The sequence below is a fragment of the Vibrio sp. TH_r3 genome, from assembly GCF_033101115.1.
Taxonomy (GTDB): Bacteria; Pseudomonadota; Gammaproteobacteria; order Enterobacterales; family Vibrionaceae; genus Vibrio.
Window position 1 is genome coordinate 1 of the sequence record NZ_JAWMPW010000005.1, and the last position, 57,671, is coordinate 57,671.

Sequence of the window (57,671 nt, forward strand, 5' to 3'; positions counted from 1 at the left end):
TCCCATGCCGAACTCAGAAGTGAAACGCAATAGCGCCGATGGTAGTGTGGGGTTTCCCCATGTGAGAGTAGGACATCGCCAGGCTCTTATTCGCTTTTATCTTTTTAGAAAAGACGAAGGCAAAAAAATAAATAAAGCACAGTATTGATTAAGACTTTATTTAAAAAGAATAAAATTGCCCGATCTTTGATCGGGCTATTATTTTTTAAATATCCAAATATAGAACGCTGATATAGCTCAGCCCGGTAGAGCGCATCCTTGGTAAGGATGAGGTCCCCAGTTCGAGTCTGGGTATCAGCACCAGAATTTTACTTGGCAACCATAGCATTGTGGACCCACCTGATTCCATGCCGAACTCAGAAGTGAAACGCAATAGCGCCGATGGTAGTGTGGGGTTTCCCCATGTGAGAGTAGGACATTGCCAGGTTACTATTAAATAAAAAGCCTTCCAAACGGAAGGCTTTTTGCGTTTATAAGGTTTATATTTAAGCAGTAATAAATTTATTTTCAGCCAGTTGCCACAATGCTTTAATTAAAGGATCATTGAGTTTTGAACGATGGCAACATATGCCTAAATCAAATGGTTTAACACTTTCCAGTTTTAACCGTTGTATTTTGTCTTTAACTGGACTGTTATTAATCACCACATCTGGCGCAATGCCTATTCCACACCCTAATGCGACCATACTAACAATAGCCTCATGACCAGAAACTTGGGCATAAATATTAGGTCTGATTTTGTTTTTCTTAAACCAATAGTTAGCACGCTCTCTAGCGGTACCTGCTTCTGGCAATATAAAGGGAATTGAGTCCCAATTTGGGTGTTCTTTTAATAATTCTTGAGAAAATGTACTAACACCGGTTGGCGCAATAATAGAAAGAGGAATTTTCCCAATTTTTTCAAAAGCTAATCGAGTTGGTAAATGTTCTGGTTTGGCAGATATCGCGATATCCGCTTTACCATCGAGAACGATATCAATTGCTTGTGCAGGATCACCTGTTGATAGCTTTAATTCGATTTGAGGATAAATCAGTCTAAAGTCATTTAAGAGATCTGGTAAGTGACTATAACTGGCCGTTACGGAGCAAAATAGATGAATTTCACCTTCAAGCTGTTGAGATTGATCTGATAATTCTGCTTTATAACTATACCAGTCACTCGTTATTTTTAAGGCGATAGGGAGTAGTCTTCTGCCAGCATTGGTTAGGTCGACACTTCTATTATCGCGAATCAATAAGCTTTGGCCTATTTCGTCTTCAAGCTTTTTGATCTGTCGACTTAAAGCTGATGGGCTGACATGCATTGCAATGGCTGTTTTATTAAAACTTTTACTGTCACATAGGTGAATAAACACCTGTAGGCTTTTAATATTCATTTAATCTCTTTTACGTTGCATTAATTGCAATTACTAATTGTGAATATATCACTTTAAGCAATTAGATTCCTGCATTACTATGGGTTCATTCGACTCATATGCAGTCGACCAACAAACAGTTTTTAAAGGAGTCTCTTAAATGGCTAACTACTTCAACACACTTAATCTACGTGAGCAATTAGACCAATTAGGTCGTTGTCGTTTTATGGATCGTGAAGAATTTGCGACAGAAGCGGATTATCTAAAAGGTAAGAAAATTGTCATTGTAGGTTGTGGTGCTCAAGGCCTTAACCAAGGGCTTAACATGCGAGATTCCGGTCTTAATGTTGCTTATGCACTACGTCAAGCTGCTATCGATGAAAAACGTCAGTCTTTCAAAAACGCTAGTGAGAATGGTTTTGAAGTGGGTAGTTATGAGACGCTTATTCCTCAAGCAGACCTTGTGGTAAACCTTACACCTGATAAACAGCACACTAATGTAGTAGAAACAGTGATGCCGTTAATGAAAGAAGGAGCAGCTTTAGGTTATTCGCATGGATTCAACATTGTTGAAGAAGGCATGCAGATTCGTAAAGACTTAACTGTGGTAATGGTTGCTCCTAAGTGTCCTGGTACAGAAGTTCGTGAAGAATACAAACGCGGGTTTGGTGTTCCTACGCTTATTGCTGTTCACCCAGAGAATGATCCAAAAGGTGAAGGTTGGGATATCGCTAAAGCTTGGGCTGCAGGTACTGGTGGTCACCGTGCTGGTTGCCTAGAGTCTTCTTTTGTTGCCGAAGTTAAATCAGATCTTATGGGTGAGCAAACAATCCTGTGTGGTATGTTGCAAGCTGGTTCTATCGTTTGCTATGAAAAAATGATCGCAGACGGTATTGATGAAGGTTATGCGGGTAAATTGCTTCAGTTTGGTTGGGAAACTATCACTGAAGCGCTTAAGTTCGGTGGTATTACTCACATGATGGATCGTTTGTCTAATCCAGCTAAAGTTAAAGCATTTGAACTGTCTGAAGAACTTAAAGAACTTATGCGTCCTCTTTACAATAAGCATATGGATGACATCATTGTTGGTGAGTTCTCAAGTACTATGATGGCAGATTGGGCAAATGATGATGTTAACTTACTAGGTTGGCGGGAAGAAACGGGTAACACTGCCTTTGAAAACTACCCTGAATCTGATGTTGAAATTTCTGAACAAGAGTATTTTGATAAAGGTATTTTGATGATCGCTATGGTTCGTGCGGGTGTTGAGCTTGCATTTGAAGCAATGACATCATCTGGGATCATTGACGAGTCAGCTTACTATGAATCTTTGCATGAACTTCCATTGATTGCTAATACTGTTGCGCGTAAGCGTCTATATGAAATGAACGTTGTTATTTCAGACACAGCCGAATATGGTAACTACCTATTCGCTAATGTTGCGACTCCGCTTTTACGTGAAAAATTCATGCCTAAAGTATCAACAGATGTTATCGGTAAAGGTTTAGGTATTGAGTCTAATCAAGTAGATAACGCAACGTTGATTGAAGTAAATGAAGCTATTCGTAATCACCCTGTAGAGTATATTGGTGAAGAACTACGTGGCTATATGACGGATATGAAGCGTATCGCCGTTGGCGGTTAATGTTATAAGCAAGTAGTTTGTAAACGATAAATATATAGTAAAGGCTTGGTTTAATTCCAAGCCTTTATTTTTGTAAAATATTAATATTTATCTGATCGTTGTTTTATTTTATTAGACACATGTTTCATCTTGCTTCTGCATTCATTCTTTTCTGAAATAATCTTGATCTAAACAGTCATGCCTATGATTATTTTTCCGTTAACTTAGTTTCAAGTTCGGTTAATTTAGCTTCCATTTCGGTCAGTTTTTGACGTGTTCTTAATAATACTTGAGTTTGAACATCAAACTCTTCGCGACTCACCACGTCTAACTTATTCAGTTGACCTTGAATAACTTGTTTTACTTTCTGATCGACATCTGCGCCAAGCTCTTTTACTGGCGTTGGCATTGATTCATGGATTTGTTTTGCAATCTGTTCTAATTTTTTTGGGTCAAACATACGTTATAAACTCCTATCAATTTGTTTTTATTCTAAGCAAATTATCAAACAATGTCGTTAACAATAGCAATAAAAAAGGCCACCGAAGTGACCTTTTAAACATACATGCTTATTTAATTGTGATTAGAGAACTGGCGTTGAGCGGCTTTTGCCTCATCAAATCGTGCAAGTTTTTCTAAATTTTTATCTTCTACGAATACAGGCAGAGGTTTGTGTTTTTCTGCGAGATAAGAGTAGATAACTGGAAGTACGAATAGAGTAAATAAGGTACCAATCGCTAATCCAGAAACAATAACAATACCAATACTGAAGCGCTGAGCAGCTCCTGCTCCTGTTGCATACATCAAAGGAATCAAACCTGCTATCATCGCTGCAGTTGTCATTAGTATTGGGCGAAGACGTACTTTAGCTGCTTCCATTACCGCTTCAGTACGTGATTTGTTATGTAGTAGCTGTTCTTCTTTTGCTACTTCACAAATCAAAATACCGTGTTTAGTTATCAAGCCAACTAAGGTAATCAACCCAACTTGAGAGTATATGTTCATTGTTGCCGCTCCCCATGCTAGGGCAATTAAAGCACCGCAAATGGCTAGAGGTACTGATACCATAATAACCAACGGATCTTTAATTGATTCAAACTGAATAGCGAGTACAAGATAGATGATTGCTAGTGCCAAACCAAAAGTAGCGAATAGAGAACTACCTTCAGTAACATATTGTCTTGATTCGCCCATATAGTCATATGAATAACCATTTGGTAGTTTCTCTGCTGCTATATCTTCAAACCAATTAATTGCATCTCCCATTGCAATAGTAGGAGAAGGTACAGCACCGATAGTTGCTGAGTTTAACTGATTAAAGTGAGGCAAAGAGCGAGGCTCAGCGACAACATCAATATTGATCAAGCTACCTAAAGGAACCGCAGCACCACTTGAAGAACGCACGTAGTAGTTATTCATTGATTCAGGGTTTAATCTATATTTTCGTTCAACTTGGGGAATGACTTCGTATGAACGACCATTTAAATCAATACGATTGACGTATCCATCAGCCATCATTGCGCTTAAAGTGATACCAATGTCTTGCATTGTTACGCCATAAGCACCCGCTTTATCTTTATCAATATGGATTTTCATTGTTGCAGAATCGTAATTCAAATCGATATTAGAATAGACAAAATATGGACTCGACACTGTATCAATTAGGATGTCAGTTGCTATTTGGAATAAGCTTTCAAAACTATTTGGTGTTGTAATTACAAATTGAATAGGTAAGCCTGAGCCTGCACCTGGTAGTTCGGGCATTTGGAAGGCTGTTACTGCCATACCTGGTACCGTTTTCACCAGTTGACCCACTCTGTTTGCTACTTCAGATTGACTTGCTTCACGTTCACTCCATGGAACCATTGATGCGATACCAAAGGCTTGGTTTGAATTTGGTACCCCTACAAATACTTGCGAGTAGGCCACTTCTGGTTGTTCTGCAAGCATTTGGTTAACATCGGCCATCGTATTCTGCAAGTAATCGAGATTGGCATTTGATGGGCCAGTACCGATTAACATAACAATACCTTTGTCTTCTGAAGGTGCAAGTTCACTAGGAATGAACTTGAATAACAATGGAAGACTTGCAAACACAATAATAGAAAAACCGATAATGACAGGGCGTTTTTTCATTATCGCGCCTAACATTTTTTCATAACGATTACTCATTCTATCAAGAATGCCGTGTACCGTTGTTTCAAATCGGTTTGGTTTAGTATGTGGTTTGAGCATCTTTGAGCACATAACCGGCGATAAGGTTAAGGCAATAATACCTGAAACAAATACCGCACCTGCTAGAGTCAAGGCAAATTCTTTGAACAAAGAACCGGTGATCCCGCCCATCATAGCTATAGGAGCATATACCGCGCCAAGTGTTAGTGTCATCGCAATAACGGGTACCGCTATTTCACGAGTACCAATGATAGCTGCCCTAAAGGGTGACTCACCAAGTTTGATATGCCGGTCGACGTTTTCTAACACAACGATAGCATCATCTACCACCAGTCCAATCGCCAGTACCATTGCCAGCAGTGTCATTAAATTCCAAGAGAAACCAATAGATTGCATCACCATTGCCACACCAATAAGTGAAAGAGGTATGGTGACAATCGGGATAATAACCGCACGCAATGACCCTAAGAACAGAGTAATCACAATTAATACAATAAGGGCGGCTTCAAGAATAGTCTTAATAACTTCACTAATTGATTCGTTAATCGCTACAGTGGAGTCATATAGAACATTCATCTCAATATTGCTAGGCATGTTTTTTTCTAATGTCGGTAACAGTTCTAGCACATCGTGGGCAATATTAATTGGGTTAGCACTTGGAGCCGCGTTAATTGCGGCAACAACAGCTTCTCTACCATTAGCATTTGCACGTACAACATCATGGCTTTTCTCTCGCGAGACTTTAGCAATATCTTGTAAGCGTACTAATTCGCCATCTTCTTGTTTTATGACCAAGCGTTCTAATTCGGCCACACTAGAGATTTGAGTATCGGCGCTGCCGTTATATATAACGAACTCACCAATTGATTGCCCAGTTGCTGATTGATAGTTATTGGAGTTTAGGACACTCATAACATCAGTTGCGGTTAAACCGATAGCGGCCATTTTGGCTGGATCTAACCAAATACGCATTGCGTATTTAGAACCACCATAGTGATCAACACTTGCGACTCCGCTAACAGAGAATAATTGAGGATCGATGACTCGTTCTAGATAATCCGTTACTTGGCTGGAAACTAACTCGTCACTGGTGAAACCAATATATAAAACAGCCGTCGTAGAACCTGTCGACATTTTTACTGTTGGATCTTCAGATTCACTAGGTAATTGAGACCGTACCGAGTTTGTTTTAGCAAGAATATCCGATAACGCTGCATTAGGATCGGTATTCAGTTTCATTGTTACGGTAATAGTAGACATACCGAGCACCGACTGTGATGTCATGTAATCGATATTATCCGCTTGTGCAATGGCTTGTTCCAAGGGCTGTGTAATAAAGCCTTGAATCAAGTTAGCACTTGCACCGTAATAGCTTGTTGTTACTGTAACAACCGTATTCGTCATTTCTGGGTATTCACGTACCTGCATTTTGAATATTGCTTGTAAACCAAGCAACGCAATCAAAAAGCTGATAGATACCGCTAGAACTGGACGTTTTATAAAAATGTCAGTAAAGCGCATTTTGCCCCCAATTAAAGCATCGGTGTTTCAGTAGGAGGAGTAAGTGCATCACTCTCGACTACTTTAACTTTCGCATCGTTACTTAAGCGTACTTGGCCAGATGTAACGACTTGATCCCCAGCACTTACGCCACTTAAGATATGAGCAATATCGCCTCTACGTTCACCCACATTCACAACATGTTGTTTTACACGAGTAACACCGTCTACTTCTGATAGAACATAGACATTGTCACCGTATAAAGTAAATGTGATCGCAACTTGCGGAAGAACAATCTGATCTTTAATTGTCGGTAGAATAATATTTGCACGAGCAAACATGCCACTGCGAAGTTTACCACCGTTATTCGGGATATCTGCTTGAACTTGTATTAGACCACTTTGGCTATCCACTGCTGGTTCGATGGCAGAAATGGTGCCTTTAAAAGTCTCTTCAGGGTAAGAGTCTACTTTGATATCTACTTCTTGTTCGATGTAGATACGAGAGATATCCGTTTGTGAAACAGTAAAACGCAGACGCATTACGCTGGTGTCTTCTAAACGGACGATCTCGTCGCCAGTTTGAAGATATTGGCCTAGAAATACATTACGGATACCAACAACACCGTCAAAAGGAGCAGAAATTTCCCTTCTATCAATAGCGGCTTCTAAAGACTGTATATCAGATTTAAGAGAAAAGTATTCGGCTTCTGCGGTATCGTAAGACTCTTTCGATACGGAACCCTTTTTATATAGGCCTTTATAACGATCATATTTAGCTTTTGCTGCGGGCAAACGGGCTTTAGCACTGTTTAAGTTGGCGTTCTCAACTTCGGTATCAAGAATAATTAACTTTTGGCCAGTTTTTACCGTATCGCCTGAGTCAAATTGAATTTTATCGATAACACCATTTGATTCTGTAGCAAGGGTGACGCCTTGATTGGGCTCTATAAAACCAATCGCTTGAATGGTAGGAACCCAATCAACAGAATTTACTTCCACAATCGTGACCGGAAATTCTGGTTCAGGCATGTTTGCCATATATTCTGCAATTTTCTTTTGCTTGAACATATTAAAGCCAATCACACTACCAAAAAGCAATATTGCGATAAGTAGCATGAAAAAAGTCCACTTTTTCATTCTTGTTTGAACTCCAAATTAGTGATTAATTAAAGCATCCCAACTCGCATCAATGGCTTGTTCTAACGCCTTTTCATCGAGATGGAAGCAGTTGTTTCTTTGTTTTCTAGCCAGGGCAGAGCTAGATTCTAAGCTAAGACTTGATAACACTTTGTTATCGAATTGCTTAAAAATACCTTGCGATTTTCCTTCATCGAACATTTTCTCTATTTTACTAAACATCTCTTTTTCTTTATGGAAGATACATTGACCATCTTTAGAAGAGAGCTGTTCGTACAACATATGGCTTATGACCGCGTTTTTAGTTTTGGAAAAATGCCATATGTTAAGCCAAATGGTTCGATATTGTTCTTTGAGTCCCATGTTATCAGTCAGATTAGCCTGAATAATATCGGCTGTTCTTTGAGTTACATGAAGGCGAGTCTCTTCTATTAAATGCTCTTTGTCGTCGAAATAGCGATAAATGGTTCCCGCAGCAACACCCGCTTCTTTAGCCAGTTTTTGCATAGACAAACCATGAAACCCTTCTTTAGCGACCAATGTTTCGGTTGCATCAAGAATTAATTGTTTTTTATCACCGCTATTATCGAAAGACATGGAAGATTTAATAATGAATGAACGTTCATTCATTAAATCACGTTTCTTGATAACAATTCAATAAATAAGTCTTTAAAAATAGGATTAATCTAATCATAGAGATATCTCGTTAGCATTATTAAAGCCAGAATACTATTATAGGCGCTAATTTCCTTTTGCACGTTTGAGTATTAAATATGAAGTTAAATCCAGCACAAGATGAAGCAGTAAAATTTGTCTCAGGACCTTGTCTTGTGCTTGCTGGGGCTGGCTCGGGCAAAACTCGAGTGATTACTAATAAAGTGGCGTATTTAATTCAACAATGTGGCTACAAAGCCAGAAATATAGCAGCGGTAACTTTTACTAATAAAGCGGCTCGCGAAATGAAAGAGCGGGTCAGTCAAACGTTAGGTAAGCAAGAATCCAGAGGGTTAATGGTTTCTACTTTCCATACTCTTGGCTTAAATATTATTAGAAAAGAATATAAAATACTTGGTCTCAAGGCTGGTTTTTCTTTGTTTGATGATCAAGACCAGTTGGCTTTGCTTAAAGAACTGACAGAAGAACAATTAGATGGTGATAAAGACTTATTAAAGCAATTGCTTAGCTCTATATCTAATTGGAAAAATGACATGCTTACTCCAGCGATGGCTATTAGCTACGCTCGTTCTGAACAAGAACAGTTATTTGCCCATTGCTTTGATGCTTATACCAAGCAAATGAAAGCTTATAACGCGTTAGACTTTGACGATCTGATTTCCATGCCTGTTGCGTTGCTGAAGAACAATGAACAGGTTCGTCATCGTTGGCAATCTCGTATTCGGTATTTATTGGTTGATGAGTATCAAGATACCAATACTAGTCAATATGAATTGGTTAAATTGTTGGTTGGAGAACGAGGCCGTTTAACCGTAGTGGGAGACGACGACCAATCGATATACTCATGGCGTGGCGCTAAACCACAAAATTTAGTGTTATTAAATAAAGATTACCCTAATTTGCGGATAGTGAAGTTGGAACAAAATTATCGTTCTACTAGTCGCATTTTACGTGCCGCGAATATATTAATTGATAATAATCCGCATGTGATAAAGAAAACGCTGTTTTCTGCTCTTCCAGATGGCGAAAAATTGAAAGTGCTGATTGCAAATAATGAAGAGCATGAAGCAGAAAGAGTGACGGGTGAAATTATTGCCCATAAATTTTTAAATAGAACAGGGTACAAAGACTACGCCATACTTTATCGAGGTAACCACCAATCTCGCTTGATCGAAAAATCACTGATGCAAAATCGAATTCCCTATAAAATTTCTGGTGGTACATCATTTTTTGCTCGTGCAGAAATAAAAGACATTATGGCGTACCTTAAGGTATTAGTGAATCCGGATGACGATAATGCCTTTTTGCGAATTGTAAACACTCCACGCCGAGAGATTGGTCCTGCGACACTAGAAAAACTGGGTAGTTACGCGAATATGCGAGGAAAGAGTTTATTTGAAGCGAGCTTTGAACTTGGACTGGAACAGCATCTTTCTGGTCGAGGCTTAGAGTCGTTACAAAAATTTACTCGTTGGGTTGTTGCTATTGCAGATAACGCCGAACGTGGTAATACCATTGAAGCTTTGCGAGCATTAGTGAGAGATATTCATTACGAAGATTGGTTATATGAGACTTCCTCCAGTGCTAAAGCGGCAGAGATGCGTATGAAAAATGTCTCTGAGTTATACAATTGGATTGTTGCCGATCTTGAAGGAGATAATTACGATCAAGAAGTGAAGACATTAAAGGAAGTGGTTTTACGCCTTACTCTCCGAGATATGATGGAGCGAGGCGAAGAAGATAGCGATGCTGATCAAGTGCAGCTGATGACATTGCATGCTTCTAAAGGGCTCGAATTTCCATTTGTTTATTTAATGGGAGTCGAAGAAGGTATCTTACCGCATCAAACCAGTATTGATGAAGATAATGTTGAAGAAGAGCGGCGATTAGCTTACGTAGGTATTACACGTGCACAAAAAGAGCTTACTTTTACTTTATGTAAAGAGCGTCGACAATTTGGCGAGTTAATTAAGCCGACTCAAAGTCGTTTTCTGGATGAGTTACCTTTTGATGATGTTGAGTGGGAAAGTGTAAAAAAGCCGCAATCGGCAGAAGAGCGAATGATAAAAGGACAAGCACATATCGCTAATATTAGAGATATGTTTAAAAACAAACGTTAATCTCAACGTTAATGGCAATATAAACGTTTATTAAAAATAAAAGGGTTGTACCAAGTACACCCCTTTTGTATTTCGACGGTTAACATTAGACGCAACCGTTTAAGATAACGGTTACATTCCTTCAGTTATGAATTTGATCGCGGCAATGACTTCATCATCACTACAATCCATACATGACCCTTTTGCTGGCATCGCATTAAAGCCTTGTAGCGCATGATTGGTTAACACTTCCATACCTTGGGCAATACGAGGAGCCCATTGCTCTGCATTGCCTTTTATAGGTGCTCCAGCGACACCTGTAGCATGACATGCTGTACAGTAAGTATTGTAGACGGTCGCACCATCACGAGGTTCTGTTCTTTCTTCTACAACAGGCGCCGCTCCTGCGAGATAAACGTCACCAACAGGTTGGATGCGTTCAGCAATAGCATCATATTCTTTATCGCTCACACTGGCCGCTAGGCTTCCAGCTGAGAATGTAATTGCAGCGAATAGTACGCCGATTATTCTTAGGGACATATATTTAAGCTCACTTTGCAGTTATCGTTTTTATTTGGCGTGTGTTAACAAATACTATTAGAGTGTTCAATTAAAAATGGATAATTTGAAAACACATTGTTAAATCAGTGTGAATTATAGAAGATTATATCCTGTTAATTTACTGCAATAAATACCAAAATCATTATGATCAGCGCTTTATCACATCCTAACTGCTGAAAAAGACAACAATTAATAAAAAAACTATAAAAAAAACTAGACTGAGAAAGACGAACTACGTATTATTCCACTCCGCCGATAGGGCATGCGCCCGTAGCTCAGCTGGATAGAGCGTTGGCCTCCGGAGCCAAAGGTCGAAGGTTCGAATCCTTTCGGGCGCGCCAATTTCCGGAAGCGTTAAATATTATCGGCAAAAAATAGTGGTGGCTATAGCTCAGTTGGTAGAGCCCTGGATTGTGATTCCGGTTGTCGCGAGTTCGAGTCTCGTTAGCCACCCCATTATTATAAAGCGTAGAGTGTTACTCTGGGCTTAAGGCGGCAAACAAAAAGTTTGTTCCTAAAAGAAAAAATTCGGTGAATAGCGCAGCTTGATAGCGCATCTCCGGTTTTGGAATAGCGGACCAGAGGGCTTGCTTCCAAAAAAAAAAGATTTCGGTGAATAGCGCAGCTTGGTAGCGCATCTGGTTTGGGACCAGAGGGTCGGGGGTTCGAATCCCTCTTCACCGACCACTTTTTAGAATTCTGACTTTACTTGCAGGGTTTTAATTATTTGTGGTGGCTATAGCTCAGTTGGTAGAGCCCTGGATTGTGATTCCGGTTGTCGCGAGTTCGAGTCTCGTTAGCCACCCCATTACTATAAAGCGTAGAGTGTTACTCTGCACTTAAACTTAGAGACGCAGAATAAAAGTTTGCGCCTAAAAGAAAAATTCGGTGAATAGCGCAGCTTGGTAGCGCATCTCCGGTTTTGGAATAGCGGACCAGAGGGTTTGCTTCTAAAAAAAAGATTTCGGTGAATAGCGCAGCTTGGTAGCGCATCTGGTTTGGGACCAGAGGGTCGGGGGTTCGAATCCCTCTTCACCGACCACTTTATAAAGCCTCGTCTATCTAAGACGAGGCTTTTTTTATGCTTCGACGTAACGATAAATTAAGTACGCCAAGTGAATTAAGTCTCTGCTTAGCGGATTTGAATCCAAAGGATCGAGGATTCAGTTCTTTCAAATACAGCTCTTCACCGACCGTTTTAAAATTCTTATTAGTCAGAAAAATGATCGGATAGTCGGGATTGTTCCGTTTAAATAGCAGAGATTGGTAGCAAAATGATAGTGTTTATAGAATAAAAGAAGCATTATTTATGTTTTTCTCTCTATATACTCTATTCAGTCATCTCAAGAAAAACATATTAAACCTGAACTTTATAGGAATAAAAACTGCAATTTTGATGTTTTTTTATATTTACTAACTTTAAAATATAGCTATAACAGTGTTTATTTTTGTGTGTTGGTTTTAGATGCTGTTAAATTATGGTTGTATTTCCTTATTCTCAATGAGCTTATGTTTTTTAAAAATTAAAATGAACAGTTTATTATACTAATATTTCGAGATATTTATAAAAATAAAAGAATAACTGACTAATTAATATATTGTTACATTCTCACAAAAAACGAATAATTATTGAATGTACATGCTCTAAAAGTGTCCATATACGTGTTTTTATACTATATAAGTTGCTTTTTAGTGAATTATTTGCCAAATTTGTCAGTTATTAGATTATCAGGGCTTTGTTCTGGTAATGAATGGAATCAATTTGCAGACAGGGCAGTTAGCGCCGTGTTCGAGGTCTGGTAATGTCGCTTTTAGAAGTTAAGAACCTTCGGATCGAGTATCCTTCAAGGCATGGTGTACATGCCGCAGTTAAAAATTTATCGTTCAACATTGAACGCGGTGAAATAGTTGGTGTTGTTGGTGAGTCAGGTGCGGGTAAATCGACAGTAGGTAATGGTGTTATCGATTTACTGAGCCCTCCAGGTGTTATTGCTGGTGGCGATGTATTTCTCGATGGAGATAAAATTTCTGGTTTATCTTCAAGGGACATGCGTAAGGTTCGTGGGTCAAAAATAGGGTTTATATTTCAAGATCCTATGACGTCGCTTAATCCACTCTTTACCGTGGAACATCAATTAAAAGAAACAATTCATGCCAATATGAATGTTTCTGATGCCGAAGCTTATGAACGTTCGCTTTCTTTGATGAATCAAGTTGGAATTCCTCAGCCAGAAAATCGACTCAAACAGTATCCTCATCAATTTTCTGGAGGCATGAGACAACGGGTTGTTATTGCTATTGCGTTAGCTGGTGAGCCAGATCTTATTATTGCTGATGAACCAACCACTGCTCTAGATGTTTCTATTCAAGACCAGATTCTTAGCCTTATTCGCGAACTGTGCGTGAGTAACAATGTCGGTTGTATGCTCGTTACTCATGATATGGGTGTCGTTTCTAACGTGACGGATAAAGTTGCTGTTATGTACCGCGGAGACTTGGTTGAGTTTGGCCCTACTGCTAAAGTGCTTGGAGACCCAGATCACTCTTATACTCGCAGCCTCATTTCTGCTGTACCTCGCTCAGACAAGAAGCTAGAGCGATTCCCACTGGTCAGTTACATTGAAGAAGCGGTTGAAATGGCGCCTCTAGATGTAAAAAATCATTGGCTAGGTCAAAACCAAGTAGAAAGAGCTTATACCGGTCCATTATTGAATGTAGAAAATGTTAGCTTACGTTTCGTAACCAAAGATTCTTTATTTGAAAGCCGTAGAGAATATGTACAAGCCTCTAATGATGTAAGTTTTGAAGTTTTTGAAGGTGAAACGTTTGGTCTGGTGGGAGAGTCAGGTTCAGGTAAATCGACTATTGCTCGTGTTATTGCAGGGTTATATGCACCTAATGCCGGTAAGGTTACCTTTGAGGGAATAGATCTTACAGGGTTGAAATCAGAAAAAGAACGTCGTCCGATGCGACGTCAAATGCAAATGGTATTTCAAAACCCCTACACCTCAATGAATCCAAGAATGAAAATTTTTGACATTATTGCTGAACCGATTCGATTCCATAAACTGACTCGCGATGAGAGCCAGACCCGAGAAATAGTGCATGATTTGCTTGATCATGTTGGTTTAGGAAGAATGGCGGGTCTCAAGTATCCACATGAATTCTCAGGTGGCCAACGTCAACGTATTTCCATTGCTCGTGCATTGGCAACAAGACCTCGTCTACTTATTTGTGATGAACCAACGTCAGCGTTGGATGTATCAGTCCAAGCACAAATACTGAATTTATTAAAAGATCTTCAAGATGAATTGAACTTAACCATGCTATTCATCAGTCATGATTTACCGGTTATTCGTCAGATGTGTGACCGTATTGGGGTGATGCAAATGGGACAATTGTTAGAAGTCGCACCAACCGAGCAACTATTTAACAGCCCAGAGCATGAATACAGCCAACATCTTATTTCTCTAATGCCTGAATTTACAGGATTAAGAGAAAACATAGCGTAATTTTGTTGGTTAATTATTACTATTTAGCCAATAGAAAATTTTCGAGTATGAATGCTCGAAAACACAAAAAGATGCAAATACAATAAACAGGGATATGATTTCCCGCATAAGGAGTTATGCAATGAAAACCATCAAGACCAAATTGACAGTTGCTTTAATGGCAGCAGGTCTATCTTTTAGCGCTGCTGCTGCAGATATCACAGTTGCTTATGATGCCGATCCAGTATCACTTGATCCACATGAGCAGTTATCAGGTGGTACACTGCAAATGTCTCACATGGTATTTGATCCATTAGTTCGTTATACACAGAAATTGGATTTTGAACCGCGTCTAGCGACTAGTTGGGAACGTCAAAACGACACAACTGTGCGTTTTAACTTACGCCAAGGTGTTAAATTCCATTCTGGAAATGAAATGACAGCGGATGATGTTGTTTGGACGTTCGATCGTCTAAAGAACTCTCCAGATTTTAAAGGTATCTTTACGCCTTATAAAGAAATGGTAAAAGTAGACGATTATACAGTTGATATCGTTACTAATGGTCCTTACCCGCTAGTGTTGCAAACTGCAACTTACATCTTCCCAATGGATAGCAAGTTCTATTCTGGCTCTACGGATGATGGTAAAGAGAAAGATGAAGTTGTTAAGCATGGTAATTCCTTCGCTTCGACTAACGTTTCAGGTACTGGTCCATTTACTGTTACATCTCGTGAACAAGGCGTTAAGGTTGAATTTGCTCGATTTAACGATTACTGGGATAAAGAATCAAAAGGTAACGTAGACAACCTAACGTTAGTGCCTATCAAAGAAGATGCAACACGTGTAGCCGCTCTTTTATCTGGCGATGTTGATATGATTGCTCCTGTAGCGCCTAATGATCATAAACGTGTGCAAGATGCATCTGGTATTGATCTAGTGACCTTACCAGGTACTCGTATTATTACGTTCCAAATGAACCAAAATAGTAACGAAGCACTGAAAGATGTTCGTGTTCGTCAAGCAATCGTTCATGCTATTAATAACGAAGGTATTGCTCAAAAGATCATGAAAGGCTTTGCAACCACTGCTGGTCAGCAAGGTCCTGAAGGTTATGCTGGTTATAGTCCAGAATTAACCCCACGTTTCGATGTTAAAAAAGCAAAAGAGCTTATGAAAGAAGCAGGCTATGAAGACGGCTTTACTTTAACTATGATGGCTCCAAATAACCGTTACGTGAACGATGCTAAAGTGGCTCAAGCAGCTGCAGCAATGCTATCTAAAATTGGCATTAAAGTTGATTTGAAAACCTTGCCTAAAGCACAATATTGGCCTGAGTTTGATAAGTGTTCAGCAGATATGATGATGATTGGTTGGCATTCAGATACAGAAGATTCTGCTAACTTCTCAGAGTTCTTAACAATGACTCGTAACGAAGATACTGGCCGTGGTCAGTATAACTGTGGCTACTACTCAAACGCAGATGTTGACCGTTTAGTAGAAGAGTCAAATGTAGAAACCGATCCAGCTAAACGTGCAGAAATGCTACAGCAGGTAGAAGCTACACTGTATAACGATGCAGCGTTTGTTCCTCTACACTGGCAAAACCTAGCATGGGGTGCTAAATCTAACGTTGAGATCGCTCCAATCGTCAACGCAATGAACTTCCCATACTTTGGTGACCTAGTCGTTAAATAATATAGAAGTAAGTTGCATGGTTAGTTAGATAAATCATGCAACTGCATTCAATTACTTATTTTACGCAATACCGTTCTATGGCGCTCAATCTTATTTCAGTCGGATTGAGTGCCATTTTTAGACTTACGACTGACTGAAATACTTCTTTTCGAAGAAGACAATGGACAATTAAGGGGCAAGGAATGTTTTCGTTTCTGGTCAAGCGCCTATATCAGGCACTGATAGTTATGTTTGTGATCAGTTTAGTGGCATTTGCCATCCAAGATAACTTGGGGGACCCGTTACGTGAACTGGTAGGCCAGTCTGTTTCGGAATCTGAACGTCAAGCTCTGCGTGATGAGTTAGGATTGAATGATCCGTTTTTTACTAAATATTCTCGCTTTGTCGGCAATGCAATACAAGGTGATTTTGGTACTTCTTATTTTTATAAAAAGCCCGCTGCTGATGTGATTTTAGATAAGCTAATCGCCACGTTAGAATTGGTTTTCGGTGCTGCATTAATCATTGTATTAATGTCTATTCCTCTGGGAGTTTATTCAGCAATTAATCCTAAAAGTATTCTCACCAAAATAATAATGGCTTTTAGTAGTATTGGTATTTCGATACCGGTATTTTTAACTGCTATTATGCTGATGTATATCTTTTCCATTGAATTAGGCTGGCTGCCTTCTTATGGGCGAGGAGAAACTATAAACTTGTTAGGTTGGGAGTCTGGGTATTTTACACTCGATGGTTTAGCGCATTTGGTGCTACCAAGTGTTTCTTTGGCCTCTATTATGCTACCACTATTTATTCGTTTAGTTCGTTCTGAAATGCTGGAAGTATTGAGTTCTGAATATATTAAATTTGGCCGTGCCAAAGGCTTATCCTCTAAAAAAATCTATTATCAACATGCACTTAAAAATACCATGTTACCGGTGTTAACGGTTGGTGGTGTGCAAATTGGTACCATGGTGGCTTACACTATTCTTACTGAAACTGTTTTTCAGTGGCCAGGTACCGGCTTTCTCTTTTTAGAGGCGATTAATCGTGTTGATACACCGTTAATTACTGCTTACGTAATCTTTGTAGGTTTGGTCTTCGTAGTGACAAACACTATTGTCGATTTGATGTATGGCTTGATTAACCCGACGGTTAATTTAACTGGTAAAGGAGCTTAATCGTGGAACAATCTAATGTTGTCCCAAGCCGTTGGGAACGCTTTAAACAATCTGACATTTTATATTATTTTTTGCGTGATAAGGTGGCGATGTTTAGCTTTGCCGTCTTTATTATATTCTTAATTATGGCATTAGCAGCGCCTTTAATATCACCAACTGATCCTTATGACTTAACGTCTATTGATATCATGGACTCTGAACTTCCTCCTTCTTGGATGGAAGAAGGCGATTCAAGGTTTATGTTAGGTACAGATGAGCAAGGACGTGACATATTATCGACGATGCTTTACGGCTCTAGGCTTTCTCTTACTATCGGTTTTTTTGCCGTGGGGTTACAGTTATTCTTAGGTATCATTATTGGTTTATCTGCCGGTTATTTTGGTGGTCGAGTTGATAGCTTCTTAATGAGATTTGCAGACGTACAGCTGTCATTTTCAACCATGATGGTTGCGATCATCGTTTCGGCGATATTTAAAGCAAGTTTTGGCAGTGATTTTTACAGCCAATACGCAGTATTAATGTTAGTGGTTATTATTGGTATTGCGGAATGGCCACAGTATGCCCGTACCATTAGAGCTTCAGTACTGGCAGAAAAGAAAAAAGAGTATGTAGAAGCGGCTCGAGTAATGGGCTTTCGCTCTCCTAGAATCATGTTCCGTCATATCTTGCCAAATTGTTTATCGCCGATCTTGGTTATATCAACCGTACAAGTAGCTAATGCAATAATGTCTGAAGCCGCGCTTTCTTTCTTAGGCTTAGGTTTGCCGGTCGATCAGCCCTCTTTAGGGGCTTTGATTAGTATTGGCTTTAACTATATATTTTCAGGAGCATGGTGGATTACTGCTTTCCCTGGTTTTGTGCTCGTGACCTTAGTTTTGGTAATTAACTTGCTTGGAGACTGGTTAAGAGACGTATTTAACCCTAAAATTTATAAAGGATAATCTAAAGCGATTGATATCTAACTATAAATGTTTCTAAACTAAGAGTCGCTATTATTGCGGCTCTTCTTTTTAGAGGCTATTGTTACTATGGAAATAGCATGATAAATATTGAGATAATAATATGAGCAGTATTTTAGTTAGAAAATTGTTGGCCTTTGTTTTTTGTATTAGCTTTGGCTTTTCGTCTCCTGTTAAAGCCGCTGATGATGAGTATATCTGTGAAGCTAGACAGAGGACGGCTGATTCAATCCCCGTACTCTCTCAAGATTGCCCTATTGGTAATGGTATGTGGGGAGGCTCCCCTGATGTCGATTCTGGTTTATTTTGGATACAATGTGGGTTGTTTAATGATGAGTTAACCCAGAATGAAATCAAAATAATAGACAGTGCTATCTCAACCAATGTGTGGTTAAAAGAAGAAAAAAAAGGTTATCGCTGCTTAATTGGGCCTTATGAACAGTATTCTGTTGCTAAAAAAGATCTCGATCAGTTAAAAAAACTTAACTCATATAAGCAAGCATTTATTCGAAATGCGACCGTTTTGCCAAATACAACTGTTACCACAGCTAAAGTAACGCCTAATAAGCCCGCCCCTAAGAAAGCTACCTCTGATAAATCGGTTTCTAATAGAAAAACAGTTAGCAATCCAACCACTAATAACGTCCTACCTGTTACGTCACCTTCTGTCGCTTCAACAGTTGCGATAGAAAAAAGAGAAGTCGTTGATCAGAAAAGTAAGCAGGTTCAATCTCAAGCAATAGGTTTATCTGAAACCGTTGTAGCACGAAGAGACGTTAAGATTGGTGATAAATACTATTTGATCCCTTTCCTAATGGAAGGTTATGACCAATTTTATATGGAATATAATATTGCTTGGAATCGATTAAATTATGATCGATCTGTTGAAGTATGTGCTTCACAGAAGATGCGATTGTTATCTGAAGAAGAATGGCAACTCTTGATAGACTCACAAGTTATGAAGAATAAGCAATGGCCGTTACATCTGCCTTATTGGGGCAATGAGAAGAAAGGGCTGTTTACTAGTGGCAAGATCACTCAACTTTCTGGGACATCACTACTTAATGTAGTTTGTATAAAGTAGTTAAAATTAAGGGGCTAAACTCGCTATTGCTTTATTATTTTACCTAGAATTAAGATTGAAGGCTTATCTCGAATGCATAAAAAAGGCTAACATTTTTACAATGTTAGCCTTTTTATGTATTTGTTTTTATCTCATGGTAACAAATTCTTCCGACCCTGTTGGGTGTATAGCAACGACACTGTCAAAATCTGCTTTAGTCGCTCCCATTTTCATGGCTACTGCAAAACCTTGAATCATTTCATCCACGGTAAATCCAATACCGTGTAAACCCACGACTTTTTCATCATCACCGGCACAAACCAGTTTCATTTTACATGGTTGACGATGTTTGGTCACCGCGGTGTACATAGCCGTAAAGCCTGATTGGTATACTTTAACGTTATCGGCACCATATTGCTCAATGGCTTCAGCTTCTGTCACACCAATTGTGCCGATAGGGGGATGGCTAAATACGACGGTAGGTATAAGCTCATAATCCATTTTTGCTGTTGGTTTATTATTAAATAAACGCTCAGATAACTGACGGCCTGCTTTGACTGCAACCGGAGTCAATTCAACACCACCTTCCATGATGTCACCTACGCAGTAAATACCGTCGACGTTGGTTTCTTGATACTCATTGACTTTAATATATCCACGGTCGTTGGTTGCAACCCCGGTAACATCTAAGTTAATGGCATCGGTAGCTGGATGGCGGCCAATAGCCCAAATTAAAGTATCAACATTGTGTGATTGACCATTTTCTAGATGAAGAGTAAGACTTCCATCTTCTTCTTTAGTTATTTCTTTAGGGACAGAATGAGTATGCAGAGTCGGGCCTTCTTGCTCCATAACTTCCACTAAGGTATCGATAACCATTGGGTCAAAACTACGAAGCGGTGACTCTTTACGCACAAATAAATCTGTTTTTGTGCCTAAAGCATGTAAAACACCTGCTATTTCTACCGCAATGTATCCTGCACCAATCACTGCAACACGTTCAGGCTGTTGTTGTAATTCAAAAAAACCATTTGAATCAATACCGTATTCTGCTCCTGGAATGTTTGGGATGCTTGGACGACCACCTACGGCGATAAGTATATGTTCAGCAGTGTACTGTTCACCATTCACTTCAACGGTTTTTTCGTCAATAAATTTAGCGAAACCTTTGATCACTTCAATTTTATTTTTGCCCAATACATTATCGTATGATTGGTGTATACGACCGATATAAGCTTGGCGGTTTTCAACGAGTTTTCCCCAGTTAAGAGGTTTAGCTTCAACATCGAAACCATAATCTTCAGCGTATAGGTTGATCGCTTCGGCAACTTGAGCCCCATGCCACATTACTTTTTTTGGTACACAGCCAACATTGACACACGTGCCGCCAAGGTCTTTTGCTTCAATTAGGGCGACTTTAGCGCCATACATGGCCGCACGATTAGCAGAAGCAATACCACCACTGCCGCCACCGATACAGATATAATCAAATTGTTTCGCCATTACTTTCTCCAATTTTTCTAATTTTATTTATCTTTCAATCTTAAACCTAAGTTAAAGAGTATGCGAGACTCTCTTCAGCTCATCATTATTAGATATAGTGTATATATGGGGATATTTTACTCAGGTACAATCCATTCGACACTATAATGACCCGTTGCTGGGGCAATAGTTTGTTTTAAAAATGGCAGAATTTCTTCCATCTGAGCCTTTAGTTTCCATGGTGGATTAATCACGATCATCCCAGAGGCAGTCATTCCTCTCTCATTGGTATCTTTGGATACGCCCAGTTCAATTTTTAAAATATTTCTAATATCGAGAGATTCTAGCCCTTCAATCATGTCTTCAATATCAAGACGATTAACTACTGGGTACCAAATTGCATAAATGCCGGTAGCCCAACGTTTGTGACTTTGAGCAATGGCAGTAACAACATCTCGATATTCTTTTGCCAATTCGTAAGGAGGATCAATCAAAACTAAACCACGTCGCTCTTTAGGTGGAAGGCTTGCTTTTAGTCGCTGAAAGCCATCTTCTTTATAGATTCTAACTTGACGATCACGATGAAACTCTTGTTCTAGTAATGAATGGTCGCTAGGGTGAAGTTCGGTTAGTACCATTTTATCCTGTGATCTCAGTTGCGCACGAGCGACTCTAGGTGAACCGGGGTAGTAACGTAACTCATCATTATTATTTAAATTGGCAATGGCATCTAAATAGCTTTGTAGGCCGTCGGGCATCGATTCTTTTTGCCATAGTCGGGCGATACCTTGTTTATATTCACCGGTTTTTTCTGCCCATTCGTGGGTAAGATCGTATCGTCCAACCCCTGAATGTGTATCGTGATACATAAAGGGTTTTTCTTTTTGTTTTAGTGCATCAAGAATTAAACTCTGTACTATGTGTTTTAGTACATCGGCGTGGTTTCCAGCATGGAAACTGTGTCTGTAACTTAACAAATTAAGGCTCTCTGTGTGCGCAGGTTTAGAGCGTTGATGCTCTTGAGTGTGATAAACAAATTATTTTCAAACCTTTTCATTATACGCCACTATTGAAAATTGCATAATCCGCCTACATCTAGGTATAAAGATTTTTATAAAGGAACGCTATATGTCCAACCCACTATTAGATTTTACAGATTTGCCTCCATTCTCTGCAATCAAACCTGAACATGTTAAACCAGCCGTAGAGCAAGCTATTGCTGATTGCAGAATTAAAGTTGAACAAGTGTTAGAAGGCAATACCAATCCTAGTTGGGAAAGCATTTGCGCTCCTTTAGCTGAAGTTGACGATAAATTATCACGTATTTGGTCACCCGTTAGCCATATGAATTCCGTGCTAAATAGCCAGCCCTTGCGTGAAGCGTATGAAAGTTGTCTGCCTTTATTGTCAGAATATGGAACTTGGGTTGGGCAGCACAAAGGATTGTACGAAGCATATAAATCTATCAAATCGAGCAGTGAATTTGCTACGTTAACTCAAGCTAAGAAGAAAAGTATTACGGATGCTCTACGTGATTTTGAGTTGTCAGGTATTGGCCTTCCAGCTGATCAACAGCATCGATATGGCGAGATAAGTAAGCGTATGTCTGAGCTTGGTTCGCAGTTTTCTAATAATGTGCTGGATGCGACTATGGGGTGGACTAAGCATATTACCCAAGAGTCTGATCTTAAAGGTATGCCAGAATCCGCTATGGATGCAGCAAAAGCGGCTGCGGAAGCTAAAGAATTAGATGGATGGTTATTAACACTTGATATCCCTTCTTATTTACCAGTACTCACCTATTGCGATAATCAAGAATTACGCAAAGAAATGTATGAAGCTTATGTCACTCGTGCTTCAGATAGAGGACCAATGGCTGGCAAATGGGATAATACAGAAGTGATGGCTGAGCAATTAAAGCTTCGCCATGAAATTTCGCGCTTGTTGGGCTTTGCCACTTATAGTGAGAAATCGCTAGCAACAAAAATGGCTGAAACCCCCGCACAGGTGATGGGGTTCTTAAATGATCTAGCCAGTAAAGTGAAGCCTCAAGGGGAGAAAGAAGTTCGTCAACTTACAGAGTTTGCTGAGAAAGAGTTTGGTGTAACCGAGTTGAACTTATGGGATATCGCGTATTATAGCGAAAAACAAAAGCAACATTTATTCCAAATTTCTGATGAAGAGCTGCGTCCTTATTTCCCAGAATCTAAAGCATTAAGCGGTTTGTTCGAAGTGTTAAAGCGTGTATTTAACATGCAGGTTATTGAAAAAGAAGGGGTAGATACGTGGCACTCTTCTGTTCGTTACTTTGATATTTTTGACCAAAATAACCAATTACGTGGGAGTTTTTATTTAGATTTATACGCACGTGAGAATAAGCGAGGCGGTGCATGGATGGATGAGTGTCGAGTAAGACGCATTAATCTTAATGGTGATTTGCAAACGCCCGTGGCTTATTTAACGTGTAACTTTAATAAGCCAGTAGGAGATAAACCTGCTCTGTTTACTCATGACGAAGTTGTGACTCTCTTTCATGAGTTTGGGCATGGAATACACCATATGTTGACGCAAGTTGATGTGTCTGACGTGTCTGGTATTAATGGCGTACCTTGGGATGCCGTGGAACTACCAAGTCAATTTTTAGAAAACTGGTGTTGGGAAGAAGAAGCTTTAGCTTTCATTTCTGGTCACTATGAAACAGGCGAACCGCTTCCTTCCGCTATGCTAGAAAAAATGCTAGCAGCTAAGAACTTCCAATCGGCTATGTTTATTCTTCGTCAGTTAGAGTTTGGTTTATTCGACTTTACTTTGCACACAGATTTCGATCCGGATGTAGGGCCTAAAGTGTTAGAAACGTTGGCTGACATTAAGAGTAAAGTGGCGGTGTTACCAAGTTTAGAGTGGAATCGATTTTCTCATGCCTTTAGTCATATTTTCGCTGGTGGTTATAGTGCTGGTTACTATAGCTACCTATGGGCAGAAGTGTTGAGCTCTGATGCATTTTCTCGCTTTGAAGAAGAAGGCATTTTTAATGCAGAAACAGGACAGAGTTTCTTGAAGAATATTCTAGAGATGGGTGGAAGCGAAGAGCCCATGGAGTTGTTTAAACGCTTTAGAGGCCGTGAGCCAAGCATTGATGCGCTATTAAGGCACTCTGGAATTGACGTTTAATTACCTTTTTCTTCTAACACACTCTGTTGCAGAGAGAGCAATAGAGTGTGTTAACTATAAATAAAGGAATGAACAGTAGATAAAAGGAAATAATAAAAAGCATTTGCGCATTAATTTTAGATAACGAGATAGCTTTAACGAAACCAAATAACTATAACTGCCTTAAGGAATCACATTCCGATTAATGGGATTTTGCAACGAAATAAGGGTTTCTGTTGATTGTACCTCATCAATAGCCTGTAATTTATCTATTAGCACGTATTGTAGTTCTTCAATTGAACGGCACATTAATTTTACAAAAATGTTGTAAGCCCCAGTGGTGTAATAGGCTTCAACGACTTCATCAAGTGCATTTAGCTTTTCAAGAGCTGAGTGGTAATCCCTGGCAGCATTTAAATTAATCCCGATAAAACAGCACACATCGTATCCTAGCTTTTTAGGGTTGATGACCACTTCTGTACCTTCTATTATGTCCGCCGCTTTCATTTTTTCTATACGGACATGAATGGTTGCGGGGCTGACATCAAATTGTTTGGCCATTTCTGCATAAGGACGTCGAGCATCCTCTAATAGGATTTTTAAAATGGCTCGATCTAAATCGTCGAGACGAGTTGTCGTGTGCATAAGGAAGAAATAAACCTAAAGTTGATTATTTTACTAGAGTATATTTTATTCAATTATGGGTTACTATCGCTTTAATGGTTATTCACTGTGTTGATGTTAGCAAAAGCACTAAGGGTGATTGTAATTGTTATATAACTTGAAGCCCCAAGTTGAATTAGTAGCAGAAGCAAAGCACACACAGTAAAATAGCCGAACCTTCATTTATTTACCTTTGGAGTCTTTTTTGCACCTGCAACTGATTTGTGAAGAAAATAGCCTTATCAACCGGTTAGAAGACATTGCTCAAACATGGTCACTACAACATGAAAAAAATAGTCATTTTGCTTTAGTGCTTACCTCAAAAAGGTTAGAGCTAAGGAAACTAGATGAGCCCAAATTAGGTGCCATTTATGTTGATTTAATAGGAGGAGCGGTTGGACACCGAAGAAAGTTTGGTGGTGGTAAAGGACAAGCGATTGCAAAAGCGGCAGGTTTAAATAAAGGTGTGACACCAACGGTTTTGGATGCAACCGCAGGTTTAGGTCGAGATGCATTTGTTTTAGCATCACTTGGGTGTCGTGTACAAATGGTAGAGCGTAATCCTGTTGTTGCTGCACTGCTTGACGATGGGCTAACAAGGGCAAAGAATGATCCTAATATTGGCTCTTGGGTAGCACAAAGAATGTCGCTGATTCATGCCTCTAGCCATGATGCGTTACAGCAATTGATGGCTGACGATGATTTTATTCACCCTGATGTAGTGTATCTCGATCCAATGTACCCTCATCCAGAAGGTAAAAAATCTGCGTTAGTGAAAAAGGAGATGCGAGTTTTTCAATCTTTAGTAGGTGCCGATCTTGATGCAGATGAACTTTTTGAACCAGCAATGAGTCTAGCGAATAAGCGAGTCGTGGTAAAAAGACCGGATTATGCAGATTGGTTAAATCAGCAAAAACCGAGTATGGCGATTGAAACTAAAAAAAATCGTTTCGATGTCTATGTCAAAAAATCAATGGTTTAACACATACGCTTCATTTTTTTATTGCAACGATAGATAAATAACGCTATATCTAACTAATAATCATTCTCAATCTTGTTTGAGGAATGGTATTTGTTGGAGTGATAAAATGACCAAAAGTTTGTGTAAATTAAATCATAGAGAAATCTCTGAAAGTTTAGGTGACATTTACTCGCTCGTTGCCGATGCAAAATATGTTTGTCGTTCATGCGCTCGCTCATGTCAGGATCGTTCTCAACTCTGTAAACCGGTTTCAATACCAAAAAAATATGGAGCGATTGCCGCTAACGCGAGTCCTGTGCAAAGTACCGTTGCTGTAGCGACACAAAGTAATGCAACGTTACCAGAAATGATATCGATAGAAGAAATACAATCGTTAAGTAAAAAAGATCTTAAAAAGGCTAAAAAACAAGCTAAAAAACAAGCCAAAGTCATGAAAAAAATGGCTAAGGTCGTAAAAAAACAGAGTAAGTTAATAGCAAAGCAGAAAAAAATAGAACAACAGTTTTTAAAGTTTAATACGCAGGATAGTCACCAACAATCAGCACTTCATTAACACTAATCATCGTTTTTTAGCGCTTGGTAGGTATCTATCAAGCGCTTATGTACTTATGTCAAAGGACGGCTAGCAAGACGCCGTCGTAAAAATGTTTTTATTAATCACGAGAGTTTTATTAATCGCGAGACAAGATGACTTTTCTTTTAATGAAAGTTTCATTGACCCAAAGAGAGAGCAATATCACTGCACCACCTAATAGTAGACGGGGAAGATCCGCATCTCTATTCCAAATCAGAATATTGACCACAAGGCCAGTCGGAACCAGTGCGTTGTTCATTGCCGCTAAGGTTCCAGCATTTACTAAGCAAGCTCCTTTGTTCCATAAAAAATAACCCATTCCTGAAGCTATGAGTCCAAGGTAAGTCAAAATGCCCCATTGAGTGAAGGTTGTTGGCATTTTATCGGCATTACCAAACAGAGCAAACGCTAAAACTGCGATACATAAAGCACCTAAATAAAAATAACCAAATATAGTGTGTTGCGGCAAATCGACAGGTTCTTTTTCCATAATGACTTTGTAGCCAACTTGACCAACGGCAAAGCAAAGGTTAGCGGCTTGCACCACTAAAAAGCCCAATAAAAAATCCTCATTGATTCCAGCGAACTTAATGACAGCCGCACCCGCTACAGCGATAAAAGCAGTAACAAGATACCAAGGAGAGAAACGACGTTTTAATACGTCATATACCAACGTGACATAAATAGGCGTAAAGATGGTAAATAACAACACTTCTGGAACAGAGAGAAGCATAAACGAGTGATAATAAAAACAATACATGAGCCCAAGTTGTATTCCACCAACGACCATAAGCTTAATAATGAGTTTTTTGGAGATGCCTCGAAATTTTAAAAAAGGTAAAAAAACGAGCAGAGCTAGTGCAACTCGCATTAATACAGAAAACCAAGAGTCAACTTGACCAGCTAAATAAACACCGATCAAGCTAAACGAAAACGCCCATAAAAGGGTGACTGAAGAAAGGTACCACATGCTTTATTATTACCTAATAACTGTTAAGGTCGCATAGTGTACCTTAAATTTTTGCTGTATTTAATTAGTCATCATGCAGAGGGACAACGAGCATATCAATAGGGACGCTATTGAGTAACTGTTTGGTGGAAGAAAGAATCGCACTCCAAAAATCTTGATGGTGTCCACAAATAACTAAATCAATATCTTTCTTCTCAATGGTTGCCTTTAATTCATACCCCAAATCACCACTACCGACTAAAGTATGTTTAATTGGCATTGCTGCGTTATCAGCAAGCTGTTTTAGTTGTTTTAACGATTCTTCCATAGCGTGATTTTGTGTTTCTGCTAAGTTAACATCAATTAATCCGGTGTATATTTCTGCATAATTGACATCAATATGAATAAAGGAAACGTCGGCACCTAAAGGCTTGGCTAGCATCACTGCTTTATCGATTAATATGCTGCTTTCTTTGCTTAGGTCAACAGCGACCAAAATATGTTTGTAGCTCATAATACTGCCTCCATTAAAGGGATTACTGTTTAAGCCTAGCACCTAAATTTAAAAAAATTTGTCGTAGTGATCTCATATCCTTGCCTGCTTTTTTTTGTATATATTCCTTACGGGGTTTTGTATCGTGGTATAGTTAGATTGAACCTAACTTCATTCTTAAAAATTTTGCTATAAGACTAAAGTTTTAAATTCAATACAAATGGACGTAAAAGGGAGTCTTCATGCTATCTCAAACAATGATCGATCAATTAAATGAGCAAATTAACCTCGAATTTTTCTCATCCAATCTATACTTACAAATGAGTGCTTGGTGTGAAGACAAAGGTTTTGAAGGTGCAGCCACATTTTTAAGAGCTCACGCAGTAGAAGAAATGGAGCACATGCAACGTCTATTTACTTATGTGAGTGAAACAGGAGCCATGCCAATTATTGGTATAATAGAGGCTCCTAAGTATGATTTTGCAAGTCTTGGTGAAGTATTTCGTGAAACTTATGAACATGAGCAAATGATTACAGAAAGAATTAATAAATTGGCCCATGGTGCCTTTTCATCACAAGATTACTCAACGTTCAATTTTTTACAGTGGTATGTTGCGGAGCAACACGAAGAAGAGAAACTGTTTAAAGGCATTTTAGATAAGTTAGAACTGATTGGTGAAGATGGCAAAGCGTTATTCTTTATTGATAAAGATCTAGCTGCGATGGCAAAAGAAGGATCATCTTCTGTAATGGAGGCTGGTGCAGCGGAATAATAAGCTGTACAAGAAAAGAGTGAATTAATCACTTTTTCCTCTAGCTTCTTAGAAGATGTAGGGAGGAAAAATGATCAGTGGAGACACTATAATCTTTACTCTTATGCTTATTGTAAGTGTAAATTTAGCGCGCTATTTAACTGCGTTACGTTCGTTAATTTATGTTATGCGAGAAGCTCATCCGCTTTTATATCAGCAAGTTGATGGAGGCGGGTTTTTTACCACACACGGCAACGTTACCAAGCAAGTCCGACTCTTTCATTATCTTAAAGACAAGGAATATCTAAATCATCATGATCCTGTCTTTATGCATAAGTGCCGTAAAGTCAGGGAGTTGTTTATTCTATTTGTCGCTTTAATTTGTGTGACTTTATTTGCATCTTTTATGGTGTAAAATAGTCAATAAACTTGCTACTTGTTTTCACTCTTGGAATGTAACTAAGAGTGAAGCTGTATGTAACTCTTAGTTGTAAATTTATCGCTATGGTGTTTTGCGGTTTGAAAACTCGTTAAAAATGGTCTCAAGGGAGGATGTGCGAATTCGTACATCCTCTTTATTTTTGTAAAGATAATGAAGGTAAAAAAATTTGGCAAATAAGGTCGATGTAGTCATTGTTGGTGCCGGTGCCGCAGGGCTTATGTGTGCGATAGAAGCGGGAAAGCGAGGCAGAAAAGTTTTGGTACTAGACCATGCTAAAAAACCTGGCCGAAAAATTCTAATTTCAGGTGGTGGGAAATGTAATTTTACCAACTACAATGTCTCTGCTAATCATTATCTTTGTCAAAACCCGCACTTTGTAAAATCCGCTTTATCGCAATACACTAACTGGGACTTTATCTCTTTAGTGTATAAACATGGCATTGAATTTGAAGAGCGAGAACATGGACAGCTTTTTTGTCTCGACTCAGCTAAACAGGTTGTCACAATGCTATTGGATGAGTGCCAACAAGCAGGAGTCCAGTTTCAGTATCAAGTAGAGGTTCACTCTATCAACAAAAGTGCTACTGGCTTTTCATTACAAGCGAATGCAGATCTTATGGAGTGTGAGTCTTTAGTTATAGCAACGGGTGGTTTATCAATGCCAAAGCTCGGCGCAACCCCATTTGGCTATAAAGTTGCAGAACAGTTTGGTTTACCCGTGATCCAAACAAACGCGGGATTAGTACCATTTACCTTGCATAACCAAGATAAAGAATCACTTACTAACCTATCAGGTATCGCAGTTCCGGTAGAGATTACCACTCAAGATGAAACCACTTTCAAAGAAGCATTATTGTTTACTCACCGTGGGTTGTCTGGGCCGTCGGTATTGCAGGTTTCCTCTTATTGGAAGCCGGGACAAGAAGTAATGATTAATCTTGTTCCTGATGTTGATGTAAAAGCACTTTTAGCTGTGTCGAAAGATAAACATCCTAATCAAAGTTTAAAAATCACATTAGCTAAAATTTTACCGAAAAGATTGGTTGAATCTCTGATAGAGAGAAAAGAGTTAGAAGATAAACCCCTCAAACAATTGAATGAAAAAGATGTACTAACTACGGTTTCGTTGTTAGAGAATTGGACAATAAAACCTAATGGAACCGAAGGCTATCGAACTGCTGAGGTAACACTTGGAGGTGTCGATACCGATTTTATTTCATCCAAGACGATGCAAGTAAAAGAGGTAGCTGGGCTGTATTTTATCGGTGAAGTGTTAGATGTGTCAGGATGGCTAGGAGGTTACAATTTCCAGTTTGCATGGAGTAGTGGTTTTGTCGCAGGGCAGTGGGTTTAGTAAACCGCCTTTCTAGCAAACACTCAGTCTAGCGAATACGTTGTCTAGCCAAAGTGTTTGCGTTGGACAATATTTGCAATGAGAATTAGTAATCACTAATGATGATTTTTTTCGATAATGTCATAGCGCTGGCACTTTTACGATAAGCCGCTTCGTTAATGAATAACGGATAAGTCGTATAATCACCTTCCCAGTGGATAGGTTGGCCATCAAAGGTTTCCATGACAACTTGACCTGGTTCTACCGGAGAAAAATCACGCTGGTCTACATGTTTCGATACGACACCATTACGTTCCCCTTTTTCTGTCAGAGGCAATAACAGATCACCGCTATATTGAAAAGCTTCATAAGATTTAGGTAAGTCTAAATGTTCATTTTTATTGTATAGAACGACAAAATCTAAAACATGTTGAGTCATGCTTTCCATCAATTCTAAAGTTTCATGTTGTAGGACTGAATTAGGTTGAGCACCAACTTCAATGGTAATGCCTTGCTTGGCTAGCGTGATCAAAAAACTATGTTCTTCTTCGGGAATATTATCTTGAAAAAAGATGTTTGATTCCGGCATGTTATGTTTAACATAAGCCGCCATTTTTAAATTAAAGTCATCTTTTTTTAAGAGCATTAAACAAGCGCCCATATTCGAAGTGGTATTATGTAAATCGATAATGAAATCAAATGGAGATTGCCCTTTGGGGCCAAGTTCTTGATTCAGTTTTTTCGCCAGTAGCTGTTCATAGCCTGTTTTTTGATTATCAGCCAAATCAAGTGGATAAAATTCGCGATTGAGATCAGATTCAATATAACGGACACTTTCTTCACAAGCTCTAGGGTTCGCTATTTTGGTTGTAATATTTAAATCATGCCATTTTTCAAGAAGCTGTTGATTAACCCATTTTTTAACAAGATATATTCCTGATAACTCATTGCCATGAGTTCCGCCTACTAACGCTATATTTTTTAATTGAGTCATTCTGTCCTCTCTATATCGCTGCGCAATATTTATTGCGCAGCGATTTTATTATTTAAGACCAGTTTGTGTATTGCGCAATAATCAGACATACCCAGCTAACCATGTAAACCATTACTATGACCGGGAATATGGTTTTTACCCATTGAGAGAAACTTACTTTTGCTAGAGCAAGCATAGCCAGTGTTCCACCAGAGGTTGGGATAATTAGATTGGTAATACCATCGCCTACTTGGAATGCCAAAATCATGACTTGATGACTGATGCCAATCAAATCGGCTAACGGAATCAATATAGGCATCGTCACCAGGGCTTGTCCGGAACCGCTTGGTATAAATAAGTTAATAAAGCCTTGAATAATACTAATAGTTACCGCTATTAACGATTCTGGTACATAGTTGAGTAACAAATTAAAAGAATGCACTATGGTATAGATGATTTGCCCGTCTTCTAAAACCACTTTTATGGATGCAGCTAATCCTATAACTAAAGCACCTCCGGTAACACTCGAAGCCCCTTCTATCATGTATTTTACGTATTGGTTTGCACCAATTCGGCAAGTTGCAGCAATGACAATTGAAATGAGAAGAAAGACAGCGGTAATTTCTTTGATGTACCAACTACGACCGAGATCTCCTGTTCCAGCTAAGTACGAGCAACCCGCAATAATGATGATTCCCATTAGGAATATAAACATGACGGCTTTATCTTGGGTACTCATTGTGTAGCGGTTGAGCTTAGAAGATAGATCCTTTTGAGCGACGACGTCATCACGAGATTTAGGGGCAACAAATGAAGTAATGTACCAAGCAAGAAGGGATAAACAGACAAAGGTTAAAATGCATCGAACAACAGCACCTGAAAATATAGGCAGTCCAGCAATATTTTGCGATACACCAACGGTATAAGGGTTAATTGGAGACAAGGCAAAACCAATACCAATACCACCGATAGATATACAAGCTCCCACTAGGTTCTTATAGCCTAAAGCACTTGAAACCAGCAGTGCAACTGGCACTAACGCAATATTATTCTCGAAACCGACTGCAATACCAAATACACCGTAAAGGTAAGTGGCAAGCCAAATCAGCACATTACCGCGTTCTAAACCTATACGTTTAACCGAACTACCTACGAAATTTTCTAACGCATTTGAGCGGTATAAAATATTAAACAGTCCGCCAGCAATGAATACGATGAATAAGTATTGAGCCGATTGAATTAACCCTTGTGGGATGGCAACAAAAATATCGAAAATTTTATTAACAACACCGAATACTCCAATAGGATCACTGGTGTCAGTTAAAAAATGAAAACTTCCAGCAATTACTCTCTGACGGCCATCAACGGTTTCAGTATCATAAACCCCTTGTGGTACTAACCAGGTTAACGCGCTCGCTATCAATAGAATATAAAAAATAAGTACCATGGGATCTGGAAACTTTTGATACCAAAATTTTGGGGTGTCGACGTTGTTAGATCGTGTTTCTGGTTGTTCTATTGTGCTCATAATGGTTCTCCATAACTTTTTTTAAAAGTAAAAATCCATTTACTTAAACTGAGTTTTATTGATGATTCCGTCAGAATGTCTCATATAGAATTTATTTACACAATGGCCACTTTTGCATGGTATTATTTGTAAATACTATGAGGTAACTTCATGCAATATAAACAACTTCAGGCTTTTCTTTCCGTCGTTCAGACGGGGTCATTTACTAAAGCCGCAACTGAATTGCGTATATCGCAACCATCGGTCAGCCGGTTAATAAAAGATCTACAAGAAACGCTGCAATTTAATCTGTTTGTTAAGAAAAAAGGTAAGATAATACCCACGTCAGAAGGGTTGGTTTTTTATGATGAGGTTAAAAATATATTTCATGGAATCAATCATCTAGAGTCGGTTGCTGAAAATATTAGGCATTCATCTGATGAACGCTTAACCATAGGCGCGACACCTGCATTAGCAACTAAAATAGTACCAATGATTATTAAAGATTTTATGCAGTACAATCCAGATGTGCAGATTACTGTACTTTCAGATAGCGTTAATGAGTTGATGCAAGGTTTGAGATATGCCAAGTATGATTTGATTATGACTAATGATGTTAATTATGATTTTGGTTTTATGAAAGAGCCTTTGATTACAATGGATTGGGTATGCGTTCTACCTGCTAGCCATAGATTGACAAAGCAAGAGGTGATTGGTCCTCAAGATTTAAATGGCGAAAGCCTACTTAAATTAGTTGATGAGGATGGTATCGAATGGAATAAACATAAAAAGCTTTTGCAAGAAAACAATATTGATGTCCGTCTCCAGTTTGCAACGCAGCGTTCACTTACGGGGTATGGTTTAGTTGCGAATGGGTTATGTATTGCTTTACTCGACTCTTTTAGTGCCGACCTTTGGTCCAATAGCGATGTGGTCATCCGGCCGTTTAAGCCAGCACTACAATATAAATATAGTCTGTATTACGCCTCTGACCGAATTCGCACTAATCTATCAAAAATCTTTTCTCAGCGTGCTCAAGAAAGTATTGCTGTTTTCAAGCAGAAATCCATCATTTGAAGTCATACTGTATCTAGGTTGCTATCGGTTATGTTAAAGCACTGGGAGAAAGCCTAAGCTGAGTGTACATTAGAGGGGAGAAAATCGATATGTCGTGCCTAAATCACAATGTAGGTATAGGTTTTAAATTATTTAGAAGGATTGATTATGTGTCGTTGGTTAGCTTATCAAGGTGAGCCTATTTATATGGATGAATTGGTCTATGAACCTGAACATTCATTAATCAATCAAAGTCTTGATGCACGCAAGGCGGTTACTCGAGTTAACGCAGATGGCTTTGGTCTCGGTTGGTATACAGAAAGAGAAACGCCAGGGGTATTTCATGAAGTTATGCCAGCATGGGGAGATGAAAACCTAGTTTCATTAACTCATCATATTCGCACACATCGTTTTATGGCGCATGTTCGTGCTTCTACCGGTTCATCGGTTTCTCGTTCTAATTGCCATCCTTTTGTGGCTGGTAATTGGATGTTTTTACATAATGGGCAAATTGCTGAGTTTGAATCTGTCCGATTTGAGTTAGAACGTCGCTTGCCAGAACATTTATACGTTAGGCGAAAAGGAGCGACAGATAGTGAATTGATTTTTTTGATGATGTTTAATTACGGATTACAAGAAAACCCCGCTAATGCTATTCAAGCTACGTTTGATGAAATAAAACAGGTGATGAAAAATAAAGCAATTGACGATCCTTTTAAAGCATCGATTTGTCTATCAGATGGCAATAATTTTTGGGTTGCTAGATACAGTAGCGATGGACACCCACCAACGGTTTATATGCGAAAAACCGAAAAAAATATTGTCTTTGCATCAGAACCATTAGAGAAAAATAATGAGTGGCAGGTTTTGCCTGCGCAATCGTTGTTGTATGTAGTCGGACAAAAAATATTTACTCACTACTTAACTTGAACAGCCTAAGTTCATCTGATTGCACCAAATTAACCTAATAACCAAAAAAACGGCAAAACTCTACAAGAGCTCGATGACCTAACGAATAGGAAACCAGTCAGTACATCGCTGAGTTAGCGCTTTATTTGTTGTATCAGCAAACCAATTACAATCATGACCAAGCCAATCAGCGTTGATACATGTATTTGTTCGCCAATTATATAGGCGAGTAAAACTAGGGAAATGAAAGGTGAAATAAAAATCAGGTTACTGATTCTAGCGGTATTTTGGGTGGATTTAAGAGCTGATACCCACAATACAAACGTTATCCCCATCTCAAATAAGCCAACATAAGAGACGGCTAACCATCCTTTAATGCTGATATCCCATGATGACTGCTCAAAAAAACACATCGCAATGGCAAAGGGTAAAGCAACCACAAACCCCAAAAACACACCAATAATAGGATCTGCCTTGTTTTTAGTGTTAAGGATCCAATAACCAGCCCAAAGTAAAGTCGAAAACAAGGCAAGAGCGACCCCTAAAGGGTTATCAAAATCTAACGCTAGTACATCACCTTTGGTGGCAATAACGACCACACCTAAATAACCTAAAGCACAGGCGATCCAGTCTTGTTTTTTGATTTTTTGACCAAGAAATAGGGCTGCCATTAAAGTGAGTGTGATGGCCCAACTGTAGTTTAACGGTTGAGCTTGTGAAGCTGGCAGTAATTCATAAGCTTTAAAGAGGATAAGATAATAAGCGAATGGATTGATCAGTCCAAGTATTAAAAAATAGCCCGGGTTTGCATAAAATGTGCGGGTAATTTGAGCGGTTTTGCCCTGATAACAACAGAGTAAAAATAGGGCAATTGCTGAAACCATACTTGCAACAGTCAACATTTGTATCGGGCTGAATTCTTGTAGCGTTATTTTGAAAGCTGTGGCTACCGTAGACCAAAGCAATACTGCAGCCATTCCAAAGCCCAAAGCGCGACGTTCATTAATCATAGTGTTTTTATTTAGTCTTATTAGATGCTAGATACTATCACTCCTAGGAACGAGCATGAAAGACTTGAATGATAGAAGATATACGAACTATTTCCTGATGGACTGACTATTTTAATAACGGACAGGTTATTGCTGTAATGGACTGGACATTTATCCAGTGCACACTTACCATTTGCGCAGTATTCAAAGAACTAAGATAGCCCTCATGCAGTGGATTATAGAAAACCAACAACTTGTTATTGCCATCCTATCCAGCGGTATTATATCGGCTTTTGTAGTCGGTTGGTGGATAAAACAAAAAACTCAATTTCAAATGCAGCTTTTAAAGCAAGAAGCGGAAGCACAACAACAAGTGCTGCAAATAAAAAATGAGCAACTGCAATTAACCATAGAACAATTGCAACTAACCATAGAGCAAGCTCAATCAGAATTAGATAAACTCGATATTGAACGAGATAAAGTTTCCTATGAGTTAAAACAAACCCATGGTCAGTTAATGGCTGCAACCGAAAATTTAAGTCATTTTGAAAGCGTTAAAAAAGAGAGTTTACGTTATTCTCAGTTACTCGAATTAGCAAGAGAAGAAATATCGCAAAGAAAAGCAGAACAACGAGAACAGCAAGCAAGACATCAAGCTGAACTCAAGGCAAATAATGACAAAGTCGAGTTATTGGAAAAAGCCGAACAGCGTTTGAAGCAGGAATTTGAGCAGTTAGCGAATAACCTTTTCGACATTAAAACCGCTCGAGTTGATCAGCAAAATAAACAAAGTTTAGAAGGATTGCTTTCCCCGTTGAAAGAGCAATTAGAAGGGTTTAAAAAGCAAGTTGCCGACAGTTATGGTGAAGAAGCTAAAGAACGGCATACTTTAGTACATGAAATTAAAAACCTACAAAAACTTAATCAACAGATGAGTAAAGATACGGTTAATTTAACTCAAGCATTAAAAGGCGACAATAAGCAACAAGGCAATTGGGGTGAAGTTGTGTTAGCTCGAGTTCTTGCTGAATCTGGTTTGCGAGAAGGTCACGAATATCAAACTCAAGTAAACTTGCAAAATGAAGCAGGTAAACGCTATCAACCTGATGTCATTGTTCATTTACCTCAAGACAAACAGGTGGTAGTCGATTCAAAAATGACGCTCGTTGCGTATGAACGCTACTTTAATGCGGAATCGGAGCAAGAAAAAGAGCAATCATTAAACCAACATTTAGTGGCAATGCGAGCCCATATAAAAGGGTTAAGCCTTAAAGATTACCAACAGCTGAAAGGCATACAAAGCCTCGATTATGTCCTAATGTTTATTCCAATTGAATCTGCTTTCCAACTTGCAATAGAAGCCGATCCTAGCCTAGTGAAAGACGCAATGGAAAAGAATATCATTGTAGTCAGTCCGACCACTTTGATGGTGGCATTGAGAACAATTGATAACCTTTGGCGTAATGAAAGACAAAATCAAAATGCGAAAGTAATTGCAGAAAGAGCAAGTAAACTGTACGACAAGTTACGACTTTTCCTTACGGATATGGATTCTTTAGGCCAATCATTAGACAGAGCAAACCAGAACTATCAGGGAGCCATGAATAAACTGGCCACAGGTCGGGGCAATGTAATTAGACAAGCAGAAAGTTTTAAAGATTTGGGAGTGGAAGTAAAACGACCGATTCCAACCAGTATTACGGAGCTCACGCAAAATAGCTTAACGGAAGAAACGGCAAAAGAAAGACATCAGGCAGAGGATAAAGTAAACTAATTATCCGCAATTCCTACAGGTTTGTTATACGGTAAACTGAGTGTTTGTACTGTACTTAGTTAAAAAATTGAACAATATGAAGCATCAAACTGGTTGTTAAGGTATTGCCAAAGAGGGAAAAATGACAGATTTTAGTGTAAATGATGATTCGGCAGTACCGTCGGATGAAACAACACATTTTGGTTTTCAAACAGTAGCAAAAGAAGAAAAAGTCGCCAAAGTAGCGGAAGTATTTCATTCTGTCGCCACCAAATACGACATTATGAATGATCTTATGTCTGTAGGTGTTCATCGTATCTGGAAGCGATTTACTATTGATTGTAGCGGCGCTAGAGCCGGGCAGAAAATTTTAGACCTTGGTGGTGGCACGGGCGACTTAACGGCGAAGTTTTCCAGGATTGTTGGAGAAAAAGGCCATGTTGTGCTTGCTGATATCAACAACTCTATGTTGAATGTCGGTCGAGATAAACTGCGTGATGTTGGCATTGTAGGCAACGTTCATTATGTACAAGCTAATGCAGAAGAGCTGCCTTTTCCAGACAACTATTTTGATTGTATAACCATCAGCTTTTGCTTAAGAAATGTTACCGATAAAAATAAAGCACTGCGCTCTATGTTCCGTGTTCTTAAGCCTGGTGGACGTTTGTTGGTATTAGAGTTTTCGAAACCGATACTCGAACCTTTGTCTAAAATTTATGATGCCTACTCATTTCACTTATTACCTAAAATGGGTCAATTGATTGCAAATGATTCAGAAAGTTATCGCTATTTGGCTGAATCTATTCGCATGCACCCAGATCAAGATACACTTAAAGGCATGATGGAAGACGCTGGCTTCGAAAGTACCAGCTACCACAATTTAACCGGTGGTATCGTTGCGTTACACCGTGGTTATAAATTCTAAGGTGGATAATAAATGCTTGAGCTAGGTTTGGCTGATCAAATTGCGACCGCTGCAATTGAAACGGCAATAAACACATTGATCAAAGACAATCCCGAGCACGGACGACGTTTAAATCGTCTAAAAGGGCAAGTGTTACAAATAAACCTTATCGAATTAAATAGAACGCTCACGTTTGTATTCAGTCAACAAGTGGATGTATTGGCTCAATATGAAGGGACAACAGACTGCTATCTTTCATTGGATTTAGCGGTGTTGCCTCAACTGAAAGACCAAAACAATATTACGCGCTTAATTAAGCAAGAGAAATTGCAGCTTGAAGGGGATCTTAAACTGGCTCAACAGTTTTCTCAATTAATGCAAGATTGTAAGCCTGATATTGAAGAATGGCTTTCCAGAGGGACTGGCGATGTTGTCGCTCATACTATCGTGCAAGGCGCTAAAGATACCAATGGTTGGATTAAAGACCGAATGATGAAGCAGCAAAATCGTTTGGCTCAAGTGTTAACCGAAGAATGGAAAATTGCACCAGGGCCTCTTGAAGTTGCCTACTTTTGCGATCAGGTTTCAGATATTAACGCGGATATCAAAGCGATAGAAAAGCGATTGGCTAACTTGTTGGAGAAAGCATGAAACCAGCAGAACTGCGCCGCCTATACCATATTTTAAAAGTTCAACTAGAGTATGGTTTAGATGAATTGATACCAGAACACGATTTAACAAAAAAACCCTTACTTGCCCGTAAAGCTCTATTTTGGATAAAAAACAAACATAAAGATAAAGAGCTAGGTGTTAGGTTACGTTTAGCTCTGCAAGAACTGGGTCCTGTATGGATCAAGTTTGGACAGATGATGTCTACTCGACGTGATCTTTTTCCTCCGTACTTAGCCGACCAATTAGCGTTACTGCAAGATAGAGTGGCTCCTTTCGATGGCCAACAAGCCAAAAATGAAATAGAAAAAGCACTGGGCGGACCTTTAGAAAATTGGTTTACTGATTTTGATATTGAGCCATTAGCTTCCGCATCTATCGCCCAAGTTCATACTGCAAAGTTAAAAAGTAACGCTCGAGAAATCGTTCTTAAAATCATTCGTCCTGATATTCGTCCCGTTATTGAATCGGACATTAAGTTAATGTTTCGAATGGCTAAAATTGTTGCCAATACTGCTCCAGAAGCAAAGCGGCTGAAACCGGTTGAAGTGGTTCGTGAATATGAAAAAACGTTAATTGATGAGCTTGACCTTCGTCGAGAAGCCGCTAATGCCATTCAATTACGACGTAATTTTGAAGGCAGTGAAGAGCTGTATGTTCCGGAGGTAATAACCGATTTTAGCAGTGAAGCGTTGATGGTATCGGAACGTATTTATGGGATCCAAGTATCTGATATTGATGGATTAGTCGCAAATAATACCAATATGCAGTTATTAGCTGAGCGTGGTGTTAGTGTTTTCTTTACTCAAGTTTTTCGGGATAGTTTCTTCCATGCGGATATGCATCCAGGAAATGTGTTTGTTAATCCCGAACATCCGGAAAACCCTCAGTGGATAGGTCTCGATTGCGGTATTGTCGGTACACTCAATAGTGAAGATAAGCGCTACCTTGCTGAAAACTTTTTAGCCTTTTTTAATCGCGATTATCAGAAAGTCGCACAACTTCATGTTGATTCGGGTTGGGTTCCAGCAGATACCAATATAAAAGAATTTGAATTTGCTATTCGAATTGTATGTGAACCCATTTTTGCCAAACCTTTATGTGAAATTTCTTTTGGTCATGTATTACTTAATTTATTTAATACAGCGCGTCGTTTTAATATGGAAGTGCAACCGCAATTAGTTTTGTTGCAAAAAACATTACTGTACGTGGAAGGGTTAGGGAGACAGCTTTATCCACAGCTTGATTTATGGAAAACAGCGAAACCATTTTTAGAGAAATGGATGGCGAATCAGGTCGGCCCTCAAGCCGTAATTAATGCGATTAAAGACAAAGCCCCTTTTTGGGCTGAGCGATTACCTGAGTTACCCGAACTACTTTACGATGGTTTGAAACAGAGTCGAGAAATGAACCAGAAAATGGAGCAACTCTATTCTGGTTACAAGTTAACAAAACAGCAACATGCAAAAGGTAAACTATTATTTGGTGCGGGGGCGACCATGGTGGTTTGCTCGACTATTTTATTATTAGGTCCTCATTGCACTCTGGCAATGGTTGCTGGTTCGGCCGGTCTTACTTGTTGGGGACTGAGTTGGTATGTTTATAGTAAATAATTTTAACGTTATTTGAAATCCTACTTAGGAATAGGTAGTCGCGTAGTAGATGTCACATTTTGCTTGCTTAATTGGCGTGTACGCGGTAAATAACAAGTACACTAGCAAACTTATTTATAGTTTATATTTTATATAACCCGAGGTGTTAATAATGGGCGGTATTAGTATTTGGCAACTGCTTATCATAGCAGTTATTGTTGTTTTACTATTTGGAACAAAAAAACTACGCAACATGGGTGGTGACTTAGGTTCTGCAGTAAAAGGTTTTAAAAAAGCCATGAGTGATGAAGACTCGGTAAAAAAAGAAGCAAAAGATGCCGACTTTGAACCACAAAATTTAGAGCAAAAGTCAGCTCAAGCTTCTGCTGAAGAAGTTAAAAAAGACAAAGAGAAGGCTTAATCTGTGTTTGATATCGGTTTTTGGGAACTGGTATTAATATCTGTTGTAGGCTTAGTAGTACTTGGCCCTGAAAGATTACCTGTTGCTATACGTAGTATTTCTAAATTTATGAATAGCGCAAAGGCCATGGCGAATGGAGTAAAAGACGAACTTACCCATGAGCTAAAAATTCAAGAACTACAAGATAACCTAAAAAAAGCTGAGAAAATGGGGATGGAAGAATTGGCCCCAGATCTTAAAGCTTCCGTTGAAGAATTAAAGAAAGCGGCAGCAGATGTTCAAAGACCTTATGCGAAAGAGTCAAAATCAACCAATGCAGTTGAGCAACCTGAACAGGTTGATCCTGCAAAAAGTGATGCTGGCTCAGAAGCAAAAAAACTGGATTAATCGGTTTATGATTCATTCGGTATTATTTTGATTGAGCTGCTATTACAAGCAGCTCTTTCTGTTTTTTAAATTTAGAGGTTCATTATGGCGTCAGCTGAACAAACCCAACCTTTGATTAGCCATTTACTCGAGCTGAGAAATCGCCTATTAAGAGCGATGTTAGCGGTTATTATTGTGTTCGTTGGCTTGATCTATTTTGCTAACGATATTTATGAGTTTGTCTCATCACCATTAGTCGATCGTTTGCCTGAAGGGGCAACGATGATCGCAACTGACGTAGCATCTCCGTTCTTTACACCATTAAAATTGACGTTAATAGCTTCTATTTTTATTGCTGTGCCTTTTATTCTTTACCAAGTATGGGCCTTTGTCGCGCCGGGTTTGTATAAACACGAACGCAAACTGATTATGCCGCTGCTGTTTTCAAGCTCTTTGCTTTTTTATTGTGGTGTTGCATTTGCTTACTATGTTGTCTTTCCACTGGTGTTTAGTTTTTTTACCGCTATATCATTAGGTGGGGTCGAGTTCGCAACGGATATCTCTAGTTACCTAGACTTTGTTTTAGCACTATTCCTTGCTTTTGGCATCGCATTTGAAGTTCCGGTGGCTATTATTTTGTTATGCTGGACTGGTGCAACGGATCCAAAGAGCCTTGCAGAAAAACGTCCTTATATCGTTGTTGCCGCCTTTATTGTTGGCATGATGCTAACGCCACCAGATATGATTTCTCAAACTCTGTTGGCGATACCTATGTGTATCTTATTTGAAATCGGACTGTTCTTTGCTCGCTTCTATATCAGAAAAGAGACAGACGAGAGCTCAGAAAATCAGGCTACAGAAGAAAAAAGTTAATCACCGAACTCGGCTAAGCAGCAGAAGTTAATTTAAATAGCTTTTGCGCATTGTAAGTAGTGAGGTTGTCGACTTCTGAAAGACTGATATTTCTTAATTCAGCGATTCTCTTAGCAACCAGTTCCGTATAGGACGGTTCATTGCGTTTACCGCGATGCGGAACAGGTGCAAGGTATGGGCAATCAGTCTCTAGCAGCACATAATCTAGATCTAGAGAGGGAATAACTTTATCCATTCCACCATTTTTAAACGTTGAAACACCGCCTAAACCTAAGTGAAACCCTAAGTCATTGATAGCTTTCGCTTGCTCTACACTTCCACCAAAACAGTGAAATACACCAGATAAAGAACCGTCTTGCTGTTGCTTTAATAACTTTAGTGTTTCTTCTATTGAATCTCTAGTATGAATCACCACAGGTAACTTCATTTCTTTTGCCCAAGCCAACTGAGTAACAAAGGCATATTCTTGTTGTGTGCGATACGTTTTATCCCAATAAAGGTCAATACCAATTTCACCCACAGCAATAAAATTATGTTTGGCAAACCATGAATAAATTGTTTCCAGTGTTTGCTTAACGTCACTATCTACATAGCAAGGGTGCAGGCCCATCATTGAGCGACAAATGGTTGGATATTGGGCTTCAGTTTTTAGCATCGGATCAATAGAGTTAAGGTCGATATTTGGTAACAAAATCGTATCTATACCGCAACTTATCGCCCGTTGAACAACTTCGTCTCTGTCGTTATCAAATTCAGTTGCGTAAATATGAGCATGAGTATCTATCATTGTTTTCTCTTCGATTGGTGACTATTCAACTAATACTGGTGAAGTATATATGGAATTTGTGCTTTAGAGATAATTTCTACCTTATTATCACTTCAATCAAATATCGACAGTGATATGATGTGTTTGTGAACCAAATTATAACGACAGAATAGAAGGCAAGGAGAAATCAGGTGTCCATTTCTATAAAAGGTGAATTCCCATTACGCCGCATGCGTCGTATGCGTAAGCATGATTTTAGCCGTCGCTTAATGGCGGAAAATCAAATCAGTGCCAGTGACCTTATTTATCCAATGTTTATTCTTATGGGTAAAAACCGACGAGAAGCTGTCGACTCTATGCCAGGAGTGGAACGGTTATCAATTGATTTAATGCTGGAAGAAGCTCAACTGTTGGCTAAATTAGGCGTGCCTGCAATTGCTCTATTTCCTGTCGTAAATCAAGATGTAAAAAGTTTATGTGCTCAAGAAGCTTACAACCCAGAAGGCTTGGCTCAACGAGCCGTTAAAGCATTAAAAGAACATGTGCCTGAAATTGGTGTCATTACTGACGTTGCACTTGACCCATTCACGACTCATGGCCAAGACGGTATTATTGACGAGACCGGTTATGTAATGAATGAAGCAACGACAGAGGTTCTTATCAAGCAAGCCTTGTCGCATGCTGAAGCTGGTGCTGATGTTGTCGCGCCATCCGATATGATGGACGGACGTATTGGTTGTATTCGAGAAGCGTTAGAAGAAGCAGGTTATATTCATACTCAAATAATGGCTTATTCAGCAAAATACGCTTCAAATTATTATGGTCCATTTAGAGATGCGGTTGGTTCGGCATCTAACCTCAAAGGTGGCGATAAAAAAAATTACCAAATGGACCCTGCTAATAGTGATGAAGCGCTTCATGAAGTTGCAATGGATATCAATGAAGGCGCGGATATGGTTATGGTGAAACCAGGTATGCCGTATTTAGATGTTGTTCGTCGAGTAAAATCAGAGCTTCAAGTGCCTACTTTTGCTTATCAAGTGTCTGGTGAGTACGCTATGCATAAAGCAGCGATTCAAAATGGTTGGTTAAAGGAGCGCGAGACGGTAATGGAATCCCTATTGTGCTTTAAACGTGCAGGCGCAGACGGTATTTTGACTTATTTTGCTAAAGATGTTGCACTCTGGTTAGCTGAAGAGGGAAATAGAGTAGTAGAAAATACCAATAAATAACTGAATCTGTGAGTCTGATCCTCGAATTAAAACCATTAATTGAGAATTATTATCAAATAATGGTTGCATTATAAATGAGAATGGTTATTATTACGGTGTCTTCAGGGGGAAATTCAAATTCGATAACTTTTTTGAATTTTGCCTCTAAATGACACGACATTGCTCACAATGCTTCCAGTGAATTAAGCTTCTAGGTCAAATGGAATGCAATTCTATTTATACCAATTATGCTAGGCGACATCTTTTGATGTCGCTTTCTTTTTTTTAAAACCCATATAGCCACTTTTCTTCTCTATTATTATTAATAGAACGCAACTATCTGTTTACATATATATATCTTTTCCACAATTGAAGATCATTTATTGATCTTGTTTTTTTGAATCTAAATATTATTAAGTTTTTGATTTTATTTATTTTTATAGAAAATTAAGTTGCTGGATTATTGGTTGTTATTTGTTCGATCATAAAATACAAACAGACTTATCCACAGAAAATATAGATCGTTTTCACAAAATTAGACTAGATTCCTGTGCTTATCTGAATGGATAATAAAGGGCGTTCGTGGCATTCTAAGCGGATAATTTTCTTTGTTTGGATAACAATACTTATGCCTAGCATCCCTGAGAACCCGTTAATCCTGATTGATGGGTCTTCCTATCTTTATCGCGCGTTTCATGCTTACCCTGATTCAATGAGTAATGGCGATATCCCAACCAACGCTGTTTACGGCGTGGTCAATATGTTGCGTAGCATGATGCGTCAATTTTCTTCTGACAAAATGGCAGTTATATTTGATGCGAAAGGAAAAACGTTCCGTGATGATCTGTATCCAGAATACAAAGCAAATCGACCGTCTATGCCTGATGAGTTACGTTGCCAAATCGACCCCTTATATGATGTGATAAGAGCAATGGGGTTGCCATTAATATCTATTCCAGGTGTTGAAGCGGATGATGTTATTGGTACATTGTCCTCACAAGCGTCCCAAGTTGGTATGCCGGTGCTGATTAGTACTGGGGATAAAGATATGGCGCAACTCGTGGATGATAATGTCACTTTGATTAATACCATGACTAATGTGGTAATGGATAGAGAAGGTGTTATTGAAAAATTTGGCATTCCTCCAGAGTTAATTATCGACTATTTGGCGCTTATGGGCGATAAAGTGGATAACATTCCAGGTGTTCCAGGGGTGGGTGATAAAACAGCAACGGCCTTGCTACAGGGTATTGGTAGCATAGAAAAAATATACAATAATTTAGATGATATTGCTGCGTTAGGGTTCCGTGGTTCGAAAACCATGGCAAAAAAACTGATTGATCATAAAGCTAATGCGTACATGTCTTATCAGTTGGCAACCATTAAATTGGATGTAGAACTTGAACAAACACCAGATTCCTTAATTAAACAGCAACCTAACAAAGATGCCTTAATAGAGTTATATGGCAAGCTTGTCTTTAAATCCTGGCTCAATGAATTATTAGAAGGTGGAACAGGCACAATAGAAGCTGATGATAAATCGGGTCGTGTCGTTAGCTCATCTTCTATGACTGCTGCTGATACTACCGTTATTGATAGCTGCGCTGTGAAAATCGATCGTGATAAATATGAAACGATTTTAGATGAAGAACATTTTGAACGTTGGTTAATAAAATTAAGTGAGAGTGATTTATTTGCTTTTGATACTGAAACTGACAGTTTAGATTATATGGTAGCGAATCTTGTTGGTGTTTCTTTTGCTGTTGAAGAAGGTGTCGCTGCTTATGTTCCTGTGGCTCACGATTATATTGGTGCACCGGAGCAGTTGAACCGAGATTGGGTGCTAGAAAAACTAAAACCGATTCTACAAGATGAAAATCAAGCTAAAGTTGGTCAAAATTTAAAATATGATACCAGCGTATTAGCTCGATATGATATTGAATTAAAAGGCATAAAACACGATACTATGTTAGCGTCATACGTTTATAATAGCGTAGGTGGCAGACATGATATGGACAGTTTGGCATTGCGTTTTTTACAGCATAGCTGTATCTCGTTTGAGGCCATTGCCGGTAAAGGTAAAAAACAGCTTACCTTTAATCAAATTGATTTAGAGCAGGCAGCACCATATGCGGCTGAAGATGCAGACGTTACCTTACGGTTGCACTATCGTTTGAATGCTGAAATAGAAAAAGATCAACAACTAAAATACGTTTATCAACAAATTGAAATGCCATTAGTTCCTATACTTTCTCGTATTGAAAGAACTGGTGTATTCATTGACGACATGCTCCTTGCTGCTCAATCCCAAGAAATTGCACTTCGGTTAGATGAATTGGAAAAAGAGACTTATGACATTGCTGGTCAAGAATTTAATCTAAGCTCGCCCAAGCAACTTCAAGCCATTTTATTCGAAAAAATGGGCTTACCAGTTATAAAGAAAACACCGTCTGGAGCTCCTTCGACTAACGAAGAGGTGTTACAAGAGTTAGCTTTAGATTACCCGTTACCAAAACGTATTTTAGAGTATAGAGGTTTAGCTAAGCTAAAATCGACTTATACCGACAAGCTTCCACGAATGATTAACGCCGAATCTGGTCGTGTCCATACTTCTTATCATCAAGCTGTAACAACCACAGGGCGTTTGTCGTCTACCGATCCTAACTTACAGAATATTCCAATTAGAAATGAAGCGGGTCGCCGTATTCGTCAAGCGTTCGTAGCACCACATAATTGGAAAATTCTTGCGGTCGATTATTCTCAAATTGAACTCCGTATCATGGCGCATCTTTCAGGTGATGAAGCACTACTCAATGCCTTTAAGAACGGTAAAGATATCCATGCTGCAACGGCTGCTGAATTGATGGGGATCAGTATCGAAGAGGTTTCAACTGAGCAGCGTCGTAGGGCAAAAGCGATAAACTTTGGTTTAATATACGGCATGAGTGCATTTGGTCTGGCTAAACAGCTTGGTATTCCTCGCCATGAAGCGCAAAGTTATATGGATACCTACTTTGAACGCTATCCTGGCGTTTTACAGTATATGGAAGATACCCGTTCAAAAGCCTCTGAATTAGGTTATGTAGAAACTATATTTGGCCGAAAACTCTATCTGCCTGAAATTAAGTCTAGAAATGGGATACGCAGAAAAGCAGCTGAACGAGCTGCAATCAATGCACCGATGCAAGGTACAGCTGCAGATATAATCAAAAAAGCGATGCTATTAGTTGACGAGTGGATAGAAACTGAAGGTGACGGTAAGGTTCGTCTATTGATGCAAGTACATGATGAATTGGTATTAGAAGTTGAAGAATCAGTTTTAACCGAAATTGAAATAAAAATACAGAAATTGATGGAGTCAGCGGCAGAGATTAACGTTCCTTTGGTTGCCGATACGGGTCATGGAGATAACTGGGATCAAGCGCATTAGATAGCCTCACGCATATAATGGATTGTATTCTAGAGCCAGCGCACGGTCGCTGGCTTTTTTATGCAACTTGCTTAAACCACAAGTGTAAATATTATTAATAGACTATTTGTGTACTTTAAAGAGAAAAATATGAAAAAAAATTACGAAAAGTATTTTCAAATCTGATCGTTTGTTGTACAGTATCTCTTGTAGGGTACAGAGGTAAGATGTTCTATCTTTCAGACCTTTTGTTTCACGTTATTGGATTAGGCTAATTCAGCCGCCCCAGTCAGTATTTGACTGGGGCGTTTTTTATTGCGGAAAAGAAAATTATAACAAACAAATCTTGTTTAAGTTATTGTTTTTTTGAGTAAACATTTCCTTTTTGTTTTTAGTTGGATATCTCGTAAGTTGCAGAATAGATAAACCTAACGCGTCAAAATAGAACTAATGAAAATCCTTTATTTTGAATGGTTATGATTCCAAGAGGTGAATTTAGACTTAAACCTATTAATGGCAAAAGAAAAATTTTAGAAATAAAGTTACATAATTGTTAACTGATAACATTTCATAAATATATGAGGTATCCCTTTCACTCCACTTTTCTGCTTGCCTTTTTTCTAACCAGCTATTTGAGCATAATCAGCATTCGAGATTTTACGACAGAAAATCCAATAGCGAAAAATGAAGTACGAAAGTTAGAAGAGAGAATATTTAAAAAGCCCACTATTTAAAGTGGGAGATTTAAAGTAGTCGACTTTAAGTTACGGCTATTCTTTATTTTCAGGAGTGATATTTGATATATTATCTGCAGTTTGATCCTGAGTATTGTGCTCTAATTCTTCAGCGTTTAACATTACAGGGCTGAACCAAGTGTCGAGTTTTCTACGTAACTGCTCTACACCAATACCTTTTAAAGAAGAAAAGAGATCCACAGATACGTCACCGGAAAAAGAGACTGCATCTTTTTGTATTTTTAGAAGTTGTGCTTTTCGAGCGCCACTTTTTAATTTATCCGCTTTAGTTAGCAAAACTTGAACGGGAATATTGCACTCTACTGCCCAATAGATAAGCTGTTGGTCAAGATCTTTCATTGGGTGACGAATATCCATGAGAACCACGAGACCTTTTAAAGATTCTCGTTTTTGTAGGTATTCACCTAAAGATTTTTGCCATTTCTTCTTTAGCTCAAGAGGAACTTGTGCAAAGCCATAGCCAGGGAGATCGACGATGTGGCAGTTCTCTTGAACTTGGAATAAGTTGATGAGCTGCGTACGACCAGGTGTTTTACTGGTTTTTGCTAAGTTACGTTGGTTAGTCAAGCGGTTAAGTGCGCTAGATTTACCTGCATTCGATCGCCCTGCAAAAGCAATTTCGATACCTTCGTCCTCTGGTAAGTGGCGAATATCGGGGGCACTAGTGATAAAATGCGTGTTTTGATAGTGAATTTTTGCGCTCAATGTTAACTCCATCTGACTTTATGTAGTCAGTTGATTGCTTTTTTGTTAAATTGTGTAAAATAACCGAAAGAGTATAATAAAGTTGTATATTGTAACACGTCATATATAAAAAAACGTGGTACTGGAAGCCTAGGTTTGTTTTTTTATTCGGTTACTAAAGCATGAAAAAGAAACAGAGCCTCATAATTATAATGGAATGTCATGAATAAATTAGCACTAATTTTGGGGCTGTTTGCCAGCTTCACTGTTTGGGCCCAAGGTAATGTTGAAGCTGGTAAAGCTAAATCAGCCACTTGCGTTGCTTGTCACTCTACCGACGGGAATAGTCTCATTACGCAGTATCCAAAAATTGCAGGTCAGCATGCAAAGTATATAGAAAAACAGCTTGCTGAACTGAAGCTTGGTATTGAAACGTCAGGTGAAAAAGGCCGTTACGATCCAGTAATGAGCCCAATGGCGATGTCTCTTTCTGAGCAAGATATGATGGATTTAGCTGCGTATTACTCATCGTTACCTATTTCTGATAATTCAACACCAGAAGATGTTGTAGATGAAGGAAAAGTTCTTTATCTCGCAGGTGATGCCGAGCGTGGCTTAACGGCTTGTGTTGCATGTCATGGACCTAGAGGTAATGGAACCGAGTTATCTGGTTTCCCTAAAATCTCCGGACAACATGCGGATTATATTAAAATCCAATTAACCAAATTTAAAGCTGGCGAACGTCAAAACGATCTCAATGAGATGATGCGAGATGTAGCAATGAAGCTAACAGATGCCGAAATTGATACATTGTCTAAATATGTTGGTGGTCTACACTAAACATTCAGTCGAATTCTCCTCCTTAAACTCGATTTATCTTTAGCGACATAACTTACTTTAAGTTTATGTCGCTAAGTTATTTATGAGATCTATATCAACTAGGTACTTAACGTAAGTCAGCGCATTTTTCTTATCTTCTTGTAAGAGATTGACCCGTTCTATTAATTGACTATTCGTTAAGTTATTGAATTGATTTCTGGTTTAAATTGAGTGATGCAATTAACCTATTTTTTTACTATCAGTCCTTGCTCATAAATTCTTTTGGCGTAAATTGTTGTCAAAGCAAGAAGCGGAAACGGAATGGATTAGCCATAGATGGCTAGCATGGATGTAGCTCTTGGAGCAAGGATTCTCAAGGTGAGATAAAGGAAGAAACATAGACAAGAAGTTTGTGTGATAAGGATGGTCTTTGACTAAAAGGAATTAGTAGGTAACGGATCAGGCTTAGGATGAGCCCAGTAGTAGGATGCTATAAAGGACGTGAAAAAATGATTAGGATGATCACCAACTAAAATTAGCAAGGAAAGCTTTAATAACAGATGGATTATTGTGTTTGTTAGTATTGGCTACACACCTTTTTTCCATTAATTGGCCACCTTTTCTGAGCGACAGATTATTCTGTCGCTTTTTTTATATCTCTGTCGAAATAAGCTCCACTATTTAACCTAATTCTGGTATGTTTCGCATCCCAATATGAGGATGACTTTATGCTGCCGTGTCCTTTGTGTGAAGATGTAAACTCTAAGCATTACTATAAAGACAAAAAGCGAGATTACTTTCAATGTAATCGCTGTAAGCTTGTTTTTGTACCAATAGATCAGCGTTTGGATAGTGATGCTGAAAAATTGATATATGATTTGCATGAGAATATTCCTTCTGATGAAGGGTATAGACGGTTTCTTTCTCGGTTTTCAGTGCCTTTGATTGAACGATTAAGTCCTAAATCTAATGGGTTGGATTTTGGCTGTGGTCCCGGACCGGCTTTATCTATGATTTTACAAGAATCAGGGTACAATATGAGCCTATACGATATCTATTATTATCCTGATAGAGAAGCTCTCAAAAAAACCTATGATTTTTTAACGGCTACTGAAGTGATAGAGCACCTCTATTATCCAAATATTGTGTGGCAGGATTGGTTAAATTTAGTTAAACCAAGTGGCTGGATTGGCATTATGACCAAGCTAGTTGTAGACGTAGAAGCGTTTTCGAAATGGCATTATAAAAACGACCTTACCCATGTCTGTTTTTATAGTCGATCAACTTTTCAGTACTTGGCCGAACGGGATAAGCTCCAACTTGAATTTGTTGGGAATGATGTAATTTTACTGAGGAAACTCCAGTAATGAGTAGAAATAAAAAATCAAGAAAACCTGGTTCTTCTGGTGAAGTCGATGTCATCGTAACGAGAAATCGTAGTGAAGCAGATGTAGAAGGTCGTTTACGTAAGCGATTGAAAAAGCGCAAGGGTTTAAAAACTGGCAACCGTAATGCTGAATCTTCAGAAACAAAACAAAGAACGGCAGCCCAGAAGAAAGACCCACGTTTAGGTAGCAAGAAAAAAATACCGTTAATTGTGGAAGCAAAGAAAAAACCAACTAAACAAGAACGCCGCATATCAGCTGAAAATGAGCTTGAAATGCTTGAAAATGATGCTCAATTGAATGTGTTGTTGGATCGTATTGAAGCTGGTGAGAAGCTAGGTGCAGGTTTACAAAGTTATGTGGATGAAAAATTAGATCGTATTGAAATATTGATGAATCAACTCGGTTTAATGGCACCAGAAGAGTCTTTAGAACAACAACCGGATCAAGAAGATACTGTTGCTGAGCCTGTAGTACGTAAAGTTAAAAAAGCGCCGAGTAGTGATGAAGAACTGCTATCTCAGTTTGAAGATTTGAATTTAGATGACTTTAAAGGATAAAAGAATATGGGCGTAACAATAATGATTATTATTGGTGGGCTAATTATTCTTGGATTAATCTCCTATGCGGCTTACTTGTGGTTACAAGTAAGCAAGCAAAAACAACAGCAAAGTGACGCAAAAAATAGGGCTATTTCGAAAAGAAATACTAATATTTTTGATAGCGTGAACACACTTTGTTTAGCGGGTATTCAAGGCCAATGTGATTTATCAGAAATTAGTATCCGAGTGTACTGCATTTTAGATTATGTGCAGGGAGAACAAAGAATAGACGTGTCAAAAGAGTATCCGGCTCTATTTGAGCTTTATGATCTTGTCAAAGATATGGCTCGTGGTGATGCGAGACAAAAATTAGCGAAACAAGATCGCATGCGACAAACACTTGAGCGTCAAAAAGCCGAAGCGCGCTTGAATGACGAAGTAGTAAAAAACTTGCAAAAACTGCAAGAACAAATAAAGCCTTTAAGTGTATCATCGACGGACAGTGGTACTGCTAATAGTTAGACGTTATCTACTATTCTTTTTGCTAACTAAAAAGAGTGAGTGATCCTGTTATCAGTTCTGAACATTTTTTCTGCTAATTAACCACGACTTAGCATTGTCTCTTATGTTGGTGTGGCAGAATACATGAACTCTTATGTGTAAAAACAAAAATAATGGAATGCAATATTATGTCTAGCGAACAAATAGTTTGGGATCAAGCCGTATTAGATAAGTATAACTATTCAGGGCCTAGATATACGTCATATCCAACTGCTTTAGAATTCCATGAAGCTTTTACTATTGCTGAGTTAGACATGGCTTGTCGACAGTATCCAGAGCGTCCGTTATCCCTTTATATTCATATCCCTTTTTGTCATAAGCTTTGTTATTACTGTGGTTGTAATAAAGTGATTACTCGCCACTTGCATAAAGCAGATGAATACCTAGATGCTATTGAACATGAAATTCGTCAACGTGCTTTTTTATTGAACGAACGCCGAGTTACTCAACTTCATTTCGGTGGTGGTACGCCTACGTTTTTAAGTAAAGAGCAAATGAGCCGTTTAATGGCGATTGTACGTAGTGAATTTAAGTTCGTGCAGGATGCCGAAATAAGTATCGAAGTCGATCCGCGTGAAATTGAATTAGATATGCTAGATCATTTACGTGGTGAAGGATTTAACCGTTTAAGTATTGGTGTTCAAGACTTCGATAAAGACGTACAGAAAGTCGTTAATCGTGAGCAAGATGAAGCCTTCATTTTTGCTATGGTTGAACGAGCAAAAAAACTAGGCTTTCGATCTACAAACTTAGACTTAATTTACGGTTTACCTCTGCAAACAAAAGAATCCTTTGCATCAACGTTAGCTCAAGTTTTGAAAATGAAGCCTGGTAGGTTGTCAGTATTTAATTATGCGCATATGCCTAATCTATTTGCGGCTCAGCGTAAGATAAAAGATGAATTATTACCCGCTGCAGAAGTAAAAATGAGCATTTTGCAAGACACTATTGCTACTCTGACAGGAGCCGGTTATCAATTTATTGGTATGGACCATTTTGCGCTTCCTGAAGATGAGCTGGCAACTGCCCAACGAGAAGGTGTTCTTCATCGCAATTTCCAAGGTTATACAACACAAGGCGAATGCGACTTAGTTGGTTTTGGAGTATCCGCTATCTCGATGATTGGTGATACTTATGCTCAAAACCAAAAAGAACTTAAAAAATATTATGCTCAAGTTGATGAAATGCGTCACGCTTTATGGAAAGGGGTCTCGTTAGACAACGACGATTTAATTCGACGTGAAGTGATTAAAGCGCTTATTTGTAATTTCAAATTAGATAAGCAGCAAATTGAGACAATGTTTAACCTTGAATTTAACCATTACTTTGCCGAGGATTTGACGCTACTGCAAACCTTTGTTGACGATGAATTGGTCTCGGTGTCTGACAATGAAATAAAAGTAACGGCAAGAGGTAGACTGCTGATCCGTAATATTTGTATGTGTTTTGATAAGTACCTACGCGATAGAGCAAGACAACAACAATTTTCCCGAGTGATATAAACCCGTTTAAACAAGGATACATAGAGCGACGAGCAAACGTCTTAGGCACATTTGTTTATTAGGCACATTAGTTTATTAGGTATACTGATTTATTAGGCACATTAGTTTTCTTTTGGAAAAAGTAATAAACTAATGTGCACATACAGTAAATACGATTAGCTAATATCAAGCTCTTTAAGCTTGCGAGTTAAGGTATTTCTTCCCCAACCTAGTACTTTAGCCGCTTCTTGCTTATGGCCATTAGTATGCTGTAGAGCGGCTTTTAATAAGATACGTTCAAACTCTGGCAATGCATACGACAGTAATTCCGTTTCTCCTGAATTTAAAGCATTTTGCGCCCATGTTTCTAATTGGGCCTGCCAACTACCGCTTCCTGATGTACTGGTAATGGTTTTCTCTTCAAGAAGCTCAGTGGGGAGATCTGAAGGCAGCACTTCACTTCCACTTGCCATTACCGTCAGCCAGCGACAAATATTTTCTAATTGGCGGACATTACCCGGCCAAGCAAGGCGCTTTAATGCTTCTACAGTACTGGAATGAAGCGATTTTATTTCTACACCTAGTTCTTCTGCGGCGCGAACTAAAAAGTGTAGAGTCAGTTTTTCTATATCTTGCTTTCGGTCTCTTAACGCTGGAATTTGAACACGAATGACATTTAATCGATGAAACAGATCTTCACGAAAGCCACCTTCATGTACTAATTGCTCTAAATTTTGGTGAGTAGCAGCAACGATGCGCACATCAACTTTGATAGCTTGATGCCCACCGACTCGATAAAATTGACCATCAGCTAAAACTCGTAACAAACGTGTCTGTATATCGAGTGGCATATCGCCGATTTCATCTAAAAATAATGTACCGCCATTCGCTTGTTCAAATCGACCTTGACGAACATTATTCGCACCAGTAAATGCCCCTTTTTCGTGGCCAAATAATTCCGATTCAATCAAATCTTTAGGTATAGCCGCCATATTTAGCGCAATAAAGGGTCTTTGTGCTCTAGGGCTATGGCGATGTAATGCATGGGCAACTAACTCTTTACCTGTTCCTGATTCGCCATTTATGAGAACAGAGATGGAAGAGCGAGACAACCTACCAATAGCTCTAAATACTTCTTGCATTGCCGGAGCTTCACCTATTATTTCTGGTGTTTCACTAGCAAAAGCATCGTCAGGAGCCGCTTCTTTTTTCTGTTCGTGACTATGAACAATAGCTCGCTCAACAAGAGTAAGTGTTTCATCAATATCGAAAGGTTTTGGCAAGTATTCAAATGCGCCTTTTTGATAAGCATTAACGGCCGCATCTAAGTCAGAGTGAGCCGTCATTATAATAACTGGCAAATCAGGATAACGAGAATGAACTTGATTAAGGAGATCGAGCCCATCCATGCCAGGCATGCGAATATCTGAAACTAATACATCGGGTGCTTCTCTTTCCAGAGCCATTAATACACTTTCTGCATCTGCAAATGTTTCACATTTGATGTTTGCTGAAGAGAGCGTTTTTTCCATTACCCAACGAATGGAACTATCGTCGTCAACAACCCACACATATCCTTTACTCATATCTAGACTTCCTTTGCCGTAACTTACCTTTCGCCTTAAATAGGTAGGTAAATTGTAAATGTTGTACGACCAGGCCAACTTTCAACATCAATTTTTCCGTTGTGTTGGTCGATCAAATTCTGTGAAATAGATAACCCTAACCCTGTACCACCATCTCTTCCGCTTACCATCGGATAAAACAACGTATCTTGTAGTTTCGCAGGAATACCAGGCCCATTATCGATAACTTCAATTCTGGCAGCCAATTTATGGCGATGCCCATGGATATTGGCCTGATGTAAGGTTCTAGTTTTTAATATTATTTTTGCATCATCTTGATTCTTCATCATTTGTGCTGCATTGCTGACAATATTCAATAATGCTTGCTCTACTTGGTCTTTATCCATTAAGAGGTCAGGTAAGCTGGGGTCATAATCTCGCTCAATAATGATATTGGACTCACTTTCTAACTCCACCAACTGTCGTACTTTTTCTAGTACAACATGAAGATTTTCTTGCTCTTTTTTCCCCGGTTTTTGTGGTCCGAGTAAGCGGTCAACAAGTGCTCTCAAGCGATCGGCTTGCTCTATAATAATTTGGGTGTATTCCGTTAATGACGGATCTGGAAGCATTTTGCCCAATAATTGTGCTGCGCCTCTTAATCCACCGAGTGGATTTTTTATTTCGTGAGCAAGTCCTCGAACAAGAAGTTTCGCTGCTTGTTGTTGTGCATGTTGATTTAACTCTTGGCTTAGACGACGCTGTTGCCCAATCTTTCGCATCTCTATAAGTAGCATGAGCTGTTTGTTCCAAGATAAAGGGCTGGCGGTGACTTCTAGTATTAATGGCTTACCTTCAACGATAAAAGTGACATCACTATCCGTCATACTTTGACCACTTTGCAAAGGCTGAGTGAGCAACGCAATATCCATTGATGCGTGTTGGATCAGTTGTGACAAAGGCTTATTAATAATTCGCTTCGTGCTTTGTGAAAATAGTTGTTCCGTTGCCGGATTTGCGTAGCGTATAACTAGATTCTCATCTAGCATTAGCGTTGCGGTAACAATATTATCCAGTATGGCTGTTGAAAGCTCAGTGGTCACAATTTTTATCCTTACTTTGCTCTATATTTGAATGTTGCACTGTATTGGTGCGACATTGATTTCAGTATGAACCATGAAATGCAAGATACCAAGGCTAGTGAAGTAAAAAAGCCTAAAAAATGGTCAGTATATCCATAACTTTGTCGATATTTTGTGGTTCAAAATGTAGATGCACCGTTATGGTTTAAATAATGCAATTATCTTGCCGCTTTGTAGGGCGAGAGAAAACGATAAACGTGCGTTTAACAAAGAGTGCTGTTGTTGTTAGATATTGAGGCGGTGAATGATGTTAATAGCAGAAATAAAAAAACTCGCCATAAGGCGAGTTTTTACAATTACAATTTTACTATTTTTGTATGAAAAGTGTTCTTATACAGAGTAGTAAAGTTCAAACTCAAGTGGGTGAGTTGCCATGTTTACTTTAACAACATCTTCAGATTTAAGAGCGATATAAGAATCGATAAAGTCATCTGAGAACACACCGCCAGCGGTTAAGAATTCACGGTCAGCATCCAGCGCTTCAAGTGCTTGCTGTAGTGATTCTGCAACTGTTGGGATTTCTGCTGCTTCTTCTGCTGGAAGATCGTAAAGATCTTTGTCCATTGCTTCACCAGGGTGGATCTTGTTCTTAATTCCGTCAAGACCAGCCATTAGCATTGCAGCAAAAGCTAAGTATGGGTTCGCTGTTGGATCACCAAAACGTAGTTCGATACGACGAGCTTTCGGGCTTGGTACTACTGGAATACGGATAGAAGCAGAACGGTTACGTGCTGAGTAAGCAAGCATTACTGGTGCTTCAAAGCCTGGAACTAGACGTTTGTACGAGTTAGTTGATGCGTTTGCAAATGCATTAATTGCACGAGCATGTTTGATGATACCACCAATGTAGTAAATCGCCATTTCTGATAGGCCGCCGTACTTGTCACCAGCGAACAGGTTTACACCATCTTTTGCTAAAGATTGGTGTACGTGCATACCAGAACCGTTATCACCAACTAATGGCTTAGGCATAAAGGTTGCTGTTTTACCGTAAGCGTGAGCAACATTATGAACAACATACT

At 38.9% G+C, this 57,671-nt stretch carries 48 protein-coding genes, 6 tRNA genes and 2 rRNA genes (1 of these 56 running past the window's edge); 37 read left to right on the forward strand and 19 right to left on the reverse strand.

Features of this window, described 5'->3' with window-relative positions; genetic code table 11:
• The 3 genes from rrf (R3X26_RS06645) to rrf (R3X26_RS06655) all read left to right on the forward strand — a co-directional run.
• Window positions 1–84 (forward strand): 5S ribosomal RNA (gene rrf, locus R3X26_RS06645); the annotation flags it as partial.
• 142 nt (window positions 85–226) lie between these two features.
• Window positions 227–303 (forward strand) — tRNA-Thr (locus R3X26_RS06650).
• An 8-nt stretch (window positions 304–311) separates the two neighbouring features.
• Window positions 312–427 (forward strand): 5S ribosomal RNA (gene rrf / locus R3X26_RS06655).
• 58 nt (window positions 428–485) lie between these two features.
• On the opposite strand, the gene ilvY is transcribed toward rrf (R3X26_RS06655), so the two are convergent.
• Window positions 486–1,376: an HTH-type transcriptional activator IlvY gene (ilvY, locus tag R3X26_RS06660; protein WP_317716441.1), complete on the reverse strand. Its 891-nt coding sequence runs from the start codon at window positions 1,374–1,376 to the stop codon at window positions 486–488.
• A 139-nt stretch (window positions 1,377–1,515) separates the two neighbouring features.
• Between ilvY and ilvC the strand changes: the two genes are divergently transcribed.
• On the forward strand, window positions 1,516–3,000 hold the full coding sequence (gene ilvC / locus R3X26_RS06665; RefSeq protein WP_317716442.1) for a ketol-acid reductoisomerase: 1,485 nt from the start codon (window positions 1,516–1,518) through the stop codon (window positions 2,998–3,000).
• A gap of 187 nt (window positions 3,001–3,187) precedes the next feature.
• Here ilvC and ubiK read toward each other — a convergent pair whose 3' ends face one another.
• The 4 genes from ubiK to R3X26_RS06685 all read right to left on the reverse strand — a co-directional run bounded on the left by ubiK (window position 3,188) and on the right by R3X26_RS06685 (window position 8,390).
• A complete protein-coding gene (gene ubiK / locus R3X26_RS06670; protein ID WP_317716443.1) occupies window positions 3,188–3,439 on the reverse strand; it encodes a ubiquinone biosynthesis accessory factor UbiK in 252 nt (83 codons plus the stop codon).
• Between the two features lie 113 nt (window positions 3,440–3,552).
• Window positions 3,553–6,675: a multidrug efflux RND transporter permease subunit gene (locus tag R3X26_RS06675; protein WP_317716444.1), complete on the reverse strand. Its 3,123-nt coding sequence runs from the start codon at window positions 6,673–6,675 to the stop codon at window positions 3,553–3,555.
• Window positions 6,676–6,686: 11 nt separating this feature from the next.
• Window positions 6,687–7,793: an efflux RND transporter periplasmic adaptor subunit gene (locus tag R3X26_RS06680; RefSeq protein WP_317716445.1), complete on the reverse strand. Its 1,107-nt coding sequence runs from the start codon at window positions 7,791–7,793 to the stop codon at window positions 6,687–6,689.
• 18 nt (window positions 7,794–7,811) lie between these two features.
• Entirely contained in the window at window positions 7,812–8,390 is a 579-nt protein-coding gene (locus R3X26_RS06685; protein ID WP_317716609.1) for a TetR/AcrR family transcriptional regulator, read from the reverse strand.
• Between the two features lie 176 nt (window positions 8,391–8,566).
• On the opposite strand from R3X26_RS06685, the gene rep reads away from it, so the two are divergent.
• Window positions 8,567–10,588: a DNA helicase Rep gene (rep, locus tag R3X26_RS06690; protein WP_317716446.1), complete on the forward strand. Its 2,022-nt coding sequence runs from the start codon at window positions 8,567–8,569 to the stop codon at window positions 10,586–10,588.
• A gap of 111 nt (window positions 10,589–10,699) precedes the next feature.
• Here rep and R3X26_RS06695 read toward each other — a convergent pair whose 3' ends face one another.
• A complete protein-coding gene (locus R3X26_RS06695; RefSeq protein WP_317716447.1) occupies window positions 10,700–11,107 on the reverse strand; it encodes a cytochrome c5 family protein in 408 nt (135 codons plus the stop codon).
• A 285-nt stretch (window positions 11,108–11,392) separates the two neighbouring features.
• Between R3X26_RS06695 and R3X26_RS06700 the strand changes: the two genes are divergently transcribed.
• The 10 genes from R3X26_RS06700 (at window position 11,393) to R3X26_RS06745 (ending at window position 19,518) form a co-directional block, all read left to right on the forward strand.
• Window positions 11,393–11,469, forward strand: a tRNA-Arg gene (locus R3X26_RS06700).
• Between the two features lie 39 nt (window positions 11,470–11,508).
• Window positions 11,509–11,584: transfer RNA gene (locus R3X26_RS06705), tRNA-His, on the forward strand.
• 154 nt (window positions 11,585–11,738) lie between these two features.
• Window positions 11,739–11,815: transfer RNA gene (locus tag R3X26_RS06710), tRNA-Pro, on the forward strand.
• A 45-nt stretch (window positions 11,816–11,860) separates the two neighbouring features.
• A tRNA-His gene (locus R3X26_RS06715) sits at window positions 11,861–11,936 on the forward strand.
• A gap of 157 nt (window positions 11,937–12,093) precedes the next feature.
• Window positions 12,094–12,170: transfer RNA gene (locus R3X26_RS06720), tRNA-Pro, on the forward strand.
• Between the two features lie 760 nt (window positions 12,171–12,930).
• Window positions 12,931–14,640 (forward strand): ABC transporter ATP-binding protein, encoded by a 1,710-nt coding sequence (locus tag R3X26_RS06725; protein ID WP_317716448.1) that lies wholly within the window; start codon window positions 12,931–12,933, stop codon window positions 14,638–14,640.
• 121 nt (window positions 14,641–14,761) lie between these two features.
• Complete coding sequence (locus R3X26_RS06730) at window positions 14,762–16,315, forward strand: ABC transporter substrate-binding protein (RefSeq protein ID WP_317716449.1); 1,554 nt, start codon at window positions 14,762–14,764, stop codon at window positions 16,313–16,315.
• 182 nt (window positions 16,316–16,497) lie between these two features.
• Entirely contained in the window at window positions 16,498–17,475 is a 978-nt protein-coding gene (locus R3X26_RS06735) for an ABC transporter permease (RefSeq protein WP_317716450.1), read from the forward strand.
• Between the two features lie 2 nt (window positions 17,476–17,477).
• Window positions 17,478–18,416 (forward strand): ABC transporter permease, encoded by a 939-nt coding sequence (locus R3X26_RS06740; RefSeq protein ID WP_317716451.1) that lies wholly within the window; start codon window positions 17,478–17,480, stop codon window positions 18,414–18,416.
• Between the two features lie 121 nt (window positions 18,417–18,537).
• Window positions 18,538–19,518, forward strand: coding sequence for an SPOR domain-containing protein (locus tag R3X26_RS06745; RefSeq protein ID WP_317716452.1), 981 nt, complete (start codon window positions 18,538–18,540; stop codon window positions 19,516–19,518).
• Window positions 19,519–19,644: 126 nt separating this feature from the next.
• Here the strand turns inward: R3X26_RS06745 and gorA are convergent, their stop codons facing one another.
• Entirely contained in the window at window positions 19,645–21,000 is a 1,356-nt protein-coding gene (gorA, locus tag R3X26_RS06750; RefSeq protein WP_317716453.1) for a glutathione-disulfide reductase, read from the reverse strand.
• Window positions 21,001–21,116: 116 nt separating this feature from the next.
• On the reverse strand, window positions 21,117–21,956 hold the full coding sequence (locus R3X26_RS06755) for a 23S rRNA (adenine(2030)-N(6))-methyltransferase RlmJ (RefSeq protein ID WP_317716454.1): 840 nt from the start codon (window positions 21,954–21,956) through the stop codon (window positions 21,117–21,119).
• A gap of 151 nt (window positions 21,957–22,107) precedes the next feature.
• On the opposite strand from R3X26_RS06755, the gene prlC reads away from it, so the two are divergent.
• Complete coding sequence (gene prlC / locus R3X26_RS06760) at window positions 22,108–24,150, forward strand: oligopeptidase A (protein WP_317716455.1); 2,043 nt, start codon at window positions 22,108–22,110, stop codon at window positions 24,148–24,150.
• Window positions 24,151–24,312: 162 nt separating this feature from the next.
• Here the strand turns inward: prlC and asnC are convergent, their stop codons facing one another.
• Window positions 24,313–24,774, reverse strand: coding sequence for a transcriptional regulator AsnC (gene asnC, locus R3X26_RS06765; protein WP_317716456.1), 462 nt, complete (start codon window positions 24,772–24,774; stop codon window positions 24,313–24,315).
• A gap of 223 nt (window positions 24,775–24,997) precedes the next feature.
• Between asnC and R3X26_RS06770 the strand changes: the two genes are divergently transcribed.
• Window positions 24,998–25,774: a class I SAM-dependent methyltransferase gene (locus tag R3X26_RS06770; RefSeq protein ID WP_317716457.1), complete on the forward strand. Its 777-nt coding sequence runs from the start codon at window positions 24,998–25,000 to the stop codon at window positions 25,772–25,774.
• 106 nt (window positions 25,775–25,880) lie between these two features.
• Window positions 25,881–26,327: a hypothetical protein gene (locus tag R3X26_RS06775; RefSeq protein WP_317716458.1), complete on the forward strand. Its 447-nt coding sequence runs from the start codon at window positions 25,881–25,883 to the stop codon at window positions 26,325–26,327.
• Between the two features lie 118 nt (window positions 26,328–26,445).
• On the opposite strand, the gene R3X26_RS06780 is transcribed toward R3X26_RS06775, so the two are convergent.
• Together R3X26_RS06780 and R3X26_RS06785 are read right to left on the reverse strand one after the other, a co-directional pair.
• Window positions 26,446–27,318, reverse strand: coding sequence for a carboxylate/amino acid/amine transporter (locus R3X26_RS06780; protein ID WP_317716459.1), 873 nt, complete (start codon window positions 27,316–27,318; stop codon window positions 26,446–26,448).
• Between the two features lie 64 nt (window positions 27,319–27,382).
• Complete coding sequence (locus R3X26_RS06785; protein ID WP_317716460.1) at window positions 27,383–27,811, reverse strand: universal stress protein; 429 nt, start codon at window positions 27,809–27,811, stop codon at window positions 27,383–27,385.
• A gap of 221 nt (window positions 27,812–28,032) precedes the next feature.
• Here R3X26_RS06785 and ftnA point away from each other — a divergent pair, with 221 nt between their 5' ends.
• The 3 genes from ftnA to R3X26_RS06800 all read left to right on the forward strand — a co-directional run bounded on the left by ftnA (window position 28,033) and on the right by R3X26_RS06800 (window position 30,338).
• Entirely contained in the window at window positions 28,033–28,563 is a 531-nt protein-coding gene (ftnA, locus tag R3X26_RS06790) for a non-heme ferritin (RefSeq protein ID WP_317716461.1), read from the forward strand.
• A 70-nt stretch (window positions 28,564–28,633) separates the two neighbouring features.
• Window positions 28,634–28,957, forward strand: coding sequence for a universal stress protein UspB (uspB, locus tag R3X26_RS06795; protein WP_317716462.1), 324 nt, complete (start codon window positions 28,634–28,636; stop codon window positions 28,955–28,957).
• A gap of 193 nt (window positions 28,958–29,150) precedes the next feature.
• Window positions 29,151–30,338: an NAD(P)/FAD-dependent oxidoreductase gene (locus tag R3X26_RS06800; protein WP_317716463.1), complete on the forward strand. Its 1,188-nt coding sequence runs from the start codon at window positions 29,151–29,153 to the stop codon at window positions 30,336–30,338.
• Between the two features lie 85 nt (window positions 30,339–30,423).
• Here R3X26_RS06800 and R3X26_RS06805 read toward each other — a convergent pair whose 3' ends face one another.
• Window positions 30,424–31,311: an aspartoacylase gene (locus R3X26_RS06805; RefSeq protein WP_317716464.1), complete on the reverse strand. Its 888-nt coding sequence runs from the start codon at window positions 31,309–31,311 to the stop codon at window positions 30,424–30,426.
• A gap of 52 nt (window positions 31,312–31,363) precedes the next feature.
• On the reverse strand, window positions 31,364–32,818 hold the full coding sequence (locus tag R3X26_RS06810; RefSeq protein ID WP_317716465.1) for a YfcC family protein: 1,455 nt from the start codon (window positions 32,816–32,818) through the stop codon (window positions 31,364–31,366).
• A gap of 150 nt (window positions 32,819–32,968) precedes the next feature.
• On the opposite strand from R3X26_RS06810, the gene R3X26_RS06815 reads away from it, so the two are divergent.
• Window positions 32,969–33,874, forward strand: coding sequence for a LysR family transcriptional regulator (locus R3X26_RS06815; RefSeq protein ID WP_317716466.1), 906 nt, complete (start codon window positions 32,969–32,971; stop codon window positions 33,872–33,874).
• Between the two features lie 147 nt (window positions 33,875–34,021).
• Window positions 34,022–34,783 carry a class II glutamine amidotransferase gene (locus tag R3X26_RS06820; protein ID WP_317716467.1) on the forward strand — a complete coding sequence of 254 codons (762 nt, stop codon included), beginning with the start codon at window positions 34,022–34,024 and terminating at the stop codon, window positions 34,781–34,783.
• A 113-nt stretch (window positions 34,784–34,896) separates the two neighbouring features.
• Here the strand turns inward: R3X26_RS06820 and R3X26_RS06825 are convergent, their stop codons facing one another.
• Window positions 34,897–35,769, reverse strand: a complete 873-nt coding sequence (locus tag R3X26_RS06825) for a DMT family transporter (protein ID WP_317716610.1) — start codon at window positions 35,767–35,769, stop codon at window positions 34,897–34,899.
• A 208-nt stretch (window positions 35,770–35,977) separates the two neighbouring features.
• Between R3X26_RS06825 and rmuC the strand changes: the two genes are divergently transcribed.
• The 7 genes from rmuC (at window position 35,978) to tatC (ending at window position 42,329) form a co-directional block, all read left to right on the forward strand.
• Window positions 35,978–37,525: a DNA recombination protein RmuC gene (gene rmuC, locus R3X26_RS06830; RefSeq protein WP_317716468.1), complete on the forward strand. Its 1,548-nt coding sequence runs from the start codon at window positions 35,978–35,980 to the stop codon at window positions 37,523–37,525.
• Between the two features lie 121 nt (window positions 37,526–37,646).
• Window positions 37,647–38,429, forward strand: coding sequence for a bifunctional demethylmenaquinone methyltransferase/2-methoxy-6-polyprenyl-1,4-benzoquinol methylase UbiE (ubiE, locus tag R3X26_RS06835; protein WP_317716469.1), 783 nt, complete (start codon window positions 37,647–37,649; stop codon window positions 38,427–38,429).
• A gap of 12 nt (window positions 38,430–38,441) precedes the next feature.
• Entirely contained in the window at window positions 38,442–39,059 is a 618-nt protein-coding gene (locus R3X26_RS06840) for an SCP2 domain-containing protein (RefSeq protein WP_317716470.1), read from the forward strand.
• Complete coding sequence (gene ubiB, locus R3X26_RS06845) at window positions 39,056–40,690, forward strand: ubiquinone biosynthesis regulatory protein kinase UbiB (RefSeq protein WP_317716471.1); 1,635 nt, start codon at window positions 39,056–39,058, stop codon at window positions 40,688–40,690. Before R3X26_RS06840 ends, ubiB begins: the two co-directional genes overlap by 4 nt.
• Before the next feature lie 151 nt (window positions 40,691–40,841).
• A complete protein-coding gene (gene tatA / locus R3X26_RS06850) occupies window positions 40,842–41,090 on the forward strand; it encodes a Sec-independent protein translocase subunit TatA (RefSeq protein ID WP_317716472.1) in 249 nt (82 codons plus the stop codon).
• A gap of 3 nt (window positions 41,091–41,093) precedes the next feature.
• Complete coding sequence (tatB, locus tag R3X26_RS06855) at window positions 41,094–41,477, forward strand: Sec-independent protein translocase protein TatB (protein ID WP_317716473.1); 384 nt, start codon at window positions 41,094–41,096, stop codon at window positions 41,475–41,477.
• Window positions 41,478–41,561: 84 nt separating this feature from the next.
• A complete protein-coding gene (gene tatC / locus R3X26_RS06860; protein WP_317716474.1) occupies window positions 41,562–42,329 on the forward strand; it encodes a twin-arginine translocase subunit TatC in 768 nt (255 codons plus the stop codon).
• A 13-nt stretch (window positions 42,330–42,342) separates the two neighbouring features.
• On the opposite strand, the gene R3X26_RS06865 is transcribed toward tatC, so the two are convergent.
• Window positions 42,343–43,116 carry a TatD family hydrolase gene (locus R3X26_RS06865; protein WP_317716475.1) on the reverse strand — a complete coding sequence of 258 codons (774 nt, stop codon included), beginning with the start codon at window positions 43,114–43,116 and terminating at the stop codon, window positions 42,343–42,345.
• Window positions 43,117–43,286: 170 nt separating this feature from the next.
• Between R3X26_RS06865 and hemB the strand changes: the two genes are divergently transcribed.
• Both hemB and polA read left to right on the forward strand, forming a co-directional pair.
• A complete protein-coding gene (gene hemB, locus R3X26_RS06870) occupies window positions 43,287–44,327 on the forward strand; it encodes a porphobilinogen synthase (RefSeq protein ID WP_317716476.1) in 1,041 nt (346 codons plus the stop codon).
• A 607-nt stretch (window positions 44,328–44,934) separates the two neighbouring features.
• A complete protein-coding gene (gene polA / locus R3X26_RS06875) occupies window positions 44,935–47,736 on the forward strand; it encodes a DNA polymerase I (protein WP_317716477.1) in 2,802 nt (933 codons plus the stop codon).
• 749 nt (window positions 47,737–48,485) lie between these two features.
• On the opposite strand, the gene yihA is transcribed toward polA, so the two are convergent.
• The gene (gene yihA / locus R3X26_RS06880; RefSeq protein WP_317716478.1) at window positions 48,486–49,187 is read right to left on the reverse strand and encodes a ribosome biogenesis GTP-binding protein YihA/YsxC; all 702 of its coding nucleotides are present in this window, start codon (window positions 49,185–49,187) and stop codon (window positions 48,486–48,488) included.
• 189 nt (window positions 49,188–49,376) lie between these two features.
• On the opposite strand from yihA, the gene R3X26_RS06885 reads away from it, so the two are divergent.
• The 5 genes from R3X26_RS06885 (at window position 49,377) to hemN (ending at window position 53,963) form a co-directional block, all read left to right on the forward strand.
• Window positions 49,377–49,994: a c-type cytochrome gene (locus R3X26_RS06885; RefSeq protein ID WP_317716479.1), complete on the forward strand. Its 618-nt coding sequence runs from the start codon at window positions 49,377–49,379 to the stop codon at window positions 49,992–49,994.
• Between the two features lie 707 nt (window positions 49,995–50,701).
• Entirely contained in the window at window positions 50,702–51,340 is a 639-nt protein-coding gene (locus tag R3X26_RS06890; RefSeq protein ID WP_317716480.1) for a class I SAM-dependent methyltransferase, read from the forward strand.
• Window positions 51,340–51,918: a Der GTPase-activating protein YihI gene (gene yihI, locus R3X26_RS06895; RefSeq protein WP_317716481.1), complete on the forward strand. Its 579-nt coding sequence runs from the start codon at window positions 51,340–51,342 to the stop codon at window positions 51,916–51,918. Before R3X26_RS06890 ends, yihI begins: the two co-directional genes overlap by 1 nt.
• 6 nt (window positions 51,919–51,924) lie before the next feature.
• The gene (locus tag R3X26_RS06900) at window positions 51,925–52,422 is read left to right on the forward strand and encodes a DUF2489 domain-containing protein (protein ID WP_317716482.1); all 498 of its coding nucleotides are present in this window, start codon (window positions 51,925–51,927) and stop codon (window positions 52,420–52,422) included.
• A gap of 152 nt (window positions 52,423–52,574) precedes the next feature.
• Window positions 52,575–53,963, forward strand: a complete 1,389-nt coding sequence (gene hemN / locus R3X26_RS06905) for an oxygen-independent coproporphyrinogen III oxidase (protein WP_317716483.1) — start codon at window positions 52,575–52,577, stop codon at window positions 53,961–53,963.
• Between the two features lie 155 nt (window positions 53,964–54,118).
• Here hemN and glnG read toward each other — a convergent pair whose 3' ends face one another.
• From glnG to glnA, 3 genes are all read right to left on the reverse strand, one after another.
• On the reverse strand, window positions 54,119–55,528 hold the full coding sequence (gene glnG, locus R3X26_RS06910; protein ID WP_317716484.1) for a nitrogen regulation protein NR(I): 1,410 nt from the start codon (window positions 55,526–55,528) through the stop codon (window positions 54,119–54,121).
• Window positions 55,529–55,563: 35 nt separating this feature from the next.
• Complete coding sequence (glnL, locus tag R3X26_RS06915; RefSeq protein WP_317716485.1) at window positions 55,564–56,610, reverse strand: nitrogen regulation protein NR(II); 1,047 nt, start codon at window positions 56,608–56,610, stop codon at window positions 55,564–55,566.
• 369 nt (window positions 56,611–56,979) lie between these two features.
• Window positions 56,980–57,671: the 3' portion of a glutamate--ammonia ligase gene (gene glnA / locus R3X26_RS06920; RefSeq protein ID WP_317716486.1), read on the reverse strand. The gene runs 718 nt beyond the window's last position; only the last 692 of its 1,410 coding nucleotides appear in the window; its start codon lies beyond the right edge, outside the window — the gene reads right to left on this strand; it ends in the stop codon at window positions 56,980–56,982.

Bases quoted from the DNA above. Each gene is read 5' to 3' on its own strand.
- R3X26_RS06780 (WP_317716459.1), bottom strand. From the start codon at position 27,318: ATGTGGTACCTTTCTTCAGTCACCCTTTTATGGGCGTTTTCGTTTAGC.
- R3X26_RS06815 (WP_317716466.1), top strand. From the start codon at position 32,969: ATGCAATATAAACAACTTCAGGCTTTTCTTTCCGTCGTTCAGACGGGG.
- R3X26_RS06820 (WP_317716467.1), top strand. From the start codon at position 34,022: ATGTGTCGTTGGTTAGCTTATCAAGGTGAGCCTATTTATATGGATGAA.
- R3X26_RS06695 (WP_317716447.1), bottom strand. From the start codon at position 11,107: ATGTCCCTAAGAATAATCGGCGTACTATTCGCTGCAATTACATTCTCA.
- R3X26_RS06900 (WP_317716482.1), top strand. From the start codon at position 51,925: ATGGGCGTAACAATAATGATTATTATTGGTGGGCTAATTATTCTTGGA.
- R3X26_RS06685 (WP_317716609.1), bottom strand. From the start codon at position 8,390: ATGTCTTTCGATAATAGCGGTGATAAAAAACAATTAATTCTTGATGCA.
- R3X26_RS06730 (WP_317716449.1), top strand. From the start codon at position 14,762: ATGAAAACCATCAAGACCAAATTGACAGTTGCTTTAATGGCAGCAGGT.
- polA (WP_317716477.1), top strand. From the start codon at position 44,935: ATGCCTAGCATCCCTGAGAACCCGTTAATCCTGATTGATGGGTCTTCC.
- R3X26_RS06735 (WP_317716450.1), top strand. From the start codon at position 16,498: ATGTTTTCGTTTCTGGTCAAGCGCCTATATCAGGCACTGATAGTTATG.
- ubiE (WP_317716469.1), top strand. From the start codon at position 37,647: ATGACAGATTTTAGTGTAAATGATGATTCGGCAGTACCGTCGGATGAA.
- R3X26_RS06805 (WP_317716464.1), bottom strand. From the start codon at position 31,311: ATGACTCAATTAAAAAATATAGCGTTAGTAGGCGGAACTCATGGCAAT.
- R3X26_RS06675 (WP_317716444.1), bottom strand. From the start codon at position 6,675: ATGCGCTTTACTGACATTTTTATAAAACGTCCAGTTCTAGCGGTATCT.
- R3X26_RS06810 (WP_317716465.1), bottom strand. From the start codon at position 32,818: ATGAGCACAATAGAACAACCAGAAACACGATCTAACAACGTCGACACC.
- tatA (WP_317716472.1), top strand. From the start codon at position 40,842: ATGGGCGGTATTAGTATTTGGCAACTGCTTATCATAGCAGTTATTGTT.
- rep (WP_317716446.1), top strand. From the start codon at position 8,567: ATGAAGTTAAATCCAGCACAAGATGAAGCAGTAAAATTTGTCTCAGGA.
- R3X26_RS06745 (WP_317716452.1), top strand. From the start codon at position 18,538: ATGAGCAGTATTTTAGTTAGAAAATTGTTGGCCTTTGTTTTTTGTATT.
- rmuC (WP_317716468.1), top strand. From the start codon at position 35,978: ATGCAGTGGATTATAGAAAACCAACAACTTGTTATTGCCATCCTATCC.
- R3X26_RS06840 (WP_317716470.1), top strand. From the start codon at position 38,442: ATGCTTGAGCTAGGTTTGGCTGATCAAATTGCGACCGCTGCAATTGAA.
- R3X26_RS06680 (WP_317716445.1), bottom strand. From the start codon at position 7,793: ATGAAAAAGTGGACTTTTTTCATGCTACTTATCGCAATATTGCTTTTT.
- R3X26_RS06885 (WP_317716479.1), top strand. From the start codon at position 49,377: ATGAATAAATTAGCACTAATTTTGGGGCTGTTTGCCAGCTTCACTGTT.
- ftnA (WP_317716461.1), top strand. From the start codon at position 28,033: ATGCTATCTCAAACAATGATCGATCAATTAAATGAGCAAATTAACCTC.
- gorA (WP_317716453.1), bottom strand. From the start codon at position 21,000: ATGGCGAAACAATTTGATTATATCTGTATCGGTGGCGGCAGTGGTGGT.
- yihA (WP_317716478.1), bottom strand. From the start codon at position 49,187: ATGGAGTTAACATTGAGCGCAAAAATTCACTATCAAAACACGCATTTT.
- glnG (WP_317716484.1), bottom strand. From the start codon at position 55,528: ATGAGTAAAGGATATGTGTGGGTTGTTGACGACGATAGTTCCATTCGT.
- R3X26_RS06865 (WP_317716475.1), bottom strand. From the start codon at position 43,116: ATGATAGATACTCATGCTCATATTTACGCAACTGAATTTGATAACGAC.
- yihI (WP_317716481.1), top strand. From the start codon at position 51,340: ATGAGTAGAAATAAAAAATCAAGAAAACCTGGTTCTTCTGGTGAAGTC.
- R3X26_RS06890 (WP_317716480.1), top strand. From the start codon at position 50,702: ATGCTGCCGTGTCCTTTGTGTGAAGATGTAAACTCTAAGCATTACTAT.
- ilvY (WP_317716441.1), bottom strand. From the start codon at position 1,376: ATGAATATTAAAAGCCTACAGGTGTTTATTCACCTATGTGACAGTAAA.
- asnC (WP_317716456.1), bottom strand. From the start codon at position 24,774: ATGCACACGACAACTCGTCTCGACGATTTAGATCGAGCCATTTTAAAA.
- R3X26_RS06725 (WP_317716448.1), top strand. From the start codon at position 12,931: ATGTCGCTTTTAGAAGTTAAGAACCTTCGGATCGAGTATCCTTCAAGG.
- tatC (WP_317716474.1), top strand. From the start codon at position 41,562: ATGGCGTCAGCTGAACAAACCCAACCTTTGATTAGCCATTTACTCGAG.
- prlC (WP_317716455.1), top strand. From the start codon at position 22,108: ATGTCCAACCCACTATTAGATTTTACAGATTTGCCTCCATTCTCTGCA.
- ilvC (WP_317716442.1), top strand. From the start codon at position 1,516: ATGGCTAACTACTTCAACACACTTAATCTACGTGAGCAATTAGACCAA.
- hemN (WP_317716483.1), top strand. From the start codon at position 52,575: ATGGAATGCAATATTATGTCTAGCGAACAAATAGTTTGGGATCAAGCC.
- R3X26_RS06775 (WP_317716458.1), top strand. From the start codon at position 25,881: ATGACCAAAAGTTTGTGTAAATTAAATCATAGAGAAATCTCTGAAAGT.
- uspB (WP_317716462.1), top strand. From the start codon at position 28,634: ATGATCAGTGGAGACACTATAATCTTTACTCTTATGCTTATTGTAAGT.
- R3X26_RS06785 (WP_317716460.1), bottom strand. From the start codon at position 27,811: ATGAGCTACAAACATATTTTGGTCGCTGTTGACCTAAGCAAAGAAAGC.
- ubiK (WP_317716443.1), bottom strand. From the start codon at position 3,439: ATGTTTGACCCAAAAAAATTAGAACAGATTGCAAAACAAATCCATGAA.
- ubiB (WP_317716471.1), top strand. From the start codon at position 39,056: ATGAAACCAGCAGAACTGCGCCGCCTATACCATATTTTAAAAGTTCAA.